This is a genomic window from Streptomyces sp. NPDC008317, from assembly GCF_042955955.1.
Lineage (GTDB): Bacteria > Actinomycetota > Actinomycetes > Streptomycetales > Streptomycetaceae > Actinacidiphila.
In genome coordinates this window covers 345294-402964 of record NZ_JBIBFQ010000004.1, presented here as the reverse complement: position 1 = coordinate 402964, position 57671 = coordinate 345294, and the positions used below count along the sequence as shown (strand labels likewise).

Here is a 57671-nt window from a genome sequence, read left to right as displayed (position 1 = left end):
CAACACCGGCAACTGCGGTGAGCACGCGGCCCTGACCTACGTCCTCCTGAACCGGAGGCAGCTGCCCCCGGGGATGCGGATCTGGCACGTGCCGCTCAACCTCCACCCGGGCGAACACCCGTTGCACGCCATCGCGCCGTACACCGACCACGTGTTCATCGCGGTCGGCTATCCCGAGCGGCCTCGCAACATCGTGCTGCTCGACCCGTGGGAGGTGAACGCGACTCCGATTTTCGCCGGAGACCCCGCTTTCCCCTTCCCGTTCCTGGTCGGTCCGCGCAACGCGCCGTCGATCACCCCGAGGGCCGTTCCGCTCCCGCACGACGGGGTGGACTACCTGAACGTCGGCCTCAGCCAGATCGACACGGGCGCGATCCTCAACATCATGGACTTCACCGGCACGCCTGTCGCGGCCAGTCAGTACGAGGGCTTGTACAACATGTACCAGGACCTCGCGATGCCGTCGCCCGTCCGGAACATGTATCCGCCCGGGCACGCTTGGGACGTCTACTTCGCGCACCGGCACCCTCGAATTCCGGGCTCGAACCGGCCGATTGGCGGTTCGTCAGGTCGGCCGGGAGGGTCGTCGGGCCGCCCGGGGAGTTCGTCGCGGCGGCCGAGCGTGTCCTTGAGTCAGCCGGGCGGGCTGTCGCGGCGGTCCAGCGTGTCCTCGGGGCGGCCGAGCGGACTGTCACGGCAGCCGAGCGGTATGTCGGGCCAGCCCAGCGGGTCTTGGGACCGTCCGGGCGGGTCGTCGAGCCGACCGGGCGGGTCGTCGGGTCGGCCGGGAAGTTCGGCGGGGCGGCCGAGCGGCTCGTGGGATCTGCCGGGCAACCGGTGGGGAGCGCGGGGCGGTTCGCCGGACGTGGGGATCGATCCGATCCGGGAGCAGTGGGGCATCGGGCGGGTGGTCACGCTGATGGAGCCGCGCTCCGATACGGGTCTGGTGCGGGTTCCCGCTCCTGCGGCGGGTCCGCGTACGGCCGACAGGCCCGGCGAGTTCGCGGTGTTCGACCTGCCGCTGCCTCCGGCCGACACGCCGTCGTCGTCACGGCCGTTGGGGTACGAGGTCGATCCGGGCGGCTGGATCAGGCTGCCGGACGGCACGGTCCTGTCTCCGGGTGGCTGGGTCAGCTTCGGGGACGACTTCATCCACACGCCGACCGGCATGATCATGTACGGGGACAGCGGCTGGATCGGCGAGGTCGGGAACATCGAGCAGGTCGCCGAGGTATGGGACGAGCTCGATCCGTCCGCGACCGCGTACGTGCCGGTGCTCTCCGGCGACGGCCTGCACATGGTGCCGGCCCTGCCGGGGGACGAGGCGGTCCACGTTCCCGTGACGCCTCGTACCGGCACCTCTTTCGCGGCGCCGCGCGTGCGGGCGGGCGCGGACGTTCCGCCGGGGAAGGGCAAGGAGCCTGCTACGGATCAGGCTCCGGCGGCGGGCGAGGTCCCTGTCACGTACGAGGTCCCTGTCACGTACGAGGCTCCTGACACGGAGCAGGCGCCCGTGTCCCGTCCGGTACCGGTCGAAGCCGTGGCACCGGCGGCACCGGCGACGCCCGTGGCACCGGCGGCACCGGCGATGCCCGTGGCCGTACGTCCGTCGCTCGCCGCCCCCGAACTCCCGTCCCCCGCACGCTCGCAGGAGGACCGGCTGGCCGAGCGCGGGCTGGCGCCGCTGTACATCCTCGACCAAGGGGACGCGGTGACACACGCGTTGACCGCCGTCGCGCCCGTGGAGAGCGGACGGCTCGTGGGGCACGGACGGCCCGCCGGGTCGCAGGAGTTGCGGGACACCCTGGCCGACGCGCTCGTGACCGACGCGCAACGGCCGCCGGGGGAGCGGCGGTTGTGGCCGCCGCTCACGGGCCTGACCGCCCCTGGACGGACGGTGCCGCTCGTCGGCTCCGAGGAAGCGGCCGTCGAAGCCGTACGTACGGGGACCGGTTCCGATGACGCGGACTGGCTCGTGCTCGCGGTGGCCGCACCCGTGCTCGGGCTCCGGGTCACCGTACTGACGCCGGACGGAACCCCCTGGACGGCAGGACCGGACGACGGCCGCCCCGTCCTGCTCTTCCAGCAGGCGGACCCCGCTCCGTACACCGCGCGGTGGGCGGCGACCGAGCCCGTCGGCGGCGTACCGGAGCAGCGGCCCGTACCGCCCGTATCGCCGCTGTCGGCACCGGAGTTGGCCTCGGACCAGGCCCCGGCTCCGGTGCCCTCGGCACCCGACCGGCACGTGGCGGCCACCGTCCCGTCCTCGCCCCCGTCCGCGCCGCTGCGACTCGGCTTCGGTACGGCTAGTGGCCCGCGGCACCGGGCCGCCTCCGGCGGGGAACCGGCGCCCGAGGTCTTCTTCGGCTCCGAACCGCGCCCGGCCACGAGGCGGTGAGGGCGAGAGCGCCGATCGCCCCGGACACCTCGGCGGATCCGGTGCCCGCACCGGCACCGGATCCGCGAGAGGAACCGCCGTAGCGGGGTGCACGCGCCGTGTGATATTCGTGGTGCGCAAGGGGAGTGGGGGACTCCGGTCACCAAGCGGTACGGGCACCGCCGCGCACGGCACGCGGCCGGTGGACGCCGCACCGGGCCGGGCGGCGCCGTCCCGCCGGTCCTTCTGCTCATGTCGTGCCCATTCCGTGCCCATCCGGTTTCGGGGGCGGCCGTTGGCCTCGGTCCTGGTGCTTGACTGGCCGGGTGTGACCTGAGGGCCTTCATGTGCGTCTGAGCGATGGGCATCTCTTTGTTGGACTCTTGGCGAGTGGGGAACGGGCGTTGAGCGACACCGATCAGGACGAGGCGAAGCGGCGGCGGCGGGCACGGTTCGTCGAGGTGCTCACGAGCAGTGCCCGTCAGCCGGGGGAGCGTTCCCGGCTGGGCTCCAGGGTCGCGGGCGCCACGGCCGTACTGGCGCTCGCCGCGGGCGCCACCATGGGGATCGGCGCCTGGCGCGGCCACCAGGCCGACCAGGACGCGAAGGAGCTCACGGCCGCGCAGACCAAGGCGGCCGACCGGCTCGCCCACCTCCCCACCGGCTCCGTCAGCCCGACCGCGAAGAAGCCGAGGCCGAAGCCGTCGCACTCCGCCACGCCCAAGGCGCCGGTCCACACCACCCACTCGCCGACGCCTTCGCCGAAGCGGTCCAAGAAGGCGACCGCCACTCCCACGCCGACCATCGCCGTCTACCCCTCCACCGCGCTGCTCCTGAACGCCGCGACGGCGCTGTGCGCCGACATCCCCTACTTCGGCGCGGGCAAGGTCGGCGGGTCCGTCAACACCCACAAGTGCGACGGCACCAGCAACGACAACCAGATCTGGAACATGCGCGTCCAGCCCGTCGGCAAGGGCCCCGGCGGCACCGACCTCGTCCTCTTCGTCAACGCCAAGGACGATCTCTGCCTCGACATGCCCAACCGCGGCCCCCAGCCCGCCGGCACCACCCTCAACGAGGCCAACTGCGACGGCACCCTCGCCGACAACCAGCTCTGGTGGCTCGAACCCGTCGGCAACAGCGCCGTCCACATCCGCAGCTTCATCAGCGGCAACCTCTGCATCCGCCCCGGCAACGTCAGCCCCGGCGGCTCCGACCGCCGCCTCATGATCGCCACCTGCGGCACCAACGACGAGTCCCGCTGGTTCCTCTACCCCGTCTCCTCCTGACCCGCCGCCCGCCCCTCCCTCGCCAACGCGTGAACGCACTCCGGTGAGGTGCACAACTGGTGCGGTCCCCGTCAGCTTTCGCCGAATCCAATCGCGGCGGTTGAGCGTGAACAGATAGCATCCGCGCTGCCGAGGGGGTGCGTATGACATTGGTGAAAAAGGGATCACGACGGATCGTGGTCGATGGCGTGACCTACCGGTGGCGGCTGCGGCGCAGGCCGACGTACGACCAGCTCCTCGGCTGGGCGCCTTGCACATACGCGGTCGAACGCGCTGATCGGTCCGGCGCAGTTCTCACCGTCAGAACAGATCAACCGCACATGCGGAACGCGGTCCATTCGGCGGGCAGCCCGGTGCTCCCATCAGATGTCGCCTCCGCTGTGCGCGCTGCCCTCACACGTGGCTGGGCCCCCGAGAACCCCGGTCCCCTGTTCCGTCTCGACCAGTCGAAAGCCTTCTCCCCTTGGCCTGGATAGACGTTCACCGACCCGTCGTGACCGGCGATCACTGGCAAACGGCCGCCGCGGTCCGCCGCATCCGGCCGCACATACGCAAAGCCCCCGACCTCACCGCTGACGCTGCTGGCAGGGTGAGCCGGTGTGCCTGACCAGGGTCAAACGGGTGGCGGAGCTGCGGAGTTCACAGCCGATACGACCTTGGCCGCGTTGCGTGAGGCGTGCGCGTCGGCTGGCCTGGACCTGGGAAGCCTCCACCGGGCGGCTGCTGAACACCGCCCTGGATATGCAGTCCGGTGCCACCCATTTGGATGCAACTGCCTACACCTATGACCCGGCCGGGCAGATCACGTCCATCAGCGACGTACAGGACGGCGGCGGCACCGCGAAAACCGACACGCAGTGCTTCACCTATGACTACCTCCAGCGTTTGACGCAGGCGTGGAAAACACGGCTGCCGTTGATTACGGCGGCGTCCAAGCCGTCGACGGCGCCAAAACCCTCGGGGATGGCCTCAATCAAGCCTACGACGAAGCCCACGAATCAGGGATGCAGCCGCCCAGTGAAATGGCCCGGAGCATGAGAATTGTATTCACGAGAAGGTAAATTTACGGACGAGGTGACCGGGGCGGAAACTTGACATGAGGCCAAATCCGGTAAATTTTAGGACATGACACAGGCGGACATTCCGGATCATTGCCTGAAGGCATTATCTCGCGGCTCGAAAGAAGGGCATTCCGTGGCAGATGATCCCGAAGGAGAGCGGCTAATAAAGTATGAGTAGAGAATCGTCGATCGATTTTACCTTTGAAGTCCCATTGGATATTAAGGGGGTCATCCGTGGTTTGCGAGAGGCTGGGGTAGAGTTTGATCGTGAGGGTATTTCGTATTTTGTAAATGCCGAGGATGATCTGTACGATTGAATCCGGGCTGACTCCGCCGATCTGGATGCAGTGCTGTGCCTAATCGAGAATTCATGGATCTCCGGATCGGTGAGTGGAGTTGCCGTAGGGATTCGAAATTCTGAAAGCGGTGGAGACCTGCTTTTCTTCCCGGGGTATTCTCGGGTGACTTTCTCGGCAAGTGTGAACAAGAGGCTCATTTCGAAGTCCTCTGGGTTCGCTGATCTGGGCTGGTACTGTAAGTTTTTCATTCCGATTCTTGAGCCATTCGGCCTCGTTGCAGTAAATTCCTCCGATTTTTAAGAATGCATCCTAGTCCCGCCGCGAGGTTATCTTCGTTGCGTTTCTGGTTCATTTCAGATAAGCGAAGCTTTCGTCAGGCGGGCGTCGTCCAGGCCAGCCGGACTGCTCACGACCCGAGCCCGGTCCTCCTCGATGTACGCCACCCGCAAGTCGACCGCCCGCCACATCGCATCCACGAGCCACGGATCATCCGTCGTCGCCGTCACGCCGCTCTGCCCCCAACTATCCGTCCGTCACCTGCGGTCCAACGACCTACCGACCTCGGATCCGAGACCGTCACGACGACGGCGTACGGTCCACCTCGGTCACACGAACCGACCGGATATCGGCGATCTTCCCGTTCTGGATCTTGACGTCCAGCGGCGCGGCGTCGCCCGTCTTGGACTTGCCCGCCCCGAGCTTGTCAGCCGTGATCCCCGTGTTCCCCAGGTGGTCACCGTCGGCGTCCAGGAACTCCAACTGCGCGAAGTAGTCAGCCGCACCGGCCCCGTGGTTCGTCACCGTGTAGTGCACGACGTACGCGTGCGGCCCCCACACCGGGTCGTCCTCCACCCCGGCCTTCGTGATCCGTACGTCCGCCTTCGCGCTGGGGGCGGCTTGGGTGGTCGGCGCGCTGGACGAAGTCGAGGGCGCCGTCGGAGGGGGACGAGCCTTTGCCCGCGGCGTCCGACGAGCCGGACGAGGAGCACCCGGTCAGGGCTGCCATCGCAAGGGTGGCAGCCACGGCAAGAAACGAGCGGGACGGAGCACGCAGACCTCCATTAAGCGGATGCGTAGGCACAGAAGGCAACCGTCGAACCGACGTCCTGTGATCGGTTTGCCTCGGGGGCACCCCGAACGAGGCTGCGCCTCCTGGGCGTTGACTCACAGCTTTTGACTAATTCCGCAAAAGGTACGAATGCTCATCGCAGGCCTGTCCGGTGGAAGCAGACGCCACAGCACCTCGACGTCGACCGTGATCGATGCGCAGCCCGTGGCGTGCAGCTCGGTCGCCCATGAGGAGGAAACAGCCGTAAGTCCGACGCACCGCAACTGCAACGCGGGGGCCATGACGTCTCGTCTACTAGATGTTCGACGAGGAGGAGCTGCGTGGAGTTCGAGGAGTTCGCCCGCACGGAATGGGCTGCGCTGCGGCGTACGGCGTTCTGGCTGTGCGGCGACTGGCACACCGCCGAGGATCTGGTGCAGGCAACGTTTATCAAGGTGTACGTCCGCTGGTGGACGCTACGCCGGGCCGCCCGAGCCAGCGCTTTCGCACGTACAACACTGACCCGCACCTGGATCGACTGGCAACGCAAAGGATCAGCAGGGGAACTCCCCGCCGAAGACTTTGCCGACCAGCTCCTCGACGACACCGACATAGCACTGCGTCAGACGCTGCTGACCGCACTGCAATCACTGCCCGCGATACAGCGCGCCGTCGTGGTGCTGCGGTACTGGGAGGACATGCCGGTGGACGAGGTCGCACGAATCGTGAACCGCAAACCCGCCACCGTCCGATCGGACGCGACGCGAGGCCTGGCCGCGCTGCGGGAAACGCTGGGGGAGAAAGGAACCGTCAGGTGATGAACGAGAACGACGTGAAGAACGCGATGCGGCAGGCCCTGAACGCCGAGCCCGACGACGGACCGGACATGGAGGAGATCGTCCGGGGAGGCAGGAAGCAGCGGCGCGCGATCGTACGGCAGGTCGCGCTGGGCACCGCGGTCCTGGCCGTTGCGGGGTTCGGCGTGGGATACAGCCTGACGCACGCCCAAGCAGGCTCGAAGGATCAGAGCGTGACAACGGATCTGGCGGGTCAGGCCCGAACCCCCTCGCTCCCGCCCCACGACAACAGCCGCGCCAACCTCGACAAGGCACACGCCGATTTGCGCGCGGCGCTGGTCGGCCGCTTGCCGGCGGGAATGACACTCGAAGACGGCTCCGGGCCAAGTGACTTCAACTTGGTGCGCTCCGATGGAACGGTGACAGAACTGGGGACGCTGGTCGGGCTGCAGAACCTCGCAGGCGCGAAGAACCCGTGCACCGATTCCCAGATCAACAGCAACTGCCAGCCCGTCTCGCTGGCGGACGGCTCCCGGGGCTGGGCATGGGAAGCGGCCGCTCAACAGGACGGGTACACCGTGACCGTGCGGATATACACCCAAGACGGTCAGGCATGGGGTCTGTCCAACGGCGCCACGGCGGTGAATCCCAAAACGCAGTCCCTGGAGAAAGGCCAGCCTCTTACCGCTGCCCAACTGATTTCCCTCGTCTCCGACCCCGAGGTGATGGCCGCCCTCAAGGAGGTCCCGACCGACCAGATCACCCCCACGCAGGCCGGACAGCCCTACCACCTGTAACAACTCAAGTCATGCGCAAACGGCCCAACGCCGCTTGCGTTTTCGAGGGCTCTCGCGGCATCGGGGCAGGTCATGGGCGGTTGCCCCAAGGAAGTGGCAGCCGGGCGCCCGGCCCGTCCGAGCGGCCCCGAGCGCCGGCCGTGCGCCCCGTCCACTTCGACGTGCAAGGCCGCTGACCAGCGCAAAGATGGGGGAGTGGCGGTTGGCACCGGCTCTGGGAGGCCCGAGCGGCCCCGAAAAGAGCATCGGCCAGAAGACCGTGTGCGTGGTGGCAGGTACAAGAAAGGCTCTGACCGGCATTTCTGCTGGTCAGAGCCTTGTTTCCGGAGTGCCCCCGGCAGGATTCGAACCTGCGCACACGGCTCCGGAGGCCGTTGCTCTATCCCCTGAGCTACGGGGGCGACGGGAAGAACATTAGCAGGTTGGGGGAGGTGGGCTGGACAGGGTTTGGGTGGGGGAGGGGAGGTGGGGGGTGCTGGGGGGAGGGGGGTTCACCCGTGGCGGGGAAGAAATGGGCAAAACGCGGACGCATCGCGAGGGGCACGCCTACTCTTCGAGGTGTGGCGGGTGCGTCCGGCCGGGTGCTTGTTGTGGATGACAACAAGGTGATCCGGCAACTGATCAGGGTCAACCTGGAGCTGGAGGGCTTCGAGGTCGTGACCGCGGCTGATGGTGCCGAGTGCCTGGAGATCGTGCACAGTGTGCGGCCGGATGTGGTGACGCTGGATGTGGTCATGCCGCGGCTGGACGGGGTACGGACGGCGGCGCGGCTGCGGGCGGACCCGGATCCGGAGACGCGGCGCGTGGGCATCGTCATGGTGAGCGCCGGGTCCCTGCCGGAGGGGACGGGCGGGGTGGACGCCTATGTCGCGAAGCCCTTCGAGCCCGCCGACCTCGTGGAGACCGTACGTGGGCTGGTCCGGCGCGGCCCCGTGCCGCCCGAGCCCCGCGGGCAGACGGCTTCCGCACCCGGTTCCGCGTAAGCCCGGCGCCTGGGCAGGGCTGGGGGACCGTACCCGAGCCCGTTCGGCAGGGGCCCGTTCGGCAGGGCGCGAGCGCTGCGCCCGCCCCACCCCGCCCCACCCCACAAGGCCGGTCGGGCCTGGCACCTGCCCCCGCGGAGAGCTAGCGCCGCACCCCGCACCGCCCCGTGCGGCCCCCGCCCTGCCCCCCCCGCGTCGAAAGACGCCCCCCGCCCTCCCCGCAAAGCCGCGGCCGCGACCCCCCTGGGAAAACCCGGTCGCCCCCGGGCCCACCCCCTCGCCTAGGCTTTGCCGCGTGACCCCCGCTGAGCTGTCCCGCACCGTGCTGAGTACGGTGCGCCGTGCCGTCGCGGCGGGGGAGCTGGGGGTGGAGGTGCCGGAGCGAGTCGTGGTGCAGAGGCCCCCACGGCCGGGATGCGGGGACTACGCGACGAACGTGGCGTTGCAGCTCGCGGGCGCCGCGGGGCGCCCGCCGCGACAGGTCGCGGAGATCCTCAGCAGGCGGCTCAGCGCCGAGCCCGGCATCGCGCTGGTCGAGATCGCGGGCCCCGGCTTCCTCAACATCACCCTCAACGCGTGGGCGTACGCGGACGTCGTCCGGCAGGTGCGCGCCCAGGGCCCGGAGTACGGGACCGGGGACGGCCTGGCCGGTGAGGCCGGCGGCGTGGCCGCGGACGAAGGGGCCGTACGGGCCCAGGCCGTCGCCGAGGCCGTGAACCGGCTGCTGCGCGCCGCGGGCGCCGCGCCAGGAGCCGCCGAGGAACGCGTGACGGCGGCCGAACCCCAGGACGACCCCGTCGCCCGCCTCGGCCCCGACGCCGCCCGCTGGTCGCTGCTCCGGCCGCCCGCCGAGGACCCGCCCCGTACGGACGACACGTTCCTCGCGCAGCGCGAGAGCAACCCGCTCTTCCGTATCCGCTACGCCCACGCCCGCACCCGCGCGCTGCTCCGTAACGCCCATGACCTGGGCGTGGAGATCGAGAGCACGGTGGACGACCCGTACCACCACCCCGCGGAGACCGAACTGCTCGGCCTGATCGCCGACTTCCCCCGCGTCATCGAGACCGCCGCACGGCGCCGCGCGCCCGACCGGCTCGCCCGCCATCTGGAACGGCTGTCCGACGCCTTCCTCCGCTTCCACGACGAGTGCCCCGCGCTGCCGAAGGGCGACGAGAAACCCTCGGCCGTCCACGCCGCCCGGATCCGGCTCGCCGACGCCACCGGCATCGTGCTCGCCAACGGCCTCCACCTCCTCGGCATCAGCGCTCCCGACCGCGTCTGAGGGCCGGAAGCCCGGCGAGCGACAGCGGGCCGACGACGAGGCCGGTCCACAACCCAGCACCCCATAAAACAACCCCCGATCTGCGAAGAAAGACGACACCGTGAGCCGTTCCGCACACCCCGCCGGGCCCCGCCACGCCGATGTGCTGCCCGAGGGCCACTACGCCGCCCCGCCCGCTGACCTCAACACCCTCGACACCCGCGTCTGGTCCCGCACCGTCACCCGTAACGCCGACGGCGCCGCCGAAGTCGGCGGCCTGGACGTGCGCGCGCTCGCCGAGGAATACGGCACGCCCGCGTACATCCTCGACGAGGCGGACTTCAGGGCCCGCTGCCGCGCGTGGCGGGCGGCCTTCGGGCACGACGCGGACGTCTTCTACGCGGGCAAGGCGTTCCTGTCCCGCGCGGTCGTGAAGTGGCTGCACGAGGAGGGGCTGAATCTGGACGTCTGCTCCGGTACGGAGCTGGCGGTGGCGCTGGAGGCGGGGATGCCCGCCGAGCGGATCGCGCTGCACGGCAACAACAAGTCCACCGCGGAGATCGAGCGCGCGGTGGAGACCGGCGTCGGCCGGATCGTGCTGGACTCGTTCCAGGAGATCGCCAGGGTCGCCGCGGAGGCGGACCGGCAGGGCAAGCGGCAGCGCGTGCAGATCCGGGTGACGGTCGGCGTCGAGGCGCACACCCACGAGTTCATCGCGACCGCGCACGAGGACCAGAAGTTCGGTCTCGCGCTGGCGGGCGGGCAGGCCGCGGAGGCGGTCCGCCGGGTGCTGAAGCTGGAGAGCCTCGAACTGGTCGGCATCCACAGCCACATCGGCTCGCAGATCTTCGACATGGCCGGCTTCGAGGTGGCCGCCCGCCGCGTCGTGTCGCTGCTGGCGGAGGTACGCGACGAGCACGGCGTCGAGCTGCCCGAGATCGACCTCGGCGGCGGCCTCGGCATCGCGTACACCACCGACGACGACCCGCGCGAGCCGCAGGAGATCGCCAAGGCGCTCGGCGAGATCGTCACCCGCGAGTGCGAGGCGGCCCGGCTCGCGGTGCCCCGGCTCTCGGTCGAGCCGGGCCGCGCGATCGTCGGACCGACCGCCTTCACGCTGTACGAGGTCGGCACGATCAAGCCGCTGGACGGCCTGCGCACGTACGTCAGCGTCGACGGCGGCATGTCCGACAACATCCGCACCGCGCTCTACGACGCCGAGTACAGCGTCTCGCTGGTGTCCCGTACGAGTGACGCCGAGCCGATGCTCAGCCGGGTCGTCGGCAAGCACTGCGAGAGCGGCGACATCGTCGTCAAGGACGCCTTCCTCCCCGCCGACCTCGCGCCCGGCGACCTGCTCGCCGTACCGGCCACCGGCGCGTACTGCCGGGCCATGGCCAGCAACTACAACCACGCGCTGCGGCCCCCGGTGGTCGCGGTCACCGACGGCCGGGCGCGGGTGATCGTCCGCCGCGAGACGGAGGACGACCTGCTGCGGCTGGACGTCGGCTGACCCCGAAGGTGCCGAAAAGGCCGCGGAAAAGCCGCAGAAGAGCCGCCGAAATGCCGCCAGACGCCGCCGGGACGACGGCAGCGCGAAGCGCCCGCGATGGTGAAGAATTCACCGTCCCCGCAAGTACGTTGAGGCGATTCGGCAGTACGAGGGCCCGCTGACGCGTAATCTCACGGGCCGAACGCGCTCGGTGACGTGAAATATCGCCGGGTGAACGGCCGGTCTCACTCACCGGACAGGGCGTGGCATCTCCCGTCCGGTGAGTGAGACTGGTTCCCATCCACGAGCTGTACGGACCCCGGGTCCGCACGGAGCTGTACGAGAGACGAGGTCGGATGATGCGTACGCGTCCGCTGAAGGTGGCGCTGCTGGGCTGTGGAGTGGTCGGCTCAGAGGTCACGCGCATCCTCACGACGCAGGGCGCCGACCTCGCCGCGCGGATCGGTGCCCCCATCGAACTGGCCGGGATCGCGGTACGCCGCCCCAACCGGGTCCGCGAGGGCGTCCCCGCCGAACTCCTCACCACGGACGCGACCGCCCTGGTCAAACGGGGCGACATCGACGTGGTCGTCGAGGTCATCGGCGGCATCGAGCCGGTCCGCACGCTGATCACCACCGCCTTCGAGCACGGCGCGTCCGTGGTCTCCGCGAACAAGGCGCTGCTCGCCGCCGACGGCGCGAAGCTGCACGCCAAGGCCGCCGAGCACGGTGTCGACCTGTACTACGAGGCCGCCGTCGCCGGGGCGATCCCGCTGATCAGGCCGTTGCGCGAGTCGCTCGCCGGCGACAAGGTCAACAGGGTGCTGGGCATCGTCAACGGCACGACGAACTTCATCCTCGACAAGATGGACTCCACCGGCGCCGGGTACAGCGAGGCGCTGGACGAGGCGACCGCGCTCGGATACGCCGAGGCCGACCCGACCGCCGACGTCGAGGGCTTCGACGCCGCCGCGAAGGCCGCGATCCTCGCCGGAATCGCCTTCCACACCCGCGTGACCATCGACGACGTGCACCGCGAGGGCCTCACCGAGGTCACCGCCGCCGACATCGCGTCCGCGCGGAAGATGGGCTGCACGGTGAAGATGCTCGCCATCTGCGAGCGCCGCCCCGACGGGCGCTCGGTGACCGCGCGCGTCCACCCCGCGATGATCCCGCTCAGCCACCCGCTGGCCTCCGTGCGCGAGGCGTACAACGCGGTCTTCGTCGAGGCGGAGGCGGCCGGGCGGCTGATGTTCTACGGTCCTGGTGCGGGCGGTGCACCCACCGCCTCCGCCGTCCTCGGCGACCTGGTGGCCGCCTGCCGCAACAAGCTGGCCGAGACCACCGGCGCCGGCGAGTCCGCGTACACGCAACTGCCGGTGAGCCCGATGGGCGATGTGGTCACCCGCTACCACATCAGCCTCGACGTGGCGGACAAACCGGGCGTCCTGGCTCAGGTCGCGACGGTCTTCGCCGAGCACGACGTGTCCATCGACACGGTGCGGCAGCAGGGTAAGGACGGCGAGGCCTCTCTCGTCGTCGTCACTCACCGCGCGCTCGACTCCGCCCTCTCGGCGACGGTCGCCAGCCTGCGGAAACTCGACACCGTACGCGGCGTCGCCAGCATCATGCGCGTGGAAGGGGAGTAGGGCCCGCTATGAACAGCACCATGAACAACGGAACCGTCGACCGGCCCCGAATGTCGGGCACCCACCAGTGGCGCGGCATCATCGAGGAGTACCGGGACCGGCTGCCGGTCGCCCCGGGCGCCCCGGTGGTCACGCTGCTGGAGGGTGGCACCCCGCTGGTCCCCGCCCAGCTCCTGTCCGAGCTGACCGGCTGTGACGTCTTCCTGAAGGTCGAGGGCGCCAACCCCACCGGCTCCTTCAAGGACCGGGGCATGACCATGGCCATCTCCAAGGCCAAGGAAGAGGGCGCGCAGGCCGTCATCTGCGCCTCGACCGGCAACACCTCGGCGTCGGCCGCCGCCTACGCGGTGCGCGCGGGCATGGTCTGCGCGGTGCTGGTGCCGCAGGGCAAGATCGCGCTCGGCAAGATGGGCCAGGCGCTGGTGCACGGCAGCCGCATCCTCCAGGTCGACGGCAACTTCGACGACTGCCTCGACCTGGCGCGCGGGCTGAGTGAGAAGTACCCGGTGGCGCTGGTCAATTCGGTCAACCCGGCCCGTATCGAGGGGCAGAAGACCGCCGCCTTCGAGATCGTGGACGCGCTCGGTGTCGCCCCCGACATCCACCTCCTCCCGGTCGGCAACGCGGGCAACATCACCGCGTACTGGAAGGGGTACAGCGAATACGCGGCGGACGGTGTGTCCGCCTCGCGCCCGCGGATGTGGGGCTTCCAGGCACACGGCGCCGCGCCGATCGTCAACGGCGCGCCGGTACGTCAGCCGCAGACGATCGCCACCGCGATCCGGATCGGCAACCCCGCGTCCTGGCAGCAGGCCGAGCAGGCCCGCGACGAGTCCGGCGGCCTCATCGAGGCCGTGACCGACCGTCAGATCCTGTCCGCCTACCGACTGCTGGCCGCGAAGGAGGGCGTCTTCGTCGAGCCCGCCTCCGCCGCCTCGGTCGCCGGGCTGCTCAAGGCCCGCGAAGAGGGCAAGGTGGATCCCGGTCAGCGGATCGTCTGCACGGTCACCGGGAACGGGCTCAAGGACCCCGGGTGGGCCGTGGAGGGTGCTCCGCAGCCGGTGATCGTGCCGGTCGATGCCGATGCTGCTGCGCAGCGGCTCGGGCTGATCTGAGCCGGGCCGTCCCCGGGGCGGGACGCGCCCCGCCAGGGGTGCGGGGAACTGCGCGCTCAGCCACCGACGGTGGCGCGGCCTAACAACCGGCCCCAGCGGGGCAGTTGCGGCTGTTTCCGGGCTGACAGCCCGGTGGGGGCTTGTCGCGCAGTTCCTCGCGCCCCTGAAAAGATCGGCTCGCCGTCATGGGGAAGCGTGCCGCAGGCACGGGGCGCACAGGGGAGGGGCGACACGCATCACGCGCTCTTCGTGCGCCCTATGTCGCAGGAGAACCTTCCTTCGATAGGCTTACCTCAGCGGCACCGCAGTGTGCCCGACTCCGGCAGTTGCCAATGGGCAGTGCCTCCCCCGCCCCGCCGCCCGGCGATGACGCCGCGCCCGCAGGGCGAACCGCACGAGGAGATTCGTCGAACGATGGCCGGTCCCGCGTTCCGCGCCGCCGCAGTACGAGTGCGCGTCCCCGCGACCAGCGCCAATCTGGGCCCCGGTTTCGACGCCTTCGGCCTGGCGCTCGGCCTGTACGACGACGTCGTGGTCCGCGTCGCCGACTCCGGCCTGCACGTGGACATCGCGGGCGAGGGCGCCGACACCCTGGCCAGGGACGAGAAGCACCTGGTCGTACGGTCGTTGCGGACCGCCTTCGACCTGCTGGGCGGTCAGCCGCGCGGCCTTGAGGTGGTGTGCGCCAACCGCATTCCGCACGGCCGCGGCCTCGGTTCGTCCTCCGCCGCCATCTGCGCGGGCATCATCGCCGCCCGCGCGGTGACGATAGGCGGCCCCGCCGTACTCGACGACATCGCGCTGCTGGAGCTGGCCACCGAGATCGAGGGCCACCCCGACAACGTCGCCGCCTGCCTGATGGGCGGCTTCACCCTGGCGTGGACCGAGGGCGGCGCGGCCCGCGCGATCCGGCTGGACCCGGCGCGCTCGCTGGTCCCCGTGGTGTTCGTACCCGCCACCCCCCTGCTCACCGAGACCGCCCGCGGGCTGCTGCCGCGTACCGTCCCGCATGTGGACGCCGCGGCCAACGCGGGCCGGGCCGCGCTGCTGGTGGAGGCGCTCACCCGGCGCCCCGAGCTGCTGCTGCCCGCCACCGAGGACCGCCTGCACCAGGACTACCGCGGGCCCGCCATGCCCGAGAGCCTGGCGCTGGTGAACCGGCTGCGCGCCGACGGCGTACCGGCCGTGATCTCCGGTGCGGGACCCACGGTGCTGGCGCTCACCGAGGAGGGCGCCGCCGACAAGGTCACCCGGCTCGCCGGCGAGGGCTGGGCGGCCAACCGTCTGGCGCTCGACACGGCCGGAGCCAGTGTCCTGCCGCTCGCAGGGGGGCAGTGACACGATTGCCGGTCGTAGAGAGGGGGAATGTTTGTTGGATCCGGTAGTGTTAACCTCAAGCCTGCATTCGACGCCCAATGGGCGCGATGCACTGTGTCCCTTCCGTGGGACCGCTTATCTTCCGGGAGCCTCCCACACCGCATAGGCAGCAGTCCTGCGCAGTGTCGAGCACGCTCCGGAGTCGGCACCAGAACCCTTGTCGTGCCGAGCCCCGAATGTATTTCTGCCGCCGTCAGGCGGACCACCGCCCCGGCTCTGAGCAGCGGAAACGCCCAGATCCGGACAGCACGACCGGTCGCCGAGCCAGACAGGCCGACGTCCGCTCCAGGGAAGGACCCTTCGTGAGCGACACCACCGATCTGATGGGCGTGCGCGCAGAGAACTCTGTCGCCGCGTCCGATGCCGACGCGCCTGCTACCGGTGCTGCCACGGCCAGTGCCTCACGGCGACGCCGGTCCGGGACCGGTCTTGACGGCATGGTCCTGGCCGAGTTGCAGCAGCTCGCCTCCGGTCTCGGGATCAAGGGCACCGCGCGGATGCGCAAGAGCCAGTTGATCGAGACCATCAAGGAGAGGCAGGCGGGCGGCGGCGCCGCGACGGCCCAGGCCGCCGCGCCCGCGGCAGAGGCCCCCGCGGCCGAGAAGCCCAAGCGCCGCGCGACGTCGCGGGCCCGGCTGGCCGAGGCGCCCGCCGAGGCGGACGGTGCGGCCAAGGCCGCCCCCGCCAAGGCCGCCGCCACCGCGCCCGCGGAGCCCCAGCAGATCGAGATTCCCGGCCAGCCCGCCGGTGAGCAGGCCAAGTCGGCCGCGAAGGCCGAGCGCGCCGCCGAGGCCGCCGCCGACACCGCGGAGGGCAAGACCGACAGCCGTACCGAGGCCAAGGACGCCAAGGGCGACGGCAAGCAGCAGCAGAACGGCGGCGGCGCCGCCGGGTCCGGTGACGAGCGCCAGGACCGGCAGCGCGGCCAGCGCGGCGACCGCCGTGAGCGGCAGCGCGACCGCCGCGGGCGCGGCGAGGACGGCGCCGAGGGCGGCAACCGCGACGGCGGCAACCGGCAGAACCGCGACCGCGGCGACCGGGGCAACCAGCAGCAGGGCGGCGGCCAGGGCGGCCAGAACCAGCAGCAGGGCGGCGGCCAGGGCGGCCAGAACCAGCAGCAGGGCGGCCAGGGCGGCGGCGGCAACGCGCAGGACGACGACGAGTTCGGCGACGGTCGCGGCCGTCGGCGCGGGCGCTACCGCGACCGCCGCGGGCGGGGCAACCGCCGCGACGAGTTCGGCGGCGGCGAGGTCCAGGTCTCCGACGACGACGTGCTGATCCCCGTCGCGGGCATCCTGGACATCCTCGACAACTACGCCTTCATCCGGACCTCCGGCTACCTGCCGGGTCCCAACGACGTGTACGTCTCGCTCGCCCAGGTCCGCAAGAACGGCCTGCGCAAGGGCGACCACGTCACCGGCGCCGTACGGCAGCCCAAGGACGGTGAGCGCCGCGAGAAGTTCAACGCGCTGGTCCGGCTGGACTCCGCGAACGGGATGGGCGCCGACTCCGGCCGCGGCCGTCCGGAGTTCAACAAGCTCACGCCGCTGTACCCGCAGGACCGGCTCCGTCTGGAGACCGACCCGGGCGTGCTGACCACCCGGATCATCGACCTCGTGTCGCCGATCGGCAAGGGCCAGCGCGGTCTGATCGTGGCCCCGCCGAAGACCGGTAAGACCATGATCATGCAGGCCATCGCCAACGCGATCACCACGAACAACCCCGAGTGCCACCTGATGGTCGTCCTGGTCGACGAGCGTCCCGAAGAGGTCACCGACATGCAGCGGTCGGTGAAGGGCGAGGTCATCTCCTCGACCTTCGACCGCCCCGCCGAGGACCACACCACGGTCGCCGAGCTGGCCATCGAGCGGGCCAAGCGGCTCGTGGAGCTGGGACACGACGTGGTCGTGCTGCTCGACTCCATCACCCGTCTGGGCCGCGCGTACAACCTGGCGGCGCCCGCTTCCGGCCGCATCCTGTCCGGTGGTGTCGACTCGACCGCGCTCTACCCGCCGAAGCGGTTCTTCGGCGCGGCGCGCAACATCGAGGACGGCGGCTCGCTGACCATCCTGGCCACCGCGCTGGTCGAGACCGGCTCGCGGATGGACGAGGTGATCTTCGAGGAGTTCAAGGGCACCGGCAACATGGAGCTCAAGCTCGACCGCAAGCTCGCGGACAAGCGGATCTTCCCCGCGGTGGACGTCGACCCGTCCGGTACCCGTAAGGAAGAGATCCTGCTGGACCGGGACGAGTTGGCGATCGTCTGGAAGCTCCGCCGCGTTCTGCACGCGCTCGACTCCCAGCAGGCGATCGAGCTGCTGCTGGACAAGATGAAGCAGACGAAGTCCAACGCGGAGTTCCTGATGCAGATCGCGAAGACGACGCCGGGCAACAACGACTGACCTTCCGGTCAGGACAGACGAGAAACAGCTCGGCCCGCCGGTTTCCCGGCGGGCCGAGCTGTTTCTTTGCTCAAACATGTGTTCCCGGCTACCGGCGAGGGTGGTCCGGGCCAAGCTGGCAGTCATATGATCTGCCAGTCGCAGGTGGGGGGAACCATCTTCGGACGTCCGACCCGGCCGCAGGGCTGTGCTTCAGCCTGCCCGCGCCCCTTTTCGCCGACGTCCGGTCAGCTACTCGCTCCTGTGCACATCTCCCGTGCGGCCACCGCCCGTTGGCGGCCGTCGCGCATTTCTACGACAGGAGTTCTGAGTGTTCTCTGCCCATGAGGGCCGGGGGCGCTGGCGGCGCAGCCGTACAGCGGTCCTCGCAGCCACGGTCGCCGCGGGCGCCGTGAGTCTGTTCCTGGCGACGCCGGCCCAGGCCGGCGACCCGCAGCCGCCCGTTCTCCACCCGGCCGGGCACCCCAGTGCGCCGTCCCAGGCGGAACTGCGCGCCCGCGTCGCGGGCGCGGTGGCGGCGGACGACGGCCCGTCCCGCACCAAGCTCTCCGCCGGCCCGCACACGGTCGACCCGAAGATCATCGGCGGCACCACCACGACGATCTCCAGCGCGCCGTGGATGGTCCAGCTCTGGTACTTCGACGACAAGGGCACCGACTCGACGAAGGACGACGACAGCTTCTTCTGCGGCGGCACCGTGGTGTCCCCGTCGAAGATCCTGACCGCCGCCCACTGCGTCGCGGGCCTCAACTGGAATCTGCACGGTGTCGTCATCGGCGGCACCGACCAGCTCCCCACCGACAGCGCCGACGGCACCACCACGGATCTGCACGGCGGTACCGCCACCGGCGTGTGGCGGCAGTGGAGCAACCCGACGTACGACAACCCCGAGTACGACAACGACGTGGCCGTACTGACGCTCGACGTCCCCACGACGGCCAAGCCGCTGCCGATCACCACGGCGACCGACAGCGCCTCGTACGTCACCGGCACCCAGGGAACCGTCTACGGCTGGGGGCGCACCAGCTCCGGCAGCCCGGACCCCTCGCAGACGCTGCGGAAGGCGACCCTGCCGGTCGCCGCGAACACCGCGTGCACAACGGTGTACGGGTCGAGATTCGTCGCGGGCCACATGGTCTGCGCGGGAGCGCCCGCTTCCGGCGCGGACGCCGGGACCACCGCGACCTGCAACGGTGACTCGGGCGGTCCGCTCGTGGTCGCCGGGAAGCTGGTCGGCGTCGTCTCGTGGGGCACCAAGGACTGTGTCGCGCAGGGCACGTACAGCGTCTTCAGCCGGGTCAGCGCCTACGTCGGCGCCGTCAACCCCCGGATCGACGACGCGAATCTCAGCCTGGACGACAAGGCCGACCTGGTCGCCGTGACACCGGCCGGATCGGCGTACGAGTACGTGTCGACCGGCGGCGCCTTCGCCCCGAAGGCGTCGATGGGCGACTTCAGCGGACTGAACCTGGTCCGTCAGAGCGACCTGGACCGGAACGACTACCAGGACCTGGTCGTCCGCACCACGGACGGCCGGCTGTTCTGGCTGGACGGATACAGCGGTAACAATGTGCTGATCGGTCCGGGCTGGAACGTCATGAAGTCGATCATCACGCCGGGTGACGTCAACGGCGACGGTCTGCCGGACGTGGTCGCCACCGACACCAGCGGGAACTCGTGGCTCTACCCCGGCAACGGCAAGGGCGCCCTCGGCGCCCGCGCCAAGATCGGCGGCGGCTGGGACATCTTCAACGGCCAGATCTACGGCAAGGGCGATCTGACCGGCGACGGCCGTCCCGACATCATCGCGCGGGACAGCGCGGGCGCCCTGTGGCTCTACAAGGGCACGGGCCTCGCGTCCGGGCCCTGGGCGGCCCGTACGAAGATCGGGACCGGCTGGAACGCGTACAACGCCTTCGCGGCCGTCGGTGACATCACCGGCGACGGCAAGGCCGACCTGATCGCCCGGGACGCCTCGGGCACGCTGTGGCTGTACAAGGGCACGGGCTCCGCGTCCGGCCCCTACGCGGCCAAGGTCAAGATCGGGACCGGCTGGAACGCGTACAACCTGTTCGGCTGAGTTTCACGCAGGGTGATCAAAAGAGCGCCCGCGTACCCCCTGACCTGGGGGTACGCGGGCGCTCGCACGTCTTCTCCCGGTCTCCCCGGATGCCGGGAAGGGGAACCTCGGCGGAGGATGGAGCGTCTGACACTTCGGGACGAATGCCCGCGAAGCCCACGGGGACCGTGACGCCGGCGAAGCCCACGAAGACCGTGCACGCCCACGACGCCCAGGAAACGGAGGGAGCCATGTCCGAGGACCAGCTGCCGACCGGGGCCACTGCCGTCAGCGACGGCAAGGGCAGCAGGCGGCACCAGCGCACCCGGCGCCGCCGGGTGCTGCGCGTGGTCGCCTGGGGCACCGCGGGCCTGGTGCTGCTCGGCGGCGCGGGCGCGGGCTATCTCTACTTCCGGCTCAACGGCAACATCAAGAGCGTCGACATCGACTCCGCGCTCGGCACCGACCGCCCCGCGGCCCTGGACAACGGCGCGATGGACATCCTCGTGCTCGGCTCGGACTCCCGGTCCGGCGCCAACAGCGAGTACGGCCACGCGGGCGGCGGCGCCCGCTCGGACACCGCGATGATCGTGCACCTGAACAAGGGCCACAAGGCCGCCAGCGTGGTCAGCATCCCGCGCGACACCCTCGTCCCCCGGCCCGTGTGCGCCAAGCCCGGCGGGGGCACCGCACCGGCCGTGCGGAGCGTCATGTTCAACAGCGCCTACGAGGTCGGCGGCCCGGCCTGCGCGGTCAAGACCGTCGAGGCCATGACGGGCCTGCGGATGGACCACTACATCGAGGTGGACTTCACCGGCTTCAAGAACCTCATCAACGCGCTGGGCGGCGTCCCGCTCACCACCACCCAGGCCATACACGACACCAAGAGCCACCTGGACCTGGCCGCGGGCACCCACACCCTCAACGGCGAGCAGGCGCTCGGCCTGGTCCGCACCCGGCACGGCGTGGCCGACGGCAGCGACCTGGGCCGGATCCAGCTCCAGCAGGCGTTCATGAAGGCGCTGATGAACCGGGTGAGCGGGCTCGGCCTGCTGACCAGCCCCACCAAGCTGATCGACGTCGCCGACACCGCCACCAGCGCCATCACCACCGACTCCGACCTCGCCTCGGTCGGCTCCCTGATGGGCTTCGCGGAGAGCGTGCGCGGCCTGGACTCGACGAATGTCCACATGGTGACACTGCCGGTCCAGTACGCGGTCAGCGATCCCAACCGGGTGGAGCCGATGCCCGCGCAGGCCGCGATGGTGTGGGCCGCGCTGCGGGCCGACCGGCCGATCCCGGCCGCCGCCACCAAGGGCTCGGCCGCCGACGAGGTCAACGCCAAGAAGGTGGTCGGGGCCGGCGCCACCGCGGACCCGGGCACCTCGCCGAGCCCGGGCCTCAGCCCGAGCACCACGCCCTGACCTGGTCGGACCCGCCCCGGACCCACCCCGGACCCGCCCCGGACCCACCCCGGACCCGCCCCGGACCCACCCCGGACCCGCCCCGGACCCGCCCCGGGGCCCGCGCCCCGCACCCGCTCCGACCTGCGCTTTCGGGCCGGGAATTATCCGGGCCCACCCCTCGTTTTGGGAGATACGGCCAGTCCTGGCAGACTGGACCGCTGGCTCCGGTTCACGTGCACGCAAACCCGCGGTACGACCCGGCGCCCTCCCGAACCTAGGAGCATCCCTTGAAGCAAGGCATCCACCCCAAGTACTTCGAGACCCAGGTCACCTGCACCTGTGGCGCCTCGTTCACCACTCACAGCACCGAGAAGAGCGGCCAGATCCGCGCCGACGTGTGCTCCGAGTGCCACCCGTTCTACACGGGCAAGCAGAAGATCCTCGACACCGGCGGCCGTGTGGCCCGCTTCGAGGCCCGCTTCGGCAAGGCCGCCGGGTCCGCCAAGAAGTAGCGACCCGCAAGCGCCGGTTCCCGGTCGCCCAGTCATGGGTGACCGGACCGGCGCTTTGTCGTCCCGGGCCAGCCAGGCCAGGCAGCCACTTCATCCAGCTAGGGAACCGAAGATGTTCGAGGCGGTCGAGGAACTGATCGGCGAGCACGCCGACCTCGAAAAGCAGCTTGCCGACCCCGCGGTCCACGCGGACCAGGCCAACGCCCGCAAGCTGAACAAGCGTTACGCCGAGCTGACCCCCATCATCAGCACGTACCGCTCCTGGCGGCAGCTCGGCGACGACATCGGTACCGCCCGCGAACTCGGCGCCGACGACCCGGACTTCGCCGCCGAGGTGAAGGACCTGGAGAAGCAGCGCGACGAGGTGACCGAGCGGCTGCGGCTGCTGCTGGTGCCCCGCGACCCCAGCGACGACAAGGACGTCATCCTGGAGGTCAAGGCGGGGGAGGGCGGCGAGGAGTCCGCGCTGTTCGCCGGCGACCTGCTGCGGATGTACCTGCGCTACGCCGAGCGCGTCGGCTGGAAGACCGAGATCCTCGACGCCAACGAGTCCGACCTCGGCGGCTACAAGGACGTCCAGGTCGTGGTCAAGGCCAAGAGCAACCACGAGCCCGGCCAGGGCGTCTGGGCCCGTATGAAGTACGAGGGCGGCGTGCACCGCGTCCAGCGGGTGCCCGCCACCGAGTCGCAGGGCCGTATCCACACCTCCGCGGCCGGTGTGCTGGTCACCCCGGAGGCCGAGGAGGTCGAGGTCGAGATCGGCCCCAACGACCTGCGGATCGACGTCTACCGCTCGTCGGGCCCCGGCGGCCAGTCCGTCAACACCACCGACTCCGCGGTCCGCATCACACACCTCCCCAGCGGCCTGGTCGTCTCCTGCCAGAACGAGAAGAGCCAGCTCCAGAACAAGGAGTCGGCGATGCGCATCCTGCGCTCCCGGCTGCTGGCCGCCGCGCAGGAGGAGGCGGAGAAGGAAGCCTCCGACGCCCGCCGCAGCCAGGTCCGTACCGTCGACCGCTCCGAGCGCATCCGTACGTACAACTTCCCCGAGAACCGCATCTCGGACCACCGGGTCGGCTTCAAGGCGTACAACTTGGACCAGGTGCTCGACGGGGACCTGGACGCGATGATCCAGGCCTGCGTGGACGCCGATTCGGCGGCCAAACTGGCCGCCGCTGGCGACGGCAGCTAAGGGGGGAAGGCAGAGTGAACCTGCTGCTCGCCGAGGTGGCGCAGGCCGCCCAGCGACTGGCCGACGCGGGCGTGCCGTCGCCACGCTTCGACGCCGAGGAACTCGCCGCGTACGTCCACGGGGTCAAGCGCGGCGAACTGCACGGCGTCGCCGACACCGAGTTCGACGCCCGGTACTGGGAGGCCGTGGCGCGCCGCGAGGCACGCGAACCGCTCCAGCACATCACCGGCCGGGCCTTCTTCCGCTACCTCGAACTCCAGGTGGGGCCAGGGGTGTTCGTGCCCCGCCCGGAGACCGAGTCGGTGGTCGGCTGGGCGATAGACGCCGTACGCGCCATGGACGTCGCGGAACCGCTGATCGTGGACCTGTGCACCGGCTCCGGCGCCATCGCGCTGGCGCTGGCCCAGGAGGTGCCGCGCTCGCGGGTGCACGCCGTGGAGCTGTCCGAGGACGCCCTGGAGTGGGCCCGCAAGAACGTCGAGGGCAGCAAGGTCGACCTGCGGCAGGGCAACGCGCTGACCGCGTTCCCCGAACTCAACGGCCACGTCGACCTGGTGATCTCCAACCCGCCCTACATCCCGCTCACCGAGTGGGAGTACGTGGCGCCCGAGGCCCGCGACCACGACCCCGAACTCGCCCTGTTCTCCGGCGAGGACGGCCTGGACACCATCCGCGGCATCGAGCGCACCGCGCACCGGCTGCTGCGGCCCGGCGGCGTCGTCGTCATCGAGCACGCCGACTCCCAGGGCGGCCAAGTGCCGTGGATCTTCAAGGAGGACGCGGGCTGGGCGGACGCGGCCGACCACCCCGATCTCAACAACCGCCCCCGTTTCACCACGGCCCGTAAGGCGACACCATGACGGGGACACAGCATCTTCTGGAGGTCAGCTAATGGCACGGCGATACGACTGCTCGGATGCGACCGACCGGGCCACCGGCCTGCGCGAGGCCACCTCGGCCGTCAAGCGCGGTGAACTCGTCGTCCTGCCCACCGACACCGTGTACGGCATCGGCGCGGACGCCTTCGACGCCGAGGCGGTCGGCGACCTGCTGGAGGCCAAGGGCCGCGGGCGCAACATGCCCTCGCCCGTCCTGGTCGGCTCCCCGAACACCCTGCACGGCATCGTCACCGACTTCTCCGAGCAGGCGTGGGAGCTCGTCGACGCCTTCTGGCCTGGCGCGCTCACCCTGGTCACCAAGCACCAGCCGTCGCTCAACTGGGACCTCGGCGACGCCCGCGGCACCGTCGCCGTCCGGATGCCGCTGCACCCGGTCGCGATCGAGCTGCTGACCGCCACCGGGCCGATGGCCGTCTCCAGCGCCAACCTCACGGGACACCCCTCGCCGCAGGACTGCGACGCCGCCCAGGGCATGCTCGGCGACTCCGTGGCGGTCTACCTCGACGGCGGCCCCACCCCGTCCGCCGTCGCCTCCTCGATCGTGGACGTGACGGGGAAGGTCCCGGTACTGCTGCGGGCCGGGGCGATCAGTGCGGAGGAGCTGCGCAAGGTGGTCCCCGACCTGGAGGAGCGCAGTTGACTGCGCCCGACGGGCGTGGCATACCGGGCCTCGCCGCCCGCGCGGGGACCCTCCCCGGACAGGGCGGTGACGCCTTCCGCATCCTCCACGTCTGCACCGGCAACGTCTGCCGCTCGCCGATGGCCGAGCGGCTGACGCGGCATGGGCTGGCGCGCCGCCTCGGCGACGGCGCCACCGGCATCGTCGTGGAGTCCGCGGGCACCTGGGGCCACGAAGGCGCGCCGATGGAGGCGCACGCCGCCGCCGTACTCGCCGAGTACGGCGCCGACCCGACCGGTTTCACCGGCCGGGAGCTGCTCGACGACCATGTGATCGACGCCGACCTCGTCCTGACCGCGACCCGCGACCACCGCTCCCAGGTGATCTCGATGGGACACGCGGCGGGTCTGCGTACCTTCACGCTCAAGGAGTTCACCCGCCTGGTGCGGGCCATAGACCCCACCACGCTGCCCGAGGGCAGTGTCACCGACCGCGCCCGCGCCCTGGTCGGCGCCGCCGCCGCGCTGCGCGGCTGGCTGCTCGCGCCCAGCCCCGACGCCGACGAGGTCCACGACCCGTACGGCGCTCCCATCTCGTACTTCCGCAGCATCGGCGACGAGATCCACACCGCGCTCGACCCCGTCGTCACCGCCCTGACGGGCATCCCCGCGGCCGTCTGAGCCCGCGACGGCACGCCCGGGACAACCCCTTCACATTCCCCGTACAGCCGGTGTGCAACCGTGGGCCCTCCCTGTGAGTCTTGATTGATGTTCGCCGTCTCGGCCCGGCCACCACTAGGGTGTGACGCTGTGAGGATCCCCCGGACGTGTGCGCAGCGCTGCTACGCCCCCGAAGTCGTCGGAGGCTGCTCGTGCGCGAGTATCTGCTGACCCTGTGCGTCGCCGCCGCCGTCACGTATCTGCTGACCGGCCCGGTACGGAAGTTCGCCATCGCGGCGGGCGCCATGCCGCCGATCCGCGCGCGTGACGTGCACCGCGAGCCCACGCCCCGGCTGGGCGGCATCGCGATGTTCGGCGGGCTGTGCGCCGGTCTGCTGGTCGCCGCGCACCTGAGCAACATCGGGGACGTGTTCTCGCAGTCCAACGAGCCGCGCGCGCTGCTGTCCGGCGCCGGGCTGATCTGGCTGCTCGGTGTGCTGGACGACAAGTGGGGCGTCGACGCGCTGGTCAAGCTCGGCGTGCAGATGATCGCCGCGGGTCTGATGGTCTTCCAGGGCCTGACCATTCTGTGGCTGCCGGTGCCCGGTGTCGGCCCGGTCGCGCTCACCCCGATCCAGTCGACGCTGCTGACGGTCGCGCTGGTCGTCATCACCATCAACGCGGTCAACTTCGTGGACGGCCTCGACGGTCTGGCCGCGGGCGTCGTCTGCATCGCCGCCATCGCGTTCTTCATGTACGCGTACCGCATGTGGTACGGCTACGGGGTCGAGGCCGCCGCGCCCGCCACGCTGTTCAGCGCGATCCTGATCGGCATGTGCGTGGGCTTCCTGCCGCACAACATCCACCCGGCGCGGATCTTCATGGGCGACTCGGGGTCGATGCTGATCGGCCTGGTGCTCGCCTCGTCCGCGATCTCCATCACCGGGCAGGTCGACCCGGACGCCATCACCGACTTCACCGGCTCCAGCCGCAGCACCGTGCACTTCATGGTGCCGGTCTACATGCCGCTGCTGCTGCCGCTGACGATGATCGCGATCCCGGCCGCCGACCTGGTGCTGGCCGTGGTCCGCAGGACGTGGAAGGGGCAGTCGCCGTTCGCCGCCGACCGCGGCCACCTGCACCACCGGCTGCTGGAGATCGGGCACTCGCACAGCCGGGCCGTGCTGATCATGTACTTCTGGTCGGCGCTGTTCGCCTTCTCCGCGGTGGCGTTCTCGGTGAACTCCTCCAGCCTCGGCATCGTCATGGTGATCGTCGGCCTGAGCGCGCTGGGTCTGCTGGTCCTGTTGCTGCCGCGGTTCCGGCCGCGCGCGCCGCGCTGGGCCGAGGCGTTCGTACCGCCGCGCTACCGGCGCCGACGCCGCCGGCTGGCCGCCGCCGCTGCCGCGGCCGAGCGGGAGATGCGCTCCGAGGACCGTCCGCCGCTGCACGGATCGACCGCGATCGGCGACCGTTCGCGGCTGCCGGACCGGCGTCCCGTCGAGAGCCGCCGGTAGGTGTCGGGCAGGCTCTGAGCGGCGTCGGCGGCCGGTAGTTGACCGTCATCGATAAAGTCCTTTAAGTCCGGCATATCCGGCAATTTCCCCGAAGTGGGCAAATAGGACGTCAGTTGAACGGCGTGTCGATACCTCTCCCGTGTGACAGTGAGCACATCTCCATGGTAAAGCCCTGGCTAAATACTTTGTGATACCGTTCACGAAACCCGGGAAACAAGCCGAAAGACCGTAGTGAGATGGTCTTCCGGCGTGAGGCACGTCCCCAAACCCGGATTACGCTCGTCTCCGACGACACCCGCTTTCCCCAACTCCCGCCGGAGGAGCTGCCACCATGCAGTCCAACGACGTCCGAACTCTCCTCAACTGCACCGTCCCCACTGCCGCGGCCGGTGTCATCGCCACCGCTGTGAGCGGAGCGGTGGCCGGTGGCAAGGGAGCGATCGGCGCCGCCGCCGGCACGTTGGTCGTGATCGCCTTCATGGCGATCGGGATGGTGGTGCTCCAGCGCACCGCCAAGGCGTACCCGTCGCTGTTCCAGATGATGGGCCTCGTGCTCTACACCGTGCAGATCCTGCTGCTGGCGATCGTGCTCGCGGTGTTCAAGCACACCTCGCTCTTCAACACCCGCGCGTTCGCCTTCTCGCTGCTGGCCGCGGCGCTCGTCTGGATCGCCGCGCAGGCACGCGCGCACATGAAGACCAAGATCCTTTACGTCGAGCCCGAGTCGGCGGGAACACCGTCGTGAGCCGCGGGTTCGGTAGGGCCGGTGTAAAGACCCTGCCGCTCGTTTGCTATCGTCCGGACTCAACTGCGGCGGAGCTGCCGCGAGCGGCGCTCAAGCCTGCCCTGCCGCTCGGTTCAGCGCCGACTCGCCGCGTACACATCCGACCCACCAGTCCAGTGCCGTTCCGTGGCCGTCAGGCCCGCCGACACATCGAGGTTGCCGTACCCATGCGCCACGCTGAAGGAGCTCGCGGTGAGTGCTGACCAGGTTCTCGCCTTCGAGACGAACTGCCACCTCTTCGACGGGTGCGGCTTCCCGGCCCCCGGACTGCACTCGTTCGTCTTCGAGCCGATCTTCTCGATCGGCAGCTTCCACTTCAACAAGCCGATGCTGCTGGCGCTGTTGAGCACGATCGTGGTCGTCGGATTCTTCTGGGCCGCGTTCAACAAGCCCAAGGTGGTCCCGGGCAAGGTCCAGATGGTGGGCGAGGCGGGCTACGACTTCGTCCGCCGCGGCATCGTCTACGAGACGCTCGGCAAGAAGGTCGGCGAGAAGTACGTCCCGCTGATGGTCTCGCTGTTCTTCTTCGTCTGGATCATGAACATCTGGTCGGTCATCCCGGTCGCCCAGTTCCCCGTGACGTCGATCATCGCCTTCCCCGTCGGGCTGGCCGCGATCGTCTACGTCACGTGGATGTACCTGACGTTCAAGAAGCACGGCTTCGTCGGCGGCCTGAAGAACATCACCGGCTACGACAAGACACTCGGCGCCGTGCTGCCGCTCTCCATGACCATCGAGTTCTTCTCGAACGTCCTGGTGCGGCCCTTCACCCACGCGGTCCGGCTCTTCGCCAACATGTTCGCCGGTCACACGCTGCTGCTGCTGTTCACCATCGCGAGCTGGTACATGCTCAACGGCATCGGCATCGCCTACGCGGGCGTCTCGTTCGTGATGACCATCGTGATGACCGCCTTCGAGCTGTTCATCCAGGCCGTTCAGGCGTACGTGTTCGTGCTCCTGGCCTGTAGCTACGTCCAGGGCGCGCTCGCCGAGCACCACTGAGCACCGCCCCCACGACCCGATAGATGTCCGGTGGCCAACCCCCACCGGTCCGAGAAAGATAAGGAAGAACCGGCATGTCCGCTCTCGCGCACGCGACGCTCGCCGCCACCCAGATCAAGGGCAACCTCGGCTCGATCGGTTACGGCCTCGCGGCCATCGGCCCCGGCGTCGGCATCGGCATCATCTTCGGTAACGGCACCCAGGCCCTCGCCCGCCAGCCCGAGGCGGCCGGTCTGATCCGCGCCAACCAGATCCTCGGCTTCGCCTTCTGTGAGGCGCTCGCCCTCATCGGTCTGGTCATGCCGTTCGTCTACCCGGCCACCTGATCCCGGCCGACGAACAGAAACCTAGACGGAAGGCACTGATGTGATCGCCCAGGTACCGCTGGCGACAGCGGAGAACCCGCTCATCCCGCCGATCCCCGAGCTCATCATCGGCCTGATCGCCTTCGCCATCGTCTTCTTCTTCCTCGCCAAGAAGCTCCTCCCGAACATCAACAAGGTTCTGGATGAGCGCCGTGAGGCCATCGAAGGTGGCATGGAGAAGGCCGAGGCCACCCAGGCCGAGGCCCAGCAGACGCTGGAGCAGTACCGCGAGCAGCTCTCCGAGGCCCGGCACGAGGCCGCGCGACTGCGCCAGGAGGCGCAGGAGCAGGGCGCCGCGCTGATCGCGGAGATGCGGGCCGAAGGCCAGCGCCAGCGCGAGGAGATCGTGGCCGCGGGTCACGCGCAGATCGAGGCCGACCGCAAGGCCGCCGCCGCCGCGCTGCGCCAGGACGTCGGCAAGCTCGCCACCGAACTGGCGGGCAAGCTCGTCGGTGAGTCCCTGGAGGACTCCGCCCGGCAGAGCCGCACCATCGACCGCTTCCTCGACGGCCTGGACAACGCGGCTCCCGCCGCCGGTTCCGCGACGGCCGAGGCGGCGCGATGAACGGCGCGAGCCGCGACGCGCTGGGCGCGGCCCGCGAACGGCTCGACGCGCTGACGGACGTCCAGTCCGTCGACGTGGCCAAGCTCGCCGAGGACCTGGCCGCCGTCACCGGGCTGCTGGACCGCGAGGGCACGCTCCGTCGCGCCCTGACCGACCCGGCGAAGTCCGGCGAGGCCAAGGCGTCGCTGGCGCGGCAGCTCCTCGGCGGCCAGATCGGCGGCGAAAGCCTCGACCTGCTCACCGGCATGGTCAGGTCCCGCTGGTCGCGCTCGCGCGACCTGGTCGACTCGGTCGAGGAGCTGGCGTCGAGCGCCGACCTCGCCACCGCCCAGCGGGCCGGTCACCTCGACGACGTCGAGGACGAGCTGTTCCGCTTCGGCCGGATCGTCTCCGGCAGCACCGAACTGCGCTCCGCTCTCACCGACCGCGTCGTCGGCGCTCCGGCCAAGGCCGCACTGCTGCACACGCTGCTCGGCGGGCGGGCCAATCCGGTCACCGAACGGCTGGTCGTCCGGCTGGTCACCACGCCGCGGGGACGTAGCCTGGAGTCGGGGATCGAATCCCTGTCCAAGCTGGCCGCGGCCCGCCGTGACCGGATGGTCGCGGAAGTGGTGTCGGCGACTCCGCTCAGTGACCAGCAGAAGCAGCGCCTCGGCGCCGCGCTGGCCCGGATCTACGGCCGCCAGGTCCATCTGAACCTGGACGTGGACCCCACGGTCCTCGGCGGAGTCCGGGTGCAGGTCGGTGACGAGGTCATCAACGGAGCCATCTCCGACCGTCTCGACGAGGCGGCCCGGCGGATGGCGGGCTGACAGCCGGTCGCTCCACCAGGACCGCGCGGCACCAGCCACGCAGAACGCAGTACGAAGCACGACGACGCAGTACGAGCGGCCCGAGTTGGGCCGACGGAGCCTAACAGAGCCTTTCTGGGGGTTGACCCCAGAAACCCCCAAGAAGACTTTCGGGCCCAACAAGGAGAGCAGGGAACCCAGATGGCGGAGCTCACGATCCGGCCGGAGGAGATCCGGGACGCGCTGGAGACCTTTGTCCAGTCGTACAAGCCGGACGCCGCCTCGCGCGAGGAGGTCGGCACGGTCAGCGTTGCCGGAGACGGCATCGCGAAGGTCGAGGGTCTGCCCTCGGCCATGGCGAACGAGCTGCTGAAGTTCGAGGACGGCACCCTCGGTCTCGCCCTCAACCTGGAAGAGCGCGAGATCGGCGCGATCGTCCTCGGCGAGTTCAACGGAATCGAGGAGGGCCAGCCGGTGCAGCGCACCGGCGAGGTGCTCTCCGTCGCGGTCGGCGAGGGCTACCTGGGCCGGGTCGTGGACCCGCTCGGCACCCCGATCGACGGCCTCGGCGAGATCGAGACCGACGGCCGCCGCGCCCTTGAACTGCAGGCCCCCACGGTCATGCAGCGCAAGTCGGTGCACGAGCCGATGCAGACCGGCCTCAAGGCCGTGGACGCGATGACCCCGATCGGCCGCGGCCAGCGCCAGCTCATCATCGGCGACCGGCAGACCGGCAAGACCGCCCTGGCGATCGACACGATCATCAACCAGCGCGACAACTGGCGTTCCGGCGACCCGAAGAAGCAGGTCCGCTGCATCTACGTCGCCATCGGCCAGAAGGGCTCCACCATCGCGGGCGTGCGCGCCTCGCTGGAGGAGGCCGGCGCCCTGGAGTACACGACGATCGTCGCCGCCCCGGCGTCCGACCCGGCCGGCTTCAAGTACCTCGCCCCGTACACCGGTTCTGCCATCGGCCAGCACTGGATGTACCAGGGCAAGCACGTACTGATCGTCTTCGACGACCTGAGCAAGCAGGCCGACGCCTACCGCGCGGTCTCCCTGCTGCTGCGCCGTCCGCCGGGCCGCGAGGCCTACCCGGGCGACGTCTTCTACCTGCACTCCCGCCTGCTGGAGCGCTGCGCCAAGCTCTCCGACGACCTGGGCGCCGGTTCGATGACCGGTCTGCCGATCGTCGAGACCAAGGCGAACGACGTGTCGGCGTTCATCCCGACCAACGTCATCTCCATCACCGACGGCCAGTGCTTCCTGGAGTCGGACCTGTTCAACGCCGGTCAGCGCCCCGCGCTGAACGTCGGTATCTCGGTCTCCCGCGTCGGCGGCTCCGCGCAGATCAAGGCCATGAAGGGCGTGGCCGGACGGCTGCGCGTGGACCTGGCCCAGTTCCGCGAGCTGGAGGCGTTCGCCGCCTTCGGTTCCGACCTGGACGCGGCGTCCAAGGCCCAGCTCGAGCGCGGCCAGCGGATGGTCGAGCTGCTCAAGCAGGGCCAGTACGCGCCGTACGCGATCGAGGACCAGGTCGTCTCCATCTGGGCCGGCACCACCGGCAAGCTGGACGACGTACCGGTCGAGGACGTCCGCCGCTTCGAGCGCGAGCTGCTCGACTACCTGCACCGCGAGCACAAGTCGCTGCTCACCGCGATCGTCGAGACCGGCAAGCTGCCGGACGAGACCGTCGAGGTGCTCACCGACGCGGTCGCCGCCTTCAAGAAGCAGTTCGAGACGTCCTCGGGCGCGCTGCTGGTCGAGGGCTGATCGCATGGGCGCACAGATTCGGGTTTACAAGCGCCGGATCAAGTCCGTCACCGCCACGAAGAAGATCACCAAGGCGATGGAGATGATCGCCGCCTCGCGCATCGTCAAGGCGCAGCGCCAGGTGGCGGCCTCGTCCCCGTACGCCGATGAACTGACCCGTGCGGTCACGGCGGTGGCGACCGGCTCCAACACCAAGCACCCGCTGACCACCGAGGCCGAGAACCCGACCCGCGCCGCGGTCCTGCTCGTCACGAGCGACCGCGGTCTGGCGGGCGGTTACTCGTCCAACGCGATCAAGGCGGCCGACCGGCTCATCGAGCGGCTGCGCGCGGAGGGCAAGGAAGTCGACTCGTACCTCATCGGCCGCAAGGCCGTGGCGTACTACAGCTTCCGCGAGCGGACGGTCGCCGAGTCCTGGACCGGCTTCTCCGACAGCCCCGGCTACGGCGACGCCAAGAAGGTCGCGGCGCCGCTGATCGAGTCGGTGCTCAAGGACACGGCCGACGGTGGCGTGGACGAACTGCACATCGTCTTCACGGAGTTCGTGTCGATGATGACGCAGTCCCCGGTCGACGCCAGGCTGCTGCCGCTCTCGCTGGACGAGACGGCCGCCGCCGGTGCCGAGGAGCGGGCCGCCAAGGGCGAGATCCTGCCGCTCTACGAGTTCGAGCCTTCCGCCGAGGGTGTGCTGGACGCGCTGCTGCCTCGCTACGTCGAGAGCCGCATCTTCAACGCGCTGCTCCAGGCGGCGGCTTCGGAGCACGCGGCCCGCCGCCGTGCGATGAAGTCCGCGACCGACAACGCGGAAGACCTCATCAAGTCGCTCACGCGGCTTGCCAATGCGGCCCGACAGGCCGACATCACCCAGGAAATCAGCGAGATCGTCGGCGGCTCCAGTGCGCTGGCCGACGCGAACGCGGGGAGTGACTAACCACTATGACCACCACTGTTGAAACCGCTACGGCCACCGGCCGCGTCGCGCGGGTCATCGGCCCGGTCGTCGACGTGGAGTTCCCCGTCGACGCGATGCCGGAGATCTACAACGCGCTGCACGTCGACGTGGCCGACACGGGCGCCGAGTCCGGCACGAAGACGCTGACGCTGGAGGTGGCGCAGCACCTCGGCGACGGCCTGGTCCGCGCCATCTCGATGCAGCCCACCGACGGCCTGGTCCGCCAGGCCCCGGTGACCGACACCGGCGACGGCATCACGGTGCCCGTCGGCGACGTCACCAAGGGCCGGGTGTTCAACACCCTGGGCCAGATCCTGAACGAGCCGGAGGCCGAGTCCGAGGTCACCGACCGCTGGGCGATCCACCGCAAGGCGCCGAAGTTCGACGACCTCGAGTCGAAGACCGAGATGTTCGAGACCGGCCTGAAGGTCGTCGACCTGCTGACCCCGTACGTCAAGGGCGGCAAGATCGGTCTGTTCGGCGGCGCCGGTGTCGGCAAGACCGTGCTCATCCAGGAAATGATCATGCGTGTGGCCAAGCTGCACGAGGGCGTCTCGGTGTTCGCCGGTGTCGGCGAGCGCACCCGTGAGGGCAACGACCTCATCGCGGAAATGGCCGAGTCGGGCGTGCTGCCGCAGACCGCGCTGGTCTTCGGTCAGATGGACGAGCCCCCGGGCACCCGTCTGCGCGTGGCGCTGGCCGGTCTGACCATGGCGGAGTACTTCCGTGACGTGGCCAAGCAGGACGTGCTGTTCTTCATCGACAACATCTTCCGCTTCACGCAGGCCGGTTCCGAGGTCTCCACGCTGCTCGGCCGTATGCCGTCCGCGGTGGGTTACCAGCCGAACCTGGCCGACGAGATGGGTCAGCTCCAGGAGCGGATCACCTCGACGCGTGGTCACTCGATCACCTCGATGCAGGCGATCTACGTCCCCGCGGACGACCTGACCGACCCGGCCCCGGCGACCACCTTCGCCCACCTCGACGCGACGACCGTGCTTTCGCGGCCGATCTCGGAGAAGGGCATCTACCCCGCGGTGGACCCGCTGGACTCCACGTCCCGCATCCTGGACCCGCGCTACATCGCGCAGGACCACTACGACTGCGCCATGCGCGTCAAGGGAATCCTGCAGAAGTACAAGGACCTCCAGGACATCATCTCCATCCTCGGCATCGACGAGCTGGGCGAAGAGGACAAGCTCACCGTCTTCCGCGCCCGCCGGATCGAGCGCTTCCTGTCGCAGAACACCCACGCGGCGAAGCAGTTCACCGGTGTCGACGGCTCCGACGTGTCGCTGGACGAGTCGATCTCCGCGTTCAACGCCATCGCCGACGGTGAGTACGACCACTTCCCGGAGCAGGCGTTCTTCATGTGCGGTGGCCTGGACGACCTCAAGGCCAACGCGGCGAAGCTCGGCGTCAACTGACGCGGGAGCCTCGCGCAGGCCGCGCGTCCGCGTCGGTAGGAGCGCGCGCGACAGCGTAAAAGGGGGGCGGTGAGTCCCGTGGCGAAGCCCCGGGGCGCCCGCCCCCTCTCGCACCCCTTATTCTGTGTCTTACGCATCCACTGAGGACGGTGGGTGCCAACCCGAGGAGCCGTCTTGGCCGATCTTCACGTCGAGCTGGTCGCCGCGGACCGTAGTGTCTGGTCCGGCGAGGCCACCATGGTCATCGCCCGTACCACGTCGGGTGACATCGGCATCATGCCGGGACACGAGCCGCTCCTCGGGGTGCTCCAGTCCGGCCCGGTGACGGTGCGCACCTCTGACGGCGGCACTGTCGTGGCCGCCGTGCACGGTGGCTTCATCTCCTTCTCCGACGACAAGCTCTCGATTCTCGCGGAGATCGCGGAGCTGGCGGACGAGATCGATGTGGCGCGCGCCGAGCGTGCTCTTGAGCGGTCGAAGTCGGAGACCGACGCCGCGGCCGAGCGCCGCGCCGAGGTCCGGCTCGCCGCCGCCGCGGGAGCGCACTGACCGGTCCGCAGGACGGTCCGCGGGTCGGCGCGACCGGCTGACCGGGCAACCGCACCACCACAACCGCATCAGCAGACGTACCAGGCGTGACCGAACGACCACGGTGCCGCGGACTGCCTTCCTGGGCGGTCCGCGGCTCCGGTACAGCAAGGGCAGTAACCCATTTCTAGGCGAGGAGGTCGGTGGACGTGATCCTCTCCTTTGAGGTGGGTGGCGCGGTGATCGCCGCCGCGCTGCTCGGACTCTTCGTCTTCGGACTGCGCCGCCGGCTGATCCAACGGCCAGGCGGCACTTTCGACTGCAGCCTGCGCCCCGCTCCCGAGCAGGACGCGGAGCCGGCCGGCGGTGGCGGCAAGGGCTGGGTGTACGGAGTCGCGCGCTACAGCGGTGACCGGGTGGAGTGGTTCCGGGTCTTCTCGTACGCGCCCCGCCCGCGGCGGGTGCTGCTGCGTCCGGCGATCGAGGTACTGGGGCGCCGGGACCCGCAGGGCTCGGAGGAGCTGGCCCTGCTGTCGGACGCGGTGGTGCTCTCCTGCGAGCATCAGGGCACCCGGCTTGAGCTGGCGATGAGCGACGACGCCCTGACGGGTTTCCTCGCCTGGCTCGAAGCGGCGCCGCCCGGCCAGCGGGTCAACGTGGCGTAGCACCTGTTCCTTGCCGTGCCTCTGGGAGGCGCGGCTTCGCGCGTTTCAGGGGCCGGTGCGTCGCTCGGCGCGGGTTTCGGCCGGGCGGATTCGCGGGCGGATTCCCGGGCGCGCCCGGTGAGGACCGGAGGCCGACGGGCGGCGGTGTCGACCCCCGGCCGTATGGGTCAGCCGGAGCCTAGAAAGGTCTGGACCACCGGTCAAGAGGTCTGGACCATGTCGGGCCCCTGGTGTCAGCGGTTCTCGCCGGGGATCCACAGGACGTCCCCGCGGGACTTGTTGGCGGTGCGGGCGAGGATGAACAGCAGGTCGGAGAGCCGGTTCAGGTAGGTCGCGGTGAGCGGGTTCATCGTGTCCGCGTGGTCCTCCAGAGCGGCCCAGGTGGAGCGTTCGGCGCGGCGGACGATGGTGCACGCCTGGTGGAGCAGGGCCGCGCCGGGCGTGCCGCCGGGGAGGATGAAGCTGCGGAGCTTCTCCAGATCGGCGAGGAAGCGGTCGCACTCCTCCTCCAGCCGGTCGACATAGGTCTGCTCGACCCGCAGCGGCGGGTACTCCGGGTCGGGGACCACCGGAGTGGCGAGGTCGGCGCCGACGTCGAAGAGGTCGTTCTGCACGCGCACCAGGACGGTGGCGACCTCCTCGGGCAGCGCGCCGAGCGCGAGCGCCACACCGAGCGCGGCGTTGGCCTCGTTGGCGTCGGCGTAGGCGGCGATCCGGCTGTCGGTCTTCGCGGTCCGGCTCATGTCGCCGAGCGCCGTGGTGCCGTCGTCGCCGGTACGGGTGTAGATGCGGGTGAGGTTGACCATACGGTCGAGCGTAGAGCGTGCCCGCCCGACGGGCCGTCTCCCGCCCCCGTCCGACGGCCGGTTGACGCCCAGTGCGACGAAGGACACACGGTGACACCGCTTACTTCCTGCTGCGCGCGGAGGTGAACGGGCGTTAAGGTCCGGCGAGATCAGCGAATTCGGCCAGTCGGCCGCAAATGGCTCGGCCCCAATGGAGAGGTGTGTGCCGTGGCGAAGAAGCTCGCCGTCGTCGGAGCGGGACTGATGGGCTCCGGTATCGCGCAGGTGTCGGCCCAGGCGGGGTACGACGTGGTCCTGCGGGACGTCACCGACGCGGCGCTCAAGCGCGGCACCGACGGCATCCGCGCCTCGTACGAGAAGTTCGTCTCCAAGGGCAAGCTGGACGCGGCGGACGCCGAGGCGGCGCTGGCCAGGATCACCGCGACCACCGACCTCGACGCCGCCGCGGACGCGGACATCGTCGTGGAGGCCGTCTTCGAGCGGATCGAGGTCAAGCAGGAGATCTTCCGCGCCCTCGACACGATCGTGCGCGACGACGCGGTCCTCGCCTCCAACACCTCCGCGATCCCGATCACCAAGATCGCCGCCGTCACCCGCAACCCCGAACGCGTCGTCGGCACCCACTTCTTCTCGCCGGTCCCGCTGATGCAGCTCTGCGAGCTTGTCCGCGGCTACAAGACCAGCGACGCCACGCTGGAGCGCGCCCGCGCCTTCGCCGAGGAGATCGGCAAGACCTGCGTCGTCGTCAACCGCGACGTGGCGGGCTTCGTCACCACCCGGCTGATCTCGGCCCTGGTCGTCGAGGCCGTCAAGCTCTACGAGTCGGGCGTCGCCTCCGCCGAGGACATCGACATCGCCTGCAAACTCGGCTTCGGCCACGCGATGGGCCCGCTCGCCACCGCCGACCTCACCGGCGTGGACATCCTGCTGCACGCCGCGGGCAACATCTACACCGAGTCGCAGGACGAGAAGTTCGCGCCGCCGGAGATCATGCGCCGCATGGTCGACGCGGGCGACCTCGGCCGCAAGAGCGGCAAGGGCTTCTACTCGTACTGAGTTTCCACCCGCACCGGGGCACCGTACGGAACGCGCATCCTGGGCACGCGTACTAAACAACGTCACCCCCAGGAGTGAATTCGGTATCGGTTCGCTCACAGACGGCAACTTCTCCATACGACGGACCGTCAGTTGTGTGAAGACATACGGATGATCCGTGCCGTCGCCGTCCCGCGGCGGCCATGCCATGAGCCGGGCCCACGAGCCGGCACTCCTCGGGGAGCGACTATGCACATCAAGGGCGACCACGCCGAGCTGGTCGTCGGGGGCCGCCTCGACGTCCGGAGCGCGGCGGACGCCCGTTCGGCCCTGCACACCGCCGTCGACTCCGGCCGCGGGGACCTGGTGCTCGATCTCACGGAGCTGGACTCGTGGGACGCCACCGGTCTCGGCGTGATCATGGGCGCCCACCGCAGAGCGGGCCGCGCCAACCGGAGGCTCGTGCTGCGCGGGGTCCCGCCGCGAATGCAGCGCCTGCTGGTCGCCACCCGGCTGCACCGAATCCTCGCGATCGAGGCCGAAAGGTGACGTAAGGGCGGCACCGTGGCCCCGGCACTTCATGAATACTGTGGCAGCCTTTAGAGTTTGCCGCAGATTGCCAGCAGGCGTGCCACCCCGTACGCCAGAAAAGGGGAATCGGGCCGAGTCCGGCAGCGGACACAGGGCGGCCCGATCGGGCCCCCGCACGTCACGCACCTGGGGGGCGTACGAGATGGACCACCGCACCGGCGAGTCGGGCGAACGCCCGATACCGGACGTCGACGACCTGACGGTCGCCGACGCCGACGCGCGCCCCGCCACCGGCCCCGACTTCGGCCAGGGCGTCGAATTCGGGCACGGCGCGGACTTCGCCGCCGACTTCGGCCCGGCCCCCACGCCCGGCCCGGGAACCGGCTTCGGCTCCGACTTCGCCGCGGGCTCCGGCTCCGATTTCAGTGCCCCCGCCGACCACGGCCACGGCCACGGCAACGGCAATGGCCCCGCCACCGGGTCCCTGCCCGCCCTCACGGACAGCACCCTGGCGCTGCGCGGCCCCCGCGCCTCCCGCGACCCGCTCACCCCGGAACTGGGCGGCACCTCCAGCGGCGGCAACGCCCGCGTGCTGCGCGTCACCACCTCCGACTACCTGCTGACCGTCAACCCGATCGACGGCACCGAGGTCACCCTCTGCCCGCCCGCCGAGCGCCCGCTGCCGCTGCGCCGCACCCCCGAGGAGCGCGTCGCGCACCTGGCCGCGGGCCGCCCCTCGCCGCCGCCGGGACCGCCCGCCCCCGAACTGCCGCTGCTGGAGCGCGACGAGGAGCGCGAGCGGCTGATCCGGCTGCTGGCCAGGGGCCGTTCCGTACGGGTCACCGGACCGTCCGGCGCGGGCCGCACCGCGCTGCTGGAATCCGTCGCCAACGCCTGCGCCGACCTCGCCCCCGACGGCGTGCTCTGGCTGTCCGGCTACCGCCGCACCCCCGCCGACGTGCTCCAGGAACTCTTCGCCACCGTCTACGCCACCGACGGCCACCGCCCCGACCGCGCGGACCTGCCGGGCCTGCTGCGCGACACCGGCGCCGTCGTCGTCATCGACGACCTGGAATTCGGCGGCGCGGGGCTGGAGGAACTGCTCTCCGCGGCCCCCGAGTGCGCCTTCCTGATGTCCGCGACGCCCGACGTCACCACACCGTCCGCCGACTCGATGATCGAAGAGGTCTTCCTGTCGGGCCTGACCCGCGTCGCCTGCGTCGACCTGCTGCAATTCGTCACCGGGCGGCCCCTCGGCGAGGACGAGACCGCGTGGGCGGCCGACCTGTGGTTCGAGTCCGAGGGCCTGCCGCTGCGCTTCGTGCAGGCCGGCGCGCTGCTGCGGCAGCGGGACGCGCTGCGCCAGCCGCCCGAGCCCGACTGGGACGACTCGGTGTGGGAGAACGGCTCGCCGACCGGCCCGCAGGGCGCCGGAACGCCGCCCATACCCGACCTCACCGGCTTCGACATACTCCAGGGTCCCGACGCAGCCTCCGGGCACGGCGCCGAGGACCCCGAGGACGCGCTTTCCACCGGCCCGGACACCGCGGCGACTTCCGCGACACCGGAGATACCGGGGTCCGCCCCCAAGCCCGGCCCCGCCGGATACACCGGCCCGCCCGTCGACCTGCCGCTGCCGTCGCTCGCCGAGAGCGCGGCACCCGCGGAACTGCTCGCCAGCAGGCTGAGCGAATCGGCCCGCGAAGCCCTCGCCTTCGCCGTGGCACTCGACGGCGAGTGCCCGCACCCCTCGCACCTGCCCGCCCTCGTCGGTGACACCCACGGCGACGCGGCCCTCGGCGAACTCACCGCGGTCGGCCTGGCCGTACCGGTCTCCGCCCACTTCCGCCTCGCCGCCGGAGTCGTCCAGCAGCTCGCGCCGCGGCTCACCGCCGACGGCGAGCTGAGCGCGGTCCAGTCGCACACCGCGGCCCTGCACTACGCCTGGTGGACCGGGCACCCCTCGGTCGGCCCCGAGCGCGCCGCCGCCGAGTCCGAGGCGATCCTCGCCGCGATGTCCGCCTGCCGCGACGGCGGCAACCCCAGCGCGGCCGTCCTGCTCGCCCGCACCGTCGCGCCCGCCTTCGCCGCCGCGCTGCACTGGGGCGCCTGGGAGCGGGCACTGCGGATCGGCCAGGAGGCCGCACGGCTGTCGGGCGAGGTCGCCGAAGAGGCGTACTTCCACCACGAGCTGGGCGTCCTCGCGCTGTGCACCGGCAACACCGACCGCGCCCGCGCCGAACTGGAGGCGTCCATCGCCCTGCGCGGGGCCCTCGCCGACCGGCAGGGCACCGTCGTCGGCCGCCGTACGCTCGCGCTGGTCAACGACCGTGACGGCGGCGGCGTCCCGAACCTGCCCGCGCTGCTCGAACTCCCGCCGGGCGGCTCCGGCGGTACGGCGCCGCTCGCGATCACGGCGGCCACGACGCCGCTGACGGTGATCAACAAGAGCGGCGCCCCGGCACCGCAGGGCGAGGCCGCGCGCCCCGCCACGCACCGCCGACGCCGCAATCTGGTGGTGGTCGGCACCGGCGTCGCTCTCGCGGCGGCCCTCGCCACCATCGTCACCATGGGCGCCACCTCGGGCGACGGCCCCAAGCCCAACCAGGTCCAGCCGGTCGAGTCCGCCCAGCAGGACGACCCCTCAACCGACGCCCCGACGGACGATCCCTCGACGGACGGCCCCACGGCCGCCTCGCCGTCCGCCTCCGCCACGTCCCCGACGCCGTCGACACCGGCCGGGACGACGGGCGGCCCGACAACGGCCCACGGAGCCCCGGTCACGCCCCCTGACGGCGGCCTGACGTCGGCACCGGGTGATACGCCGACGCCGCCGCGCAACACGCAGACGTCGAGGCCGCCGACGAGCCGTCCGCCGACGAGCAGACCTCCCACGACGCCGCCGACGCATACGACTCCGCCGCCGACAACCACCAGTCCGCCTCCCACGACGGAGACACCGACCGATCCGCCGCCGGACGGCCAGGCCACCGGTATCACCAACCCGCCGAACCTCACCCCCTCCGGCGCCGCCCCCACCAGGACCGGCACCTTCACCCCGCCGACGACGGAAGCCGGAGCCACCGGCCCCGGAGCCACCGGCCCCGCACCCACGGACACCGTCGCGCCGACCGGCTGAGGTCAGCCGCCCTCCGCCATGGCGGCGAGGCGGCGGGCCAGGCGGGCGGCGGCCTCGCGCAGCTCCGGCGGTTCGAGCACCTCGGCCTCGAAGCCCAGCGCGGCCACGCGGGCGGCGGTCACCTCCAGGGAATCCGCGCCGATGACGAGGACGCACCAGCCGTCGCGCTCGTCGTCCTCGACGCGTCCGACCTGCGGCGGCACCATGTCGCTCACGAGCTCCGTCCGGGCGCGCAGCCGGACGCGGGCCAGGTGCGCGTACGGGGACTCGGTCACGGAGCGCCGCACGTAGGCGACCGGGTCGGGGTGCTCGCGGGGCCGGAAGCGCCAGGTGGTCGTCTGCGCGTCGCGCATCCGGTCGAGCCGGAAGGTGCGCCAGTCGTCGCGGTCGACGTCCCAGGCCATCAGGTACCAGCGGCGTCCCGTGGTGACCATCCGCACCGGCTCGACCGTACGCTCGCGCGCCGTGCCGCCGTCCCGGCCGCTGTACGCGAACCGTACGCGTACGGTGTCCCGGCAGGCCCGCGCGAAGGTCATCAGCAGGTCCGGGTCGACTTCGTCGGTGGGGCCCACCAGGGTGTCGGTGGCGCCCTGGACGGCCCGCACCTCGGCGCGCAGCCGGGGCGGCATCACCTGGTCGAGCTTGGCGAGGGCCCGCAGCGCCGCCTCGCTCGCGCCCGCGACCGTGCCGCCCGACGCCAGCCGCAGCGAGACCGCCGTCGCGATGGCCTCGTCGTCGTCCAGCAGCAGCGGCGGCAGCCGGGTGCCCGCGCCGAGCCGGTAGCCGCCGCCGACGCCCGGGACCGCGTGCACGGGGTAGCCGACCGCGCGCAGCCGCTCCACGTCGCGGCGCACCGAGCGGTCGGTGACGCCCAGCTCGGCGGCGAGTTCACCGGCCGTCCAGGACGAGCGGTGCTGGAGGAGCGACAGCAGCCGCAGCACCCGTTCGGTCGTCGCTTCTACGGTCATCGGGTGATCGTTCCACACCGCCCGGCCATCACGGAACGTATCTGTCCGCTATATGCGCCACGCTGGGATCATGAACGAGCACCAGGAAGTCCGCGACATCCAGATCACCTTCGACTGCGCCGACCCGAACGCGCTGGCCGTCTTCTGGGCCGAGGCCCTCGGCTACCGGCTCCAGGACCCGCCCGAGGGCTTCTCGTCCTGGGACGAGGCCCTGGAGTCGATGGGTGTACCGCCCGAGCTGCGCAACGAACGCTCCGCCGCCGTCGACCCCTCGGGCGTCAGGCCCCGGCTCTTCTTCCAGCGCGTCCCCGAGGGGAAGCAGGCCAAGAACCGCGTCCACCTCGACGTCCGCGCCGCCCCCGGCCTGGAGGGTGACGAGCGGATGGCGGCCCACGAGAAGGAGGCCGACCGCCTCGTCGCCCTCGGCGCCACCCGCCTCGCCCGCCACGAGCCCGCCCTCCTCAGTCCGGGCCACATCGTGATGACCGACCCGGAGGGCAACGAATTCTGCCTCGACTGACCCCCGCCCGGGCCGGCGCCCGCCTCCCGCGCCGGCTCGACTCCCTCGAAGCCGCGGAGCAGCGCGGCGGGTCAAAGCGGTGAGGCAAAGGGGCGGGCCAGCGCGGCGAGTCAAAGGCGGCGGGTCAGCGCGGCGGGCTAGAACAGCCGCAGCTTGTCGTCGGAGATGCCGCGCATGCCGTCGTAGTCCAGGACGACACAGCCGATGCCGCGGTCCGTGGCCAGCACGCGGGCCTGGGGCTTGATCTCCTGGGCGGCGAACACCCCGCGGACCGGGGCGAGATGGGGGTCGCGGTTGAGGAGTTCGAGGTAACGGGTGAGCTGCTCGACACCGTCGATGTCGCCGCGCCGCTTCAGCTCGACGGCGACGGTGGCGCCCGAGGCGTCGCGGCACAGGATGTCCACCGGGCCGATGGCGGTGGGGTATTCGCGGCGGATCAGGGTCCAGCCCTCGCCGAGGACTTCCATCCGGTCGGCCAGCAGCTCCTGGAGGTGCGCCTCGACACCGTCCTTGATCAGGCCGGGGTCGACACCGAGTTCGTGCGAGGAGTCGTGCAGGACCTCCTCGATGGTGATGATGAGCTGCTCACCGGCCTTGTTGACGACCGTCCAGACGCCGTCGTCGCCCTCTTTGAGCGTGCAGGGCGGGGACATCCAGTTGAGCGGCTTGTAGGCCCGGTCGTCGGCGTGCACCGACAGACTGCCGTCCGCCTTGATGAGCAGCAGCCGGGTGGCGGAGGGCAGGTGGGCGGAGAGCCGGCCCGCGTAGTCGACGGAGCAGCGGGCGATGACGAGACGCATGGTGCGCAACGCTACTGGACGCGCCGCCCCGTACGCGATTCGGCCCCGTGTGATTCACCGCCGCACGTTTCGCCCCCGCACGTCCCGTCCGCCCCTGTGCGTACGACTCCGGACGACTGCGGAAACTTGGCCGGTTAAGTGTGCTACCTCCTGGTGCGGTCGGACCAACGACCCTACGGTTGAAGCGGAGGCCGGACGTGCGGGAACGCTGGTCCGGCCGCCGGCAACCCGTCCGTCTGGCTCCGTGTGATCACGGGGTCACGAGAGGAGTACCCATGTCGCTCGACGTCTCACCGGCCCTCCTCGAACAGGCCGAGCGAGGCGAGGTCGACGAACAGGAATTCGTCGACTGCGTCAGGACGTCCCTCCCTTACGCGTGGGAGATGATCAGCTCGTTGGTGGCACAGCTCAAGGTCGACGGCGGAGCCTTCGCCGACAACCAGGTGCCGCCGCCGAGCGAGAAGGAACGCGGCCAGTTGCTCCGTGCACTGGCCAGCGACGCGATACGAGGGGCCCTACAGCGGCACTTCGGGGTGCGGCTCGCCTTCCAGAACTGCCACCGCGTGGCGGTCTTCCCACTGGACACGGTGGACCCCGGGATCGCCGAGAGCTACGGCAAGTTCACTTCCGTCAGGTCCCAAGTGCTCAACCAGTCACCGGAGTTCAGGGACTGCTGACGTAACGCCCCGCCCGGCGAACACCGCCGGTCACGGCCCTAGCGCGCACTGGGCGTCGGCACAATGCGGCCCGCTCCCGCAACCGGACCCGCCCGCGTAATCAGGCCAGTTCCGGGAGCACGTCGGCGCCCAGCCTGGCCACATTGTCCAAGGTGGCGGTGAGGTCCCCCGAGCCCTCCACCAGGAGGGCGAACCGGGTGATACCGGTCCGTTCCGCGGTCGCCGCGAGGCGGTCGGCACACAGCCGCGGCGGACCCACCGGGTGCAGATCACAGAGCAGTTCGGTGTAGGCGTGCGGGTCGCGCATGGCCCGCGCGCTGCCGTCCACCGTGCGGTGGGCGCCGAGCCCGCGCTGGAGCCAGCCGGGCATCGACTTGAGCAGCGTCTCCACCGCGTCCGACCTGGTGTCCCCGACCTGGGCCACGCCCGCCGAGACATGACCGGCGGCCGACACGGCGTCGGGGCAGTGCCCGGCGGCCAGCGCCGTCTCCCGCCAGACCCCCACCATCGCGGCCTTCTCCTCGTCCCCGCAGTGCATCCCCAGCAGCATCGGCAGCCCGCGCTCCGCGGCCAGCCGGACGGTGGCGGGGGAGGTGCAGGCGACCACGACGGGCGGCCCCGAGCCCGCCACCGGCTCGGCCGCCGGGTCGTACAGCTCGTCGGGGCGCGGTACGACGGACACCTCGCGGAAGGCGTAGCGCGGACCGTCCGCGCCGACCGCGGGCTCGCGCAGCCAGCGCAGCAGCAGGTCGAGCGATTCGGGGAAACCGGCCTCGAAGGCGGCCAGTCCGGTGCCGAAGACCTCCAGGTCCACCCACGGGCCGCCGCGGCCGACCCCGAGGGTGAAGCGTCCGCCGGACGCCAGGTGCAGCAGCGCGGCCTGTTCGCCCAGCGCCACCGGATGCGCGGTCGGCAGCACGCTCACCGCGGTGCCCACGCCGATCCGCCGCGTACGCCCGAGCAGCAGCCCGGCGAGGGTGACGGCCGACGGGCACACGCCGTACGGGACGAAGTGGTGCTCTGCCAGCCATACCGTGTCAAGTCCCGCGGCGTCAGCGGCCTCGGCCGAGGATATCGCCCGGTGCAGCGCCTCTCCCTGGCCCTGACCGGGGAACTGGGCCGCTATGACGAAAGTCCCAACTCGCATTGCTCATCCCTCCTCCCTTGGTAACGCTTGGCACGTGCCAAAGGCACGGCTTTCTGGGACGTTTTCATGATTTTCGGCAGTCATATCGGAGATGAGCCGTTCTGGTGTGCGCGAGGCGGGTGTTCCGGTATGGACCGACCGGCCGCGTACCCTTGACGGAGAGTCCGCGAAGCCCAGCAGAGCGCGAGGTGTCCCGTGTCGCCGCGTCGAAACCGCCCGCCCGGCGGAGGCCGCCCCGCCGACCGTACGGAGCAGCAGGAGTCGGGGTTCGGCGCCGGCAGCACCGTGGAGTGGCAGGGCGAGGAGTGGGTGGTGCGCCCGGTCGCGGGCAGCGCCTCCGGCAAGCACTACCGCTGCCCCGGCTGCGACCAGGAGATCCCGCCCGGCGTCGGGCACGTGGTGGCCTGGCGGGAGTACGGGGGAGTGGACGACCGGCGGCACTGGCACCGGGCGTGCTGGAACGCGAGGGACCGCCGCACCAGCAAGGTGCAGCGGTCCCGTAACGCCCCCCGGCACTGAACCGGGGCCATGTCCGGCGGCGGCTGAAGCGGCTGAGCCGTCCGGTACGCCTCGGGCGGCGCCGGTGTTCAGACGTTCCTGGCGCTCGGACGTTCCTGACGCTCAGACGTTCCTGGTGCTCAGACGCCCCTGACGCTCAGACGTCCCTGCTGTTGAGGGTCGCGTACGCCGCTCCCAGCAGCACCGCCGTGACGCAGGCCAGCGTGATGAGCTGGGGCAGGCCGTTCTGGTCGCCCTCGCCGATCATCGGGAAGTGGTAGAGCGAGGCCAGCGAGTTGGGCGCGGAGAACCGCACCAGCTTGTCGCGGGCCCCGTCCAGGCTGGACGGCAGGAAGATCGCGATCAGCAGCGGCAGCAGGACGACGCCCAGCATGGTGGTGATCGCCCCGGCCGAGTGCCGCAGCAGCGTGCCGACGGCGAGCGCCAGCAGGCCGAGCAGCGCCACGTAGAGGCCGACGCCGACGGTCGCGCCCAGCCATTCGGTGCCGCTCGCGGCGGTCACGCCGTCCTTGATGACGACGCCCGGGTGCGGGTCCTCCAGGTCGTATCCGGAGACCCGCTTGCCGGACATCACGCTCCAACTGATGAGCGCGGTCATCGTGCAGGCGACCGTGGTGGTCACGAAGGACAGCAGGAAGAAGACGATCGCCTTCGCCGTCAGGACCCGCGAGCGCCGCGGGCACGCGGTCAGGGTGGTGCGGATCATGCCGGTGCCGTACTCGGAGGTGATCACCAGCACGCCCAGCGTGATGATCGCCAACTGGCCCAGGATCAGGCCGAACAGGCCGGGCGCGAGCACCGGCACGCTGGTGTCGTTGCTGTGGTCGATCGGCACGACCACCAGCAGATTGATGCCGATGACCAGGACGAGCATCACGCCGAGCGTCCACACCGTGGAGCGCACCGTCCGGATCTTCGTCCACTCCGAGCGCACCGCCTGCCCGAGGGTGGTCTGCGCGACCGGCAACTGCGAGGCGAACTGCGGCTGCGGCGGCTGCTGTTGCTGGTAGCCGCCGTGGGGGGCGGAGGCCGGGAACTGGGCCGGGGCGGTCATCGGGCGTCCTCGCTGTCGGACTTGTCCATGTTCAGGGCGGCGGGTGCGGGCGGAGCGGCGGGTGCGGGCGGTGCGGCGGGTGCGGCGGGCTGAGGTGCGGGAGCGGCGGGAGCGGCCGGCGGCGGCTGGGGAGCGTACGACTGCTGCGGTACGGGCGCGGCCACCGGCTGCTGCTGGTACCCCCAGCCGGGCTGCTGCTGCCCGTAACCCGGCTGCCCGTAAGGCTGTTGCTGCCCGTACGGCTGCTGCCAGCCCTGCGCTCCCGGCGGCGGCGCGTAGCCGCCGGGGCCCTGGACGGCGTACGGCGCCGCGTGCTGGAGGCCCTGGCGCGGGTCCTGCGTCGAGCGGTAGTCGACCGCGCCGCTGGTCAGGCGCATGTACGCCTCCTCCAACGACGCCTGGTGCGGCGACAGTTCCCAGATCCGGACCTCGGCGTCGTACGCGATGTCGCTGATCCTGGGCAGTTCGAGGCCGGTGACGCGCAGCGCGCCGTCCTGCTCCGGCTGTACGGCGGCGCCCGCGTCGGTGAGCGCCTTGCTGAACTTCTCCCGCTCACCGCCCTCGGCGGGCGTGCGGACCAGCGCGTAGCCGGTCGAGTGGTGCGCGATGAAGTCCTTGACGCTCATGTCGGCGAGCAGTTGGCCGCGGCCGATGACGATGAGGTGGTCGGCGGTCAGCGCCATCTCGCTCATCAGGTGGCTGGAGACGAAGACCGTACGGCCCTCGCTCGCCAGCTTGCGCATCAGATTGCGCACCCAGTGGATGCCCTCGGGGTCGAGGCCGTTGACCGGCTCGTCGAAGAGCAGCACCTCCGGGTCGCCGAGCAGCGCGCCCGCGATGCCGAGCCGCTGGCCCATGCCCAGCGAGAAGCCCTTCGAGCGGCGGGAGGCCACGTCCTGGAGGCCGACGACGCCCAGCACCTCGTCGACCCTGCGGGCCGGGATGCCGGAGAGCTGCGCCACGCAGAGCAGGTGCTGGCGGGCGCTGCGGCCCCCGTGCACCGCCTTGGCGTCCAGCAGCGCGCCCACCTTGCGCGGCGCGTTCGGCAGCCGCCGGTACGGCACTCCGCCGATGGTCACCTGGCCGGAGGTCGGCTCGTCCAGGCCCAGGATCATCCGCATCGTCGTGGACTTGCCCGACCCGTTCGGGCCGAGGAATCCGGTGACGGTGCCAGGCCGTACCTGGAACGACAGGTTGTACACGGCTGTTTTCGCGCCGTACTGCTTGGTCAGGCCGACTGCCTGGATCATGCTCCGCCCCTCGCTGCAACGGAGGCGACTCGCCCCCGTGAGGGAGGAAGCGTAGCCGGTGGGGGTTGGTTCCCCCCACCGTCCCCCGGAGTTGCACCCGGGAGGTGCCACCATCGCGACAATCGGGACTCGGCCGACGTGCGGGGCCGCCCGGGAGGCGGCCCCTTACCGCGTCAGGCGTCGCGCTTGGCCAGCACCACGTAACCGCCGACCAGCGCCACGATCACCCAGATCGCCATGATGCCGATACCGCCCCAGGGGCCGTACGCGGTGTGGTCGCCCGAATCCGGCACCACCTGCATGATCTTCTGGCCCGCCTGGTCGGGGAGGTACCTGGCGAACGTCTTCACCTTCGGCACCGCCGACAGGATCGGCGAGACCAGGAAGAAGAACGGCATCAGGATGCCGAGACCCAGCATCGGGCTGCGCATCATCGCGGCGGCGCCGACGCACAGCAGCACCATCAGCGTCATGTAGAGCCCCGCGCCGAAGACGGCCCGCAGCACCCCCGAGTCGCTGATCGACGTCTTGTGCGAGCCGAGCAGCGCCTGGCCGAGGAAGAAAGCGACGAAGCTGGTGGCCATGCCGACCACCAGGCCCAGCAGGCCCGCGATGGCGACCTTGCAGAAGTAGAACATCCCGCGCTGCGGGACGGCCGCAAGCGAGGTGCGGATCATGCCGGTGCTGTACTCGCTGGAGATCACCAGCACACCGAAGACGATCAGTGCCAACTGGCCGAGCGACATGCCGAAGAAGCTGGTGTTCGTGGCGTCGAAGGTCGCCCTGTCCGTGGCGGACCTGTCGTGGAAGGTGTTGTTGACCACCAGACAGATCAGCGCGCCCAGACCCACGGTGACGATGAAGGCGAGCGCCAGCGTCCAGACCGTGGACCGTACCGACTTGATCTTCGTCCACTCCGACTGGAGGACGGCGGTAGGAGACGCCATGTCAGTTCCCCTTCCCGGAGCCGGAGTTGCGCCAGTCCGCACCCCACTGCGGGGCCGGGGCGCCGGGTTGCGGCGCGGCACCACCCGGACCGGGCGGCGGCGCGAGCACACCGCCCGCGTGGTACTCCACCGAGTCCGCGGTGAGCTGCATGAACGCTTCCTCCAACGATGCCCGCTGCGGGCTGAGTTCGTGCAGTACCACCTGATGCTGCGCGGCCAGCTCGCCGAGCTGCGCCGTGTCGCCGTCCTGGATCTCGAACGTGCCGTCGCTCGTGGTCACCGGGGTGAACCCCGCCGTGGCCAGCACGTCCTTCAGCCGCTCCGGCTGGGGGGTGCGAATCCGCACGTAGGAGCGGGAGTTCTTCTCGATGAAGTCGGCCATCGAGGTGTCGGCCATCAGCCGGCCGCGGCCGATCACGATCAGATGCTCGGCGGTCAGCGCCATCTCGCTCATCAGGTGGCTGGAGACGAAGACCGTACGGCCCTGCGCGGCCAGCCCCTTCATGAGGTTGCGGATCCAGTGGATGCCCTCGGGGTCGAGACCGTTGACCGGCTCGTCGAACATCAGGATCTCGGGGTCGCCGAGCAGCGCGCCCGCGATGCCGAGCCGCTGGCCCATGCCCAGCGAGAAGCCCTTGGAACGTTTCTTCGCCACGGCCGTCAGACCGACCGTCTCCAGCACCTCGTCCACCCGGTGCCGCGGAATGCGGTTGGACTGCGCCAGGCACAGCAGATGGTTGTACGCCGTCCGCCCGCCGTGGATGGCCTTGGCGTCCAGCAGTGCGCCGATGTACTTCAGCGGCTCGCTGAGCTGCGCGTAGTGCTGACCGTCGATGCGTACGTTGCCCGAGGTCGGGTTGTCCAGCCCGAGCATCATGCGCATCGTCGTGGACTTGCCCGCGCCGTTGGGCCCGAGGAAGCCGGTCACCACGCCGGGGCGCACGGTGAAGGTCAGATTGTCGACGGCGGTCTTGTCCCCGTACCGCTTGGTGAGCCCCTGCAACTCAATCATGGTGGCGAGGCTAGCAACCGCCCCGGAGTAAACCGAAACCCCCGCCCGGGTTGGGCGGGGGTGTCGGGCGACCCGTCGGCGAACGTTCAGCCCGTGTTCAGAGGCTTCAGCCCGTGTTCAGACGCTCTGGCCCTTCCTTCGGCCGCGGCTCCTGATCGGGCCCGAGCTTCCGATCGGGAGATCAGCGGGACTGCTGCGCCGGGACGCCACGCGAGATCGGCTCGTCGTCGGCCGGAGCACCGGCCGCGGCGACCGCGGCACCGGTCAGCGTCGCCAGCATCTCGCGGACGTTGGTGAGCTGAGCGTTGATGCTGTCGCGGCGGTTGGTGAGCGCCGCCAGCTCGCGCTCGGACTCGCTGCGGATCCGGTCGGCCTTCGCGTTCGCGTCCGCGACGATGTCCTCGGACTGACGCTGAGCGGTCTCCACCGTCTGACGCGCGCGACGCTCGGCGTCGGTGCGCAGCTTCTCCGCCTCCAGGCGGAGCTGCTCGGCGCGGTGCTCGATCTCCGCCAGGCGCTTCTCGGCCTTGGCCTGACGGCCCGCCAGGTCACGCTCGGACTGCTCGCGGCGCTTGGCCAGGTTCGTCTCGAAGTCCGCGGCGGCCTGGGCGGCCTTGGCGCGGGTCTCCTCGAAGAGGGCGTCCGCCTCCTCGCGCTTGTTCTGCGCGTCCTTCGTGGCGTCGGCGCGGAGCTGCGAAGCGTCGCCCTTCGCCTTGTCGACGATACGGACGCCCTCGTCCTCGGCCTTCGACTTGCGGTCGGCGGCGAACGCCTCCGCGTCGTTGCGCACCTGGTTGGCGGCCGACTCGGCCAGCTCGCGGTGCTGCTCGGCGGCGCGGCGGGCCTCCTCGCGCAGGTCCTTCGCCTCCTCCTCGGCGAGGCGCAGGATCTTCTCGACACGGGCACCGAGACCCGCGTACGACGGCTCCGAGTCATTGACCTGGGCCTGGGCGTTCTGGGTTTCGAGGTGCAACTCCTCGATGCGCTTCTCCAGCGCGGTGATCCTCGTCAGTGCGCTGTCACGGTCGGCGACGAGCTTCGTGATGCGGTCGTCCACCTGTCCGCGGTCGTATCCGCGCCGAACGAGCTCGAAGCCGAAGGGGGAGGAAGTGTCGCTCATGGGGATCCTGTCGATTCAGACCGGTTGAGGTGATAGGGGGAATCCTAGGGGCCCAGGCGGCGTGTCACCGAGCCATTGCCTATTAGGTATGGAGAATGTCCGCTCAATCGAGTGGAGCATCGTCGATGCGCTTGCCACTCGAACGAGTGGTTCCCGCGCCCGCACCAGCGGTGACACCGCCACCGGGTGCCTCGAACGACTCCAGCGCCTCCAGCACGTCCTGGACGCGAGAGATCTCCGCGTTGATGTCTTCTCTGCGGCGCACGAGGATCTCCAGCTCTCGTCTGCCCTCGGTCACGATGCGATCGGCTTCGCTGCGGGCCTCCCCCTTGACCCGCTCGGCCTCGCGCTCGGCCTCGGCCTTCTTCTGCTCGGCCTCCTTCAGGAGGCCCTCGACCTTCTTCACCGCGGCGATACGGACCTTGCTCGCCTCGGAGGTGGCCGTGGACTTGATCTCGGCGGCCTTCTGCTCCGCCTCGGCGAGCTGCTCGGTGGCGGCGGTGACCAGCTTGTCGACCCGCTCGCCGACGGTCTTCATCGCCTCCGCGGCCTCCTTGCGGGCCCGGTCGTGCAGCTCCTCGACCTCGGACTCCACGCGCTGGCGCAGCTCCTCGGTACGTTCCCTTATGGCCGTCGCGTCGTGCCTGGCCTCGCCGAGCATGGTGTCCGCGTCGGTCCGCGCCCGCTCGACCAGGCCGTTGCCCTCCGCCGTCGCCTCGTTGACCAGCCGCTCGGCCTCGCCGCGGGCCGCGCCGACCATCGCGTCGGCCTGCTCCTCGGCCGTCGCCGCGGTCCTGCGGGCCTCCGCCTGCGCCTTGCCGATCAGCTCGTCCGCCTGCTCCGCGGCCTCGCTGCGGCGCTTGTTGGCCGCCTCGCGCGCCTCGTCGAGGACGCGCTGCGAATGCGTCCGCGCCTCCTCGGCCTCGCGCTCCGCGGTGTCCAGCGCGTCCTTGGCGAGGATACCGAGCCGTTCGGCCTCCTCGCGGGCCTTGGTGACCAACTGGTCGGCCTGGCCCGCCGCGTCGGTACGCATCCGGTTGGCGTCGTCGCGGGCCTCGGCGCGCAGCCGGTCGGACTCCTCGATCGCCTCGGTGACCGTACGGTCGGCCAACTGCCGTGCCGCGTCGGCCTCTTCCTGGCTCTCCCGGCGGATCCGCGCCGAGTCCTCCGACGCCCGCTCCCGCTCGGAGTTGGCGTCCGCGCGCAGCCGGTCCGCCTCGCCCTGGGCCTCGCCGCGCACCCGCTGGGCCGCGTGCTCGGCCGCCGAGCGGAGCCCGGCGATCTCCTCCTCGGCCTCCTGGTGCAGATGCGCGACCGAGTCGCGGACCTGCTGCGCGGTGGCCTCGGCCGCCGCGACCGCCTCCGCGGCCCGCTGGTCGGCCTCCGCGCCCAGCCGGTCGGCCTCCGCCGCCGCGTCCTCGACGCGCTTGCGGGCGGCGGCCAGCAACTCCTCGCTCTCGCGGCGGGCCTGCGCGCGCTCCTGCTCGGCCTCGCCGCGGGCGGCGCCCAGCAGCTCCTCGGCCTCGCGGCGGCGCCTGGCCGCTTCCTCCTGCGCGGCGGCCAGCGCCTCCGCGGCCTCCGTACCGAGGCGCTCGGCCGCCGCGGCGGCCTCCGCGCGGACCCGGTCCGCGTGCTCCTTGGCCTCCGCGCGCCGCTGCTCGGCCTCCGCCGCCGCCTCCGCCTGGAGCCGTACGGCGACGCTCTCGCCCTCCGCGCGGGTCTGCGCCGCGTCCGCCGCGGCCTCGTCCCGCAGCCGTACCGCCTCGGCCTCGGCCTGCTCCTGGAGGGTGCGGATCCGCTCGGCGGTCTCCTGGCGCAGCCGCTCGGCCTCCTCGGCGGCCTCCCGGCGCAGCCGCTCCGCCTCGGTGTCCGCGTCGCGCAGCGACTGCTCGGCGGCGGCGAGCCGGGCCTCGGCCTCCTCGCGGAGCCGTACCAGGTCGGTCTCGGCCTCCTCGCGCATCCGGGCGACGAGCGTCTCGCCCTCCGTGCGCTGCCGCTCGGCGGCCTGCTCGGCCTCCTCCTTGACCGTCGCGGCCTGGCGCTCCGCCTCCTGGCGCAGCTCCTCGGCCTCGGCGCGGGCGTGCTGGAGGGCCTCCTCGGCCTTGGTGTTCAGCGCGGAGGCCCGCTCGACGGACTCGGTCCGCATCCGGTCGGCCTCGGCGGCCGCGCCCTGCCGCAGCTCGTCGCCGTCGGCCTTCGCCTTGGCCAGCAGCTCCTCGGCGCGGCTCGCGGCCTCCTCGATCTGCTGGACGGCCTCCCTGCGGGCCTCACCGCGGATCCGCTCGCCCTCGGCGACGGCGTCGGCTCGCAGCTGCTCGGCCTCGCCGCGCAGCCGCCTGGCCTCCTCCTGGAGCTCGACGGTCCTGGCCCGGTACTCCTCGGTGTCGTCCTGGGCGGCGCCGCGCAGCTCCTGCGCGGACGCCTCGGCCTCGCTGCGCAGCCGCTCGGCCTCCGCCTCGGCCTCGCGCCGGATCCGCTCGGCCTCCTCGCCCGCCGACTTCGTGGTGGAGCGGGCGTCCTCCGACGCCTTGGTCAGGATCTCCTCGGCCGACCTGGCGGCCTGCGCCAGCTGGGCGGCGGCGTCCTCGGACGCGGCGGCGCGGGCGGTCTCCTGCGCCTCGGTACGGATGCGCTCGGCCTCGGCGCGGGCGTCGGCGACGGTCTGCTCGGCCTCGGCCTTGGCGCTGTCCACCTGCTTGGTGGCCTCGCCGACCATGCGGGCGATCTCGGCCCTGGCCGTACGGGTGCGCTGCTCGTTCTCCGTCTCGGTGGCCGCCAGGCGCTTGGCGGCGCCGGCCGTGGCCTCCTCGCGCAGCCGCTCGGCCTCCGCGCGGGCGGTGCGCAGCGCCTCGTCGGCCTCCCGCAGCCGCTCCTCGGCCAGCCGGGACAGCTCGATCGCCCGGCTTCTGGCCTCGTCGGACTCGCTGCGGGTGGAGGTGCGCAGCTGCTCGGCCTCGCTGGTGGCCTCCTGCGCCTGCGTCGAGGCGGCGGTCAGCAGCCGCTCGGCGTCGGTGCGGGCCCGGCGCAGCAGCTGCTCCGCCTCGTTGCGCGCGGCCTGCGCCTCCGAGGTCAGCCGCTCGCGGGTCTGCTCGGCGACCCGGGTGGCCTCGGCGCGGGCGGCGGCCAGCGCGGCCTCGGACTCGGCGCGGGTCTCGTCCAGCAGGCGGCGGGCCTGCGACTCGCTGCGGGCCCGCAGCTGCTCGGCCCACGCCACGTTCTCGTTGACGTGCGTCTCTACGGTCGCGCGGCGCTCGCCCAGCTCCTCGTCGAGCTGCCGCCGCCGGGCGATGGCCTCGGCGTGCCACTCCGCCTCGAAGCGGGCCTGGTGCTCGGCCTGCTCCTGGAGCAGCCGCTGGGTCTGGGCGCGGGCGTCGCGCAGCTCGCGCTCGGCGTCGGCGCGGAGCTGGTCGGCCTGGATCTGGGCGTTGCGCAGGAGCTGGTCGGCCTGGTGGCCGATGTTGTCGTAGGCAGGGCGGGACGCCAGATTGCGGCGCGCCTCGTGCAGCTTGGCGCGCAGCACCTCGACCTGGTATCCGAGGTCGTCGGCGTGGTCGACGGCCTTGCCCCGCTCGGTACGAAGCCGCTCCATCTCGGCTTCGAGCTGAGAGAGGTGGTCGTCAGCCTGGTAGCTGTCGTTGCCCCGCACTCCGCGGTCCCATCGGTCTCCTGGCGTACTCACCCGCCAACCGGGTGAGATTCCTCGTCACTCCGTTTGAAGACAGAGCTCTACGAAGAATGGTGTCAGATCAACGTCGCGGAGCGCGAGCGTACCCGCGTGCCCACCCCGGTCGGCCCGGTCACTCTACCGGGCAGGACGGGGGTTGGGTCAGTGGTCCCGGGAGCCCTTCGCTGTCTCTGCCGTGGTCTTTTCCGCCGAGGTGACCAGCTCGGTCAGTACGCCGTGGCAGTCCTTGGGGTGCAGGAACGTGATCCGGGAGTCCATCGAGCCCCTGCGCGGCTCGTCGTAGAGCACCCGTACGCCCTTGTCGCGGATCGCGGCGGAGTCGGCGTCCACGTCCGCGGTGCCGAAGGCGATGTGGTGCACGCCCTCGCCGTTCTTGGCCAGCCACTTGCCGACCGCGGAGTCCTCCCGGGTGGGCTCCAGGAGCTGGAGGTAGCTGGCGCCCCCGTCGGAGGTGCCGTTGATCCTGAGCATGGCCTCGCGTACGCCCTGCTCCTCGTTCACCTCGCTGTGCGCCACTTCGAAGCCGTAGGTGGCACGGTAGAACTCGACGGTCGCGTCCAGGTCGAAGCAGGCGATGCCGATGTGGTCGATGCGGGTCAGCCCAGTAGCCATGGACACAGTGCACCGCACCGGTATGTGGTCACGCAACGTGCGCGCCGTCACACGTTCCGACGGGTGACCGAGCGGCCTACCCCTCAGTACATTGACGATAACCCTCGTTAACTTCTCTCTTCAGCCGAAGGGGCCGCACCATGACCAGCCAGGCACGTACATCCGTGATCGTCGCAGGTGCCCGAACCCCGATGGGCAGGCTCCTGGGCAGCCTGCGCACCTTCTCCGGGTCGGACCTCGGCGGTGTCGCGATCAAGGCCGCGCTCGACCGCGCCGGAATCGGCGGCGACCAGGTGCAGTACGTGATCATGGGCCAGGTGCTCCAGGCGGGCGCGGGCCAGATCCCGGCCCGGCAGGCGGCGGTCAAGGCCGGCATCCCGATGAGCGTGCCCGCGCTCACCGTCAACAAGGTGTGCCTGTCCGGCCTCGACGCCATCGCGCTGGCCGACCAGCTCATCCGGGCCGGCGAGTTCGACATCGTGGTCGCGGGCGGCCAGGAGTCCATGACCAACGCCCCGCACCTGCTGCCCAAGTCCCGCGAGGGACACAAGTACGGCGCGATCGAGATGCTGGACGCGATGGCGTACGACGGGCTGACCGACGCCTTCGAGAACATCGCGATGGGCGAGTCGACCGAGACGCACAACGGGCGGCTCGGCATCGAGCGCGCCCCGCAGGACGAGTTCGGCGCGCTGTCCCACCAGCGGGCCGCCGCCGCGCAGAAGAACGGCGTCTTCGACGCCGAGATCACCCCGGTGGAGATCCCGCAGCGCAAGGGCGACCCGGTGGTCTTCAGCCAGGACGAGGGCATCCGCCCCGAGACCACCGCCGAGTCGCTGGGCAAGCTCCGGCCCGCCTTCAAGAAGGACGGCACGATCACCGCCGGTACGGCCTCGCAGATCTCCGACGGCGCCGCCGCCGTGGTCGTCATGAGCCGCGCCAAGGCGGAGGAGCTGGGGCTGGAATGGCTCGCCGAGATCGGCGCCCACGGCAATGTCGCCGGCCCGGACAACTCGCTCCAGTCCCAGCCGTCCAACGCCATCAAGCACGCGCTCGGCAAGCAGGGCCTGACCGTGGACGACCTCGACCTCATCGAGATCAACGAGGCGTTCGCGGCCGTCGCCGTCCAGTCGATGAAGGACCTGGGCGTCACCCCTGAAAAGGTGAACGTGAACGGCGGCGCCATCGCCCTGGGCCACCCGATCGGCATGTCGGGAGCACGTATCGTGCTGCACCTGGCCCTCGAACTGAAGCGGCGCGGCGGCGGTACGGGAGCGGCGGCGCTGTGCGGCGGCGGCGGACAGGGCGACGCGCTGATCATCACGGTCGCGGGGAACTGACGGGCCCCGGCCCTTCGGCTCCACGGCTTTTCCGGGTTCTTCCCGGGTCTTTTCGGGCTTTTTCGGTAGTGAGCGGGAAGAGGGAGCGAACAGACGTGGTGGACGTCCTCACCTTGGTCGAGCAGGCGCGGCAGGGGCGGCCGAGGGCCGTGGCCCGGCTGATCTCGCTCGTGGAGGGGGCGTCCCCGCAACTCCGCGAGGTGATGGCCGCACTCGCGCCGCTGACCGGCGGCGCGTACGTGGTCGGCCTCACCGGGTCGCCCGGCGTCGGCAAGTCCACGTCGACCTCGGCGCTGGTCACCGCGTACCGCAAGGCGGGCAAGCGGGTCGGCGTCCTGGCCGTCGACCCGTCGTCGCCGTTCTCCGGCGGCGCCCTGCTCGGCGACCGCGTCCGTATGTCGGAGCACGCCTCCGACCCCGGCGTCTACATCCGCTCCATGGCCACCCGCGGCCACCTCGGCGGCCTCGCCTGGGCCGCCCCCCAGGCCATCCGGGTGCTGGACGCGGCGGGCTGCGACATCGTCCTCGTCGAGACCGTCGGCGTCGGGCAGTCCGAGGTCGAGATCGCCGCGCAGGCCGACACCTCCGTCGTGCTGCTCGCCCCCGGCATGGGCGACGGCATCCAGGCCGCCAAGGCCGGAATCCTGGAGATCGGCGACGTCTACGTGGTCAACAAGGCCGACCGCGACGGCGCCGACGCCACCGCCCGCGAGCTGAACCACATGCTCGGCCTCGGCGAAGCCCGCGAGGCGGGGGACTGGCGGCCCCCCATCGTCAAGACCGTCGCCGCGCGCGGCGAGGGCATCGACGAAGTCGTCGAAGCCCTGGAGAAGCACCGCGCCTGGAT

At 70.9% G+C, this 57671-nt stretch carries 50 protein-coding genes and 1 tRNA gene (2 of these 51 cut by a window edge); 38 read left to right on the top strand and 13 right to left on the bottom strand.

Going from position 1 to position 57671, the window contains the following annotated elements:
• The 3 genes from ACFY9V_RS15170 to ACFY9V_RS15160 all read left to right on the top strand — a co-directional run.
• Nucleotides 1-2398, top strand: partial view of a hypothetical protein gene (locus ACFY9V_RS15170; protein WP_391161554.1) — the 3' end only. The gene continues 4478 nt to the left of window position 1, outside the view; the window shows 2398 of its 6876 coding nt (coding positions 4479-6876); the start codon falls outside the window, past its left edge; it ends in the stop codon at nucleotides 2396-2398.
• Nucleotides 2399-2781: 383 nt separating this feature from the next.
• Nucleotides 2782-3666, top strand: a complete 885-nt coding sequence (locus ACFY9V_RS15165) for an RICIN domain-containing protein (RefSeq protein WP_391161553.1) — start codon at nucleotides 2782-2784, stop codon at nucleotides 3664-3666.
• A 669-nt stretch (nucleotides 3667-4335) separates the two neighbouring features.
• The gene (locus ACFY9V_RS15160) at nucleotides 4336-4704 is read left to right on the top strand and encodes a hypothetical protein (RefSeq protein ID WP_391161552.1); all 369 of its coding nucleotides are present in this window, start codon (nucleotides 4336-4338) and stop codon (nucleotides 4702-4704) included.
• An 898-nt stretch (nucleotides 4705-5602) separates the two neighbouring features.
• On the opposite strand, the gene ACFY9V_RS15155 is transcribed toward ACFY9V_RS15160, so the two are convergent.
• A complete protein-coding gene (locus ACFY9V_RS15155) occupies nucleotides 5603-5878 on the bottom strand; it encodes a hypothetical protein (RefSeq protein ID WP_391161551.1) in 276 nt (91 codons plus the stop codon).
• Between the two features lie 537 nt (nucleotides 5879-6415).
• Between ACFY9V_RS15155 and ACFY9V_RS15150 the strand changes: the two genes are divergently transcribed.
• Nucleotides 6416-6892 carry a SigE family RNA polymerase sigma factor gene (locus tag ACFY9V_RS15150; RefSeq protein ID WP_391161550.1) on the top strand — a complete coding sequence of 159 codons (477 nt, stop codon included), beginning with the start codon at nucleotides 6416-6418 and terminating at the stop codon, nucleotides 6890-6892.
• The gene (locus tag ACFY9V_RS15145; protein ID WP_391161549.1) at nucleotides 6892-7668 is read left to right on the top strand and encodes a hypothetical protein; all 777 of its coding nucleotides are present in this window, start codon (nucleotides 6892-6894) and stop codon (nucleotides 7666-7668) included. The genes ACFY9V_RS15150 and ACFY9V_RS15145 overlap by 1 nt, the downstream gene beginning before the upstream one ends.
• Nucleotides 7669-7997: 329 nt before the next feature.
• Here ACFY9V_RS15145 and ACFY9V_RS15140 read toward each other — a convergent pair.
• Nucleotides 7998-8069 (bottom strand) — tRNA-Arg (locus tag ACFY9V_RS15140).
• A gap of 189 nt (nucleotides 8070-8258) precedes the next feature.
• Between ACFY9V_RS15140 and ACFY9V_RS15135 the strand changes: the two genes are divergently transcribed.
• The 25 genes from ACFY9V_RS15135 to ACFY9V_RS15015 all read left to right on the top strand — a co-directional run bounded on the left by ACFY9V_RS15135 (nucleotide 8259) and on the right by ACFY9V_RS15015 (nucleotide 35662).
• On the top strand, nucleotides 8259-8651 hold the full coding sequence (locus ACFY9V_RS15135) for a response regulator (RefSeq protein WP_391122650.1): 393 nt from the start codon (nucleotides 8259-8261) through the stop codon (nucleotides 8649-8651).
• A 295-nt stretch (nucleotides 8652-8946) separates the two neighbouring features.
• The gene (nrtL, locus tag ACFY9V_RS15130) at nucleotides 8947-9933 is read left to right on the top strand and encodes an ArgS-related anticodon-binding protein NrtL (protein ID WP_391161548.1); all 987 of its coding nucleotides are present in this window, start codon (nucleotides 8947-8949) and stop codon (nucleotides 9931-9933) included.
• Between the two features lie 100 nt (nucleotides 9934-10033).
• The gene (lysA, locus tag ACFY9V_RS15125; RefSeq protein ID WP_355344221.1) at nucleotides 10034-11425 is read left to right on the top strand and encodes a diaminopimelate decarboxylase; all 1392 of its coding nucleotides are present in this window, start codon (nucleotides 10034-10036) and stop codon (nucleotides 11423-11425) included.
• A gap of 335 nt (nucleotides 11426-11760) precedes the next feature.
• On the top strand, nucleotides 11761-13053 hold the full coding sequence (locus ACFY9V_RS15120; protein ID WP_355344218.1) for a homoserine dehydrogenase: 1293 nt from the start codon (nucleotides 11761-11763) through the stop codon (nucleotides 13051-13053).
• Between the two features lie 20 nt (nucleotides 13054-13073).
• A complete protein-coding gene (thrC, locus tag ACFY9V_RS15115; protein ID WP_391161547.1) occupies nucleotides 13074-14168 on the top strand; it encodes a threonine synthase in 1095 nt (364 codons plus the stop codon).
• Nucleotides 14169-14582: 414 nt separating this feature from the next.
• Nucleotides 14583-15506 carry a homoserine kinase gene (gene thrB / locus ACFY9V_RS15110; protein WP_355344212.1) on the top strand — a complete coding sequence of 308 codons (924 nt, stop codon included), beginning with the start codon at nucleotides 14583-14585 and terminating at the stop codon, nucleotides 15504-15506.
• A gap of 341 nt (nucleotides 15507-15847) precedes the next feature.
• Complete coding sequence (gene rho / locus ACFY9V_RS15105) at nucleotides 15848-17947, top strand: transcription termination factor Rho (protein ID WP_391161546.1); 2100 nt, start codon at nucleotides 15848-15850, stop codon at nucleotides 17945-17947.
• A gap of 310 nt (nucleotides 17948-18257) precedes the next feature.
• Nucleotides 18258-20027: a trypsin-like serine protease gene (locus ACFY9V_RS15100; protein WP_391161545.1), complete on the top strand. Its 1770-nt coding sequence runs from the start codon at nucleotides 18258-18260 to the stop codon at nucleotides 20025-20027.
• Nucleotides 20028-20257: 230 nt separating this feature from the next.
• The gene (locus ACFY9V_RS15095) at nucleotides 20258-21430 is read left to right on the top strand and encodes an LCP family protein (protein WP_391161544.1); all 1173 of its coding nucleotides are present in this window, start codon (nucleotides 20258-20260) and stop codon (nucleotides 21428-21430) included.
• 269 nt (nucleotides 21431-21699) lie between these two features.
• A complete protein-coding gene (gene rpmE, locus ACFY9V_RS15090) occupies nucleotides 21700-21924 on the top strand; it encodes a 50S ribosomal protein L31 (protein WP_391161542.1) in 225 nt (74 codons plus the stop codon).
• Between the two features lie 112 nt (nucleotides 21925-22036).
• A complete protein-coding gene (prfA, locus tag ACFY9V_RS15085; RefSeq protein WP_355344200.1) occupies nucleotides 22037-23116 on the top strand; it encodes a peptide chain release factor 1 in 1080 nt (359 codons plus the stop codon).
• A gap of 14 nt (nucleotides 23117-23130) precedes the next feature.
• A complete protein-coding gene (gene prmC / locus ACFY9V_RS15080; protein WP_188281957.1) occupies nucleotides 23131-23976 on the top strand; it encodes a peptide chain release factor N(5)-glutamine methyltransferase in 846 nt (281 codons plus the stop codon).
• A 31-nt stretch (nucleotides 23977-24007) separates the two neighbouring features.
• Nucleotides 24008-24655: an L-threonylcarbamoyladenylate synthase gene (locus ACFY9V_RS15075; protein ID WP_188281956.1), complete on the top strand. Its 648-nt coding sequence runs from the start codon at nucleotides 24008-24010 to the stop codon at nucleotides 24653-24655.
• Complete coding sequence (locus ACFY9V_RS15070; RefSeq protein ID WP_188281955.1) at nucleotides 24652-25314, top strand: protein-tyrosine-phosphatase; 663 nt, start codon at nucleotides 24652-24654, stop codon at nucleotides 25312-25314. Before ACFY9V_RS15075 ends, ACFY9V_RS15070 begins: the two co-directional genes overlap by 4 nt.
• 191 nt (nucleotides 25315-25505) lie before the next feature.
• On the top strand, nucleotides 25506-26810 hold the full coding sequence (locus tag ACFY9V_RS15065; protein ID WP_391161540.1) for an MraY family glycosyltransferase: 1305 nt from the start codon (nucleotides 25506-25508) through the stop codon (nucleotides 26808-26810).
• Nucleotides 26811-27141: 331 nt separating this feature from the next.
• Nucleotides 27142-27555 carry a hypothetical protein gene (locus ACFY9V_RS15060; RefSeq protein WP_188281953.1) on the top strand — a complete coding sequence of 138 codons (414 nt, stop codon included), beginning with the start codon at nucleotides 27142-27144 and terminating at the stop codon, nucleotides 27553-27555.
• A 216-nt stretch (nucleotides 27556-27771) separates the two neighbouring features.
• The gene (atpB, locus tag ACFY9V_RS15055; protein WP_391044822.1) at nucleotides 27772-28596 is read left to right on the top strand and encodes a F0F1 ATP synthase subunit A; all 825 of its coding nucleotides are present in this window, start codon (nucleotides 27772-27774) and stop codon (nucleotides 28594-28596) included.
• A 74-nt stretch (nucleotides 28597-28670) separates the two neighbouring features.
• The gene (atpE, locus tag ACFY9V_RS15050; RefSeq protein ID WP_188281952.1) at nucleotides 28671-28922 is read left to right on the top strand and encodes an ATP synthase F0 subunit C; all 252 of its coding nucleotides are present in this window, start codon (nucleotides 28671-28673) and stop codon (nucleotides 28920-28922) included.
• A 40-nt stretch (nucleotides 28923-28962) separates the two neighbouring features.
• Entirely contained in the window at nucleotides 28963-29526 is a 564-nt protein-coding gene (locus ACFY9V_RS15045; RefSeq protein WP_188281951.1) for a F0F1 ATP synthase subunit B, read from the top strand.
• Nucleotides 29523-30338, top strand: a complete 816-nt coding sequence (locus tag ACFY9V_RS15040) for a F0F1 ATP synthase subunit delta (RefSeq protein ID WP_355344188.1) — start codon at nucleotides 29523-29525, stop codon at nucleotides 30336-30338. The genes ACFY9V_RS15045 and ACFY9V_RS15040 overlap by 4 nt, the downstream gene beginning before the upstream one ends.
• 180 nt (nucleotides 30339-30518) lie before the next feature.
• Nucleotides 30519-32090, top strand: coding sequence for a F0F1 ATP synthase subunit alpha (atpA, locus tag ACFY9V_RS15035; protein ID WP_355344185.1), 1572 nt, complete (start codon nucleotides 30519-30521; stop codon nucleotides 32088-32090).
• 4 nt (nucleotides 32091-32094) lie between these two features.
• A complete protein-coding gene (locus tag ACFY9V_RS15030; protein ID WP_355344182.1) occupies nucleotides 32095-33021 on the top strand; it encodes a F0F1 ATP synthase subunit gamma in 927 nt (308 codons plus the stop codon).
• Between the two features lie 5 nt (nucleotides 33022-33026).
• A complete protein-coding gene (gene atpD, locus ACFY9V_RS15025) occupies nucleotides 33027-34469 on the top strand; it encodes a F0F1 ATP synthase subunit beta (protein WP_355344179.1) in 1443 nt (480 codons plus the stop codon).
• 174 nt (nucleotides 34470-34643) lie between these two features.
• Entirely contained in the window at nucleotides 34644-35018 is a 375-nt protein-coding gene (locus ACFY9V_RS15020) for a F0F1 ATP synthase subunit epsilon (protein WP_355344176.1), read from the top strand.
• A 188-nt stretch (nucleotides 35019-35206) separates the two neighbouring features.
• Nucleotides 35207-35662 carry a DUF2550 family protein gene (locus ACFY9V_RS15015; RefSeq protein ID WP_391044592.1) on the top strand — a complete coding sequence of 152 codons (456 nt, stop codon included), beginning with the start codon at nucleotides 35207-35209 and terminating at the stop codon, nucleotides 35660-35662.
• Between the two features lie 233 nt (nucleotides 35663-35895).
• On the opposite strand, the gene ACFY9V_RS15010 is transcribed toward ACFY9V_RS15015, so the two are convergent.
• On the bottom strand, nucleotides 35896-36468 hold the full coding sequence (locus ACFY9V_RS15010; RefSeq protein ID WP_355344170.1) for a cob(I)yrinic acid a,c-diamide adenosyltransferase: 573 nt from the start codon (nucleotides 36466-36468) through the stop codon (nucleotides 35896-35898).
• A gap of 207 nt (nucleotides 36469-36675) precedes the next feature.
• Here ACFY9V_RS15010 and ACFY9V_RS15005 point away from each other — a divergent pair, with 207 nt between their 5' ends.
• The 3 genes from ACFY9V_RS15005 (at nucleotide 36676) to ACFY9V_RS14995 (ending at nucleotide 41173) form a co-directional block, all read left to right on the top strand.
• Nucleotides 36676-37524, top strand: a complete 849-nt coding sequence (locus ACFY9V_RS15005; protein WP_355344167.1) for a 3-hydroxyacyl-CoA dehydrogenase family protein — start codon at nucleotides 36676-36678, stop codon at nucleotides 37522-37524.
• Between the two features lie 228 nt (nucleotides 37525-37752).
• Nucleotides 37753-38052 carry an STAS domain-containing protein gene (locus tag ACFY9V_RS15000; protein ID WP_188281939.1) on the top strand — a complete coding sequence of 100 codons (300 nt, stop codon included), beginning with the start codon at nucleotides 37753-37755 and terminating at the stop codon, nucleotides 38050-38052.
• A gap of 184 nt (nucleotides 38053-38236) precedes the next feature.
• On the top strand, nucleotides 38237-41173 hold the full coding sequence (locus ACFY9V_RS14995) for an ATP-binding protein (RefSeq protein ID WP_391161538.1): 2937 nt from the start codon (nucleotides 38237-38239) through the stop codon (nucleotides 41171-41173).
• A gap of 2 nt (nucleotides 41174-41175) precedes the next feature.
• Here ACFY9V_RS14995 and ACFY9V_RS14990 read toward each other — a convergent pair whose 3' ends face one another.
• Nucleotides 41176-42141 (bottom strand): YafY family protein, encoded by a 966-nt coding sequence (locus tag ACFY9V_RS14990; RefSeq protein ID WP_355344160.1) that lies wholly within the window; start codon nucleotides 42139-42141, stop codon nucleotides 41176-41178.
• 70 nt (nucleotides 42142-42211) lie between these two features.
• Between ACFY9V_RS14990 and ACFY9V_RS14985 the strand changes: the two genes are divergently transcribed.
• Nucleotides 42212-42661 carry a VOC family protein gene (locus tag ACFY9V_RS14985; RefSeq protein ID WP_355344157.1) on the top strand — a complete coding sequence of 150 codons (450 nt, stop codon included), beginning with the start codon at nucleotides 42212-42214 and terminating at the stop codon, nucleotides 42659-42661.
• A 137-nt stretch (nucleotides 42662-42798) separates the two neighbouring features.
• On the opposite strand, the gene nucS is transcribed toward ACFY9V_RS14985, so the two are convergent.
• Nucleotides 42799-43461, bottom strand: coding sequence for an endonuclease NucS (nucS, locus tag ACFY9V_RS14980; protein WP_355344154.1), 663 nt, complete (start codon nucleotides 43459-43461; stop codon nucleotides 42799-42801).
• Between the two features lie 275 nt (nucleotides 43462-43736).
• Between nucS and ACFY9V_RS14975 the strand changes: the two genes are divergently transcribed.
• Nucleotides 43737-44138, top strand: a complete 402-nt coding sequence (locus ACFY9V_RS14975) for an SCO5389 family protein (RefSeq protein ID WP_188281928.1) — start codon at nucleotides 43737-43739, stop codon at nucleotides 44136-44138.
• A gap of 100 nt (nucleotides 44139-44238) precedes the next feature.
• On the opposite strand, the gene ACFY9V_RS14970 is transcribed toward ACFY9V_RS14975, so the two are convergent.
• Nucleotides 44239-45285: an LLM class flavin-dependent oxidoreductase gene (locus ACFY9V_RS14970; RefSeq protein WP_391161537.1), complete on the bottom strand. Its 1047-nt coding sequence runs from the start codon at nucleotides 45283-45285 to the stop codon at nucleotides 44239-44241.
• A gap of 195 nt (nucleotides 45286-45480) precedes the next feature.
• Between ACFY9V_RS14970 and ACFY9V_RS14965 the strand changes: the two genes are divergently transcribed.
• Nucleotides 45481-45804, top strand: a complete 324-nt coding sequence (locus ACFY9V_RS14965; RefSeq protein ID WP_355344147.1) for an ATP/GTP-binding protein — start codon at nucleotides 45481-45483, stop codon at nucleotides 45802-45804.
• Between the two features lie 136 nt (nucleotides 45805-45940).
• On the opposite strand, the gene ACFY9V_RS14960 is transcribed toward ACFY9V_RS14965, so the two are convergent.
• The 7 genes from ACFY9V_RS14960 to mce all read right to left on the bottom strand — a co-directional run bounded on the left by ACFY9V_RS14960 (nucleotide 45941) and on the right by mce (nucleotide 55484).
• Nucleotides 45941-46858: an ABC transporter permease gene (locus ACFY9V_RS14960; RefSeq protein WP_391044602.1), complete on the bottom strand. Its 918-nt coding sequence runs from the start codon at nucleotides 46856-46858 to the stop codon at nucleotides 45941-45943.
• Nucleotides 46855-48108 (bottom strand): ATP-binding cassette domain-containing protein, encoded by a 1254-nt coding sequence (locus ACFY9V_RS14955; RefSeq protein ID WP_391161536.1) that lies wholly within the window; start codon nucleotides 48106-48108, stop codon nucleotides 46855-46857. Before ACFY9V_RS14955 ends, ACFY9V_RS14960 begins: the two co-directional genes overlap by 4 nt.
• A gap of 173 nt (nucleotides 48109-48281) precedes the next feature.
• The gene (locus ACFY9V_RS14950) at nucleotides 48282-49055 is read right to left on the bottom strand and encodes an ABC transporter permease (RefSeq protein WP_355344138.1); all 774 of its coding nucleotides are present in this window, start codon (nucleotides 49053-49055) and stop codon (nucleotides 48282-48284) included.
• 1 nt (nucleotide 49056) lies between these two features.
• Nucleotides 49057-50067 carry an ATP-binding cassette domain-containing protein gene (locus tag ACFY9V_RS14945; protein WP_355344135.1) on the bottom strand — a complete coding sequence of 337 codons (1011 nt, stop codon included), beginning with the start codon at nucleotides 50065-50067 and terminating at the stop codon, nucleotides 49057-49059.
• Between the two features lie 181 nt (nucleotides 50068-50248).
• Complete coding sequence (locus ACFY9V_RS14940) at nucleotides 50249-51187, bottom strand: cellulose-binding protein (RefSeq protein WP_188281921.1); 939 nt, start codon at nucleotides 51185-51187, stop codon at nucleotides 50249-50251.
• Nucleotides 51188-51290: 103 nt separating this feature from the next.
• Entirely contained in the window at nucleotides 51291-54833 is a 3543-nt protein-coding gene (gene scy / locus ACFY9V_RS14935; RefSeq protein ID WP_391161535.1) for a polarized growth protein Scy, read from the bottom strand.
• A 180-nt stretch (nucleotides 54834-55013) separates the two neighbouring features.
• The gene (gene mce / locus ACFY9V_RS14930; protein WP_355349668.1) at nucleotides 55014-55484 is read right to left on the bottom strand and encodes a methylmalonyl-CoA epimerase; all 471 of its coding nucleotides are present in this window, start codon (nucleotides 55482-55484) and stop codon (nucleotides 55014-55016) included.
• Between the two features lie 140 nt (nucleotides 55485-55624).
• On the opposite strand from mce, the gene ACFY9V_RS14925 reads away from it, so the two are divergent.
• Nucleotides 55625-56824, top strand: coding sequence for an acetyl-CoA C-acetyltransferase (locus ACFY9V_RS14925; RefSeq protein WP_355349665.1), 1200 nt, complete (start codon nucleotides 55625-55627; stop codon nucleotides 56822-56824).
• Between the two features lie 95 nt (nucleotides 56825-56919).
• Nucleotides 56920-57671, top strand: the 5' portion of a protein-coding gene (meaB, locus tag ACFY9V_RS14920) for a methylmalonyl Co-A mutase-associated GTPase MeaB (RefSeq protein WP_391161534.1). It continues 223 nt past the right edge of the window; the window shows 752 of its 975 coding nt (coding positions 1-752); its start codon is at nucleotides 56920-56922; its stop codon lies off the right edge, out of view.

Bases quoted from the DNA above. Each gene is read 5' to 3' on its own strand.
- ACFY9V_RS14955 (WP_391161536.1), bottom strand. From the start codon at position 48,108: ATGATCCAGGCAGTCGGCCTGACCAAGCAGTACGGCGCGAAAACAGCC.
- ACFY9V_RS15000 (WP_188281939.1), top strand. From the start codon at position 37,753: ATGCACATCAAGGGCGACCACGCCGAGCTGGTCGTCGGGGGCCGCCTC.
- ACFY9V_RS15075 (WP_188281956.1), top strand. From the start codon at position 24,008: ATGGCACGGCGATACGACTGCTCGGATGCGACCGACCGGGCCACCGGC.
- ACFY9V_RS15145 (WP_391161549.1), top strand. From the start codon at position 6,892: ATGAACGAGAACGACGTGAAGAACGCGATGCGGCAGGCCCTGAACGCC.
- ACFY9V_RS15010 (WP_355344170.1), bottom strand. From the start codon at position 36,468: ATGGTCAACCTCACCCGCATCTACACCCGTACCGGCGACGACGGCACC.
- ACFY9V_RS14940 (WP_188281921.1), bottom strand. From the start codon at position 51,187: ATGAGCGACACTTCCTCCCCCTTCGGCTTCGAGCTCGTTCGGCGCGGA.
- nucS (WP_355344154.1), bottom strand. From the start codon at position 43,461: ATGCGTCTCGTCATCGCCCGCTGCTCCGTCGACTACGCGGGCCGGCTC.
- atpE (WP_188281952.1), top strand. From the start codon at position 28,671: ATGTCCGCTCTCGCGCACGCGACGCTCGCCGCCACCCAGATCAAGGGC.
- ACFY9V_RS14995 (WP_391161538.1), top strand. From the start codon at position 38,237: ATGGACCACCGCACCGGCGAGTCGGGCGAACGCCCGATACCGGACGTC.
- ACFY9V_RS14945 (WP_355344135.1), bottom strand. From the start codon at position 50,067: ATGATTGAGTTGCAGGGGCTCACCAAGCGGTACGGGGACAAGACCGCC.
- atpA (WP_355344185.1), top strand. From the start codon at position 30,519: ATGGCGGAGCTCACGATCCGGCCGGAGGAGATCCGGGACGCGCTGGAG.
- ACFY9V_RS14975 (WP_188281928.1), top strand. From the start codon at position 43,737: ATGTCGCTCGACGTCTCACCGGCCCTCCTCGAACAGGCCGAGCGAGGC.
- atpD (WP_355344179.1), top strand. From the start codon at position 33,027: ATGACCACCACTGTTGAAACCGCTACGGCCACCGGCCGCGTCGCGCGG.
- prfA (WP_355344200.1), top strand. From the start codon at position 22,037: ATGTTCGAGGCGGTCGAGGAACTGATCGGCGAGCACGCCGACCTCGAA.
- thrC (WP_391161547.1), top strand. From the start codon at position 13,074: ATGAACAACGGAACCGTCGACCGGCCCCGAATGTCGGGCACCCACCAG.
- ACFY9V_RS15030 (WP_355344182.1), top strand. From the start codon at position 32,095: ATGGGCGCACAGATTCGGGTTTACAAGCGCCGGATCAAGTCCGTCACC.
- ACFY9V_RS15120 (WP_355344218.1), top strand. From the start codon at position 11,761: ATGATGCGTACGCGTCCGCTGAAGGTGGCGCTGCTGGGCTGTGGAGTG.
- ACFY9V_RS15095 (WP_391161544.1), top strand. From the start codon at position 20,258: ATGTCCGAGGACCAGCTGCCGACCGGGGCCACTGCCGTCAGCGACGGC.
- ACFY9V_RS15040 (WP_355344188.1), top strand. From the start codon at position 29,523: ATGAACGGCGCGAGCCGCGACGCGCTGGGCGCGGCCCGCGAACGGCTC.
- mce (WP_355349668.1), bottom strand. From the start codon at position 55,484: ATGGCTACTGGGCTGACCCGCATCGACCACATCGGCATCGCCTGCTTC.
- ACFY9V_RS14950 (WP_355344138.1), bottom strand. From the start codon at position 49,055: ATGGCGTCTCCTACCGCCGTCCTCCAGTCGGAGTGGACGAAGATCAAG.
- ACFY9V_RS14970 (WP_391161537.1), bottom strand. From the start codon at position 45,285: ATGCGAGTTGGGACTTTCGTCATAGCGGCCCAGTTCCCCGGTCAGGGC.
- ACFY9V_RS14960 (WP_391044602.1), bottom strand. From the start codon at position 46,858: ATGACCGCCCCGGCCCAGTTCCCGGCCTCCGCCCCCCACGGCGGCTAC.
- ACFY9V_RS14985 (WP_355344157.1), top strand. From the start codon at position 42,212: ATGAACGAGCACCAGGAAGTCCGCGACATCCAGATCACCTTCGACTGC.
- thrB (WP_355344212.1), top strand. From the start codon at position 14,583: ATGGCCGGTCCCGCGTTCCGCGCCGCCGCAGTACGAGTGCGCGTCCCC.
- ACFY9V_RS15060 (WP_188281953.1), top strand. From the start codon at position 27,142: ATGCAGTCCAACGACGTCCGAACTCTCCTCAACTGCACCGTCCCCACT.
- ACFY9V_RS14925 (WP_355349665.1), top strand. From the start codon at position 55,625: ATGACCAGCCAGGCACGTACATCCGTGATCGTCGCAGGTGCCCGAACC.
- ACFY9V_RS14990 (WP_355344160.1), bottom strand. From the start codon at position 42,141: ATGACCGTAGAAGCGACGACCGAACGGGTGCTGCGGCTGCTGTCGCTC.